54 protein-coding genes (1 of these 54 cut by a window edge) are annotated in these 57,671 nt (G+C 46.0%); 18 read left to right on the plus strand and 36 right to left on the minus strand.

The genetic code is table 11. The annotated features are described in order from the left end of the window. Positions 1-117 precede the first annotated feature (117 nt). Positions 118-1,248, plus strand: a complete 1,131-nt coding sequence (locus JSY36_RS09785) for a GerAB/ArcD/ProY family transporter (protein WP_205166243.1) — start codon at positions 118-120, stop codon at positions 1,246-1,248. 24 nt (positions 1,249-1,272) lie between these two features. Here JSY36_RS09785 and JSY36_RS09790 read toward each other — a convergent pair whose 3' ends face one another. Further along, the gene (locus tag JSY36_RS09790) at positions 1,273-1,812 is read right to left on the minus strand and encodes an NADPH-dependent FMN reductase (protein WP_205166244.1); all 540 of its coding nucleotides are present in this window, start codon (positions 1,810-1,812) and stop codon (positions 1,273-1,275) included. 203 nt (positions 1,813-2,015) lie between these two features. On the opposite strand from JSY36_RS09790, the gene JSY36_RS09795 reads away from it, so the two are divergent. After that, positions 2,016-3,401 (plus strand): MFS transporter, encoded by a 1,386-nt coding sequence (locus tag JSY36_RS09795; protein ID WP_205166245.1) that lies wholly within the window; start codon positions 2,016-2,018, stop codon positions 3,399-3,401. Between the two features lie 892 nt (positions 3,402-4,293). Here the strand turns inward: JSY36_RS09795 and JSY36_RS09800 are convergent. Further along, positions 4,294-4,521 (minus strand): hypothetical protein, encoded by a 228-nt coding sequence (locus JSY36_RS09800; RefSeq protein WP_205166246.1) that lies wholly within the window; start codon positions 4,519-4,521, stop codon positions 4,294-4,296. 123 nt (positions 4,522-4,644) lie between these two features. Between JSY36_RS09800 and JSY36_RS09805 the strand changes: the two genes are divergently transcribed. Next, the gene (locus JSY36_RS09805; protein ID WP_205166247.1) at positions 4,645-6,972 is read left to right on the plus strand and encodes a UvrD-helicase domain-containing protein; all 2,328 of its coding nucleotides are present in this window, start codon (positions 4,645-4,647) and stop codon (positions 6,970-6,972) included. Between the two features lie 348 nt (positions 6,973-7,320). On the opposite strand, the gene JSY36_RS09810 is transcribed toward JSY36_RS09805, so the two are convergent. The 4 genes from JSY36_RS09810 to JSY36_RS09825 all read right to left on the minus strand — a co-directional run bounded on the left by JSY36_RS09810 (position 7,321) and on the right by JSY36_RS09825 (position 9,473). Further along, on the minus strand, positions 7,321-7,620 hold the full coding sequence (locus JSY36_RS09810; RefSeq protein WP_205166248.1) for a hypothetical protein: 300 nt from the start codon (positions 7,618-7,620) through the stop codon (positions 7,321-7,323). Next, entirely contained in the window at positions 7,580-7,759 is a 180-nt protein-coding gene (locus JSY36_RS09815; RefSeq protein ID WP_205166249.1) for a hypothetical protein, read from the minus strand. Before JSY36_RS09815 ends, JSY36_RS09810 begins: the two co-directional genes overlap by 41 nt. A 79-nt stretch (positions 7,760-7,838) precedes the next feature. Continuing rightward, positions 7,839-8,003, minus strand: coding sequence for a hypothetical protein (locus JSY36_RS09820; protein WP_205166250.1), 165 nt, complete (start codon positions 8,001-8,003; stop codon positions 7,839-7,841). 90 nt (positions 8,004-8,093) lie between these two features. Beyond that, a complete protein-coding gene (locus tag JSY36_RS09825) occupies positions 8,094-9,473 on the minus strand; it encodes a coiled-coil domain-containing protein (protein WP_205166251.1) in 1,380 nt (459 codons plus the stop codon). Between the two features lie 184 nt (positions 9,474-9,657). Between JSY36_RS09825 and JSY36_RS09830 the strand changes: the two genes are divergently transcribed. From JSY36_RS09830 to JSY36_RS09840, 3 genes are all read left to right on the plus strand, one after another. Beyond that, positions 9,658-10,338, plus strand: a complete 681-nt coding sequence (locus JSY36_RS09830; protein WP_205166252.1) for a BMQ_0737 family morphogenetic spore coat protein — start codon at positions 9,658-9,660, stop codon at positions 10,336-10,338. A gap of 114 nt (positions 10,339-10,452) precedes the next feature. Further along, complete coding sequence (locus JSY36_RS09835; protein ID WP_205166253.1) at positions 10,453-11,112, plus strand: hypothetical protein; 660 nt, start codon at positions 10,453-10,455, stop codon at positions 11,110-11,112. A 13-nt stretch (positions 11,113-11,125) separates the two neighbouring features. Then, positions 11,126-12,112, plus strand: coding sequence for a CgeB family protein (locus JSY36_RS09840; protein WP_205166254.1), 987 nt, complete (start codon positions 11,126-11,128; stop codon positions 12,110-12,112). Here the strand turns inward: JSY36_RS09840 and JSY36_RS09845 are convergent. Beyond that, the gene (locus JSY36_RS09845) at positions 12,090-12,434 is read right to left on the minus strand and encodes a DUF1360 domain-containing protein (protein WP_205166255.1); all 345 of its coding nucleotides are present in this window, start codon (positions 12,432-12,434) and stop codon (positions 12,090-12,092) included. The two genes, JSY36_RS09840 and JSY36_RS09845, sit on opposite strands and share 23 nt — an antisense overlap. A 179-nt stretch (positions 12,435-12,613) precedes the next feature. Between JSY36_RS09845 and JSY36_RS09850 the strand changes: the two genes are divergently transcribed. The 4 genes from JSY36_RS09850 to JSY36_RS09865 all read left to right on the plus strand — a co-directional run bounded on the left by JSY36_RS09850 (position 12,614) and on the right by JSY36_RS09865 (position 17,956). Further along, the gene (locus JSY36_RS09850) at positions 12,614-12,970 is read left to right on the plus strand and encodes a hypothetical protein (protein ID WP_205166256.1); all 357 of its coding nucleotides are present in this window, start codon (positions 12,614-12,616) and stop codon (positions 12,968-12,970) included. Between the two features lie 321 nt (positions 12,971-13,291). After that, on the plus strand, positions 13,292-14,389 hold the full coding sequence (locus JSY36_RS09855; RefSeq protein WP_205166257.1) for a CotS family spore coat protein: 1,098 nt from the start codon (positions 13,292-13,294) through the stop codon (positions 14,387-14,389). Further along, positions 14,386-15,768 carry a glycosyltransferase family 4 protein gene (locus tag JSY36_RS09860; RefSeq protein ID WP_205166258.1) on the plus strand — a complete coding sequence of 461 codons (1,383 nt, stop codon included), beginning with the start codon at positions 14,386-14,388 and terminating at the stop codon, positions 15,766-15,768. Before JSY36_RS09855 ends, JSY36_RS09860 begins: the two co-directional genes overlap by 4 nt. 487 nt (positions 15,769-16,255) lie before the next feature. After that, positions 16,256-17,956, plus strand: a complete 1,701-nt coding sequence (locus tag JSY36_RS09865; protein WP_205166259.1) for a hypothetical protein — start codon at positions 16,256-16,258, stop codon at positions 17,954-17,956. Positions 17,957-18,231: 275 nt separating this feature from the next. On the opposite strand, the gene JSY36_RS09870 is transcribed toward JSY36_RS09865, so the two are convergent. From JSY36_RS09870 to JSY36_RS09880, 3 genes are all read right to left on the minus strand, one after another. Next, on the minus strand, positions 18,232-19,281 hold the full coding sequence (locus tag JSY36_RS09870) for a M42 family metallopeptidase (protein ID WP_205166260.1): 1,050 nt from the start codon (positions 19,279-19,281) through the stop codon (positions 18,232-18,234). A 98-nt stretch (positions 19,282-19,379) separates the two neighbouring features. Continuing rightward, positions 19,380-20,519: a glycosyltransferase gene (locus JSY36_RS09875; protein WP_205166261.1), complete on the minus strand. Its 1,140-nt coding sequence runs from the start codon at positions 20,517-20,519 to the stop codon at positions 19,380-19,382. 5 nt (positions 20,520-20,524) lie between these two features. Further along, positions 20,525-21,805 carry a nucleotide sugar dehydrogenase gene (locus JSY36_RS09880; protein WP_205166262.1) on the minus strand — a complete coding sequence of 427 codons (1,281 nt, stop codon included), beginning with the start codon at positions 21,803-21,805 and terminating at the stop codon, positions 20,525-20,527. Positions 21,806-21,989: 184 nt separating this feature from the next. On the opposite strand from JSY36_RS09880, the gene JSY36_RS09885 reads away from it, so the two are divergent. Further along, entirely contained in the window at positions 21,990-22,805 is an 816-nt protein-coding gene (locus JSY36_RS09885) for a UTP--glucose-1-phosphate uridylyltransferase (RefSeq protein ID WP_205166263.1), read from the plus strand. A gap of 135 nt (positions 22,806-22,940) precedes the next feature. On the opposite strand, the gene JSY36_RS09890 is transcribed toward JSY36_RS09885, so the two are convergent. The 4 genes from JSY36_RS09890 to JSY36_RS09905 all read right to left on the minus strand — a co-directional run bounded on the left by JSY36_RS09890 (position 22,941) and on the right by JSY36_RS09905 (position 26,424). After that, positions 22,941-23,027 (minus strand): YjcZ family sporulation protein, encoded by an 87-nt coding sequence (locus JSY36_RS09890; protein WP_122897391.1) that lies wholly within the window; start codon positions 23,025-23,027, stop codon positions 22,941-22,943. A gap of 102 nt (positions 23,028-23,129) precedes the next feature. Continuing rightward, positions 23,130-23,909: an enoyl-ACP reductase FabI gene (fabI, locus tag JSY36_RS09895; RefSeq protein ID WP_205166264.1), complete on the minus strand. Its 780-nt coding sequence runs from the start codon at positions 23,907-23,909 to the stop codon at positions 23,130-23,132. A 230-nt stretch (positions 23,910-24,139) separates the two neighbouring features. Then, the gene (locus JSY36_RS09900; protein WP_183163844.1) at positions 24,140-24,292 is read right to left on the minus strand and encodes a hypothetical protein; all 153 of its coding nucleotides are present in this window, start codon (positions 24,290-24,292) and stop codon (positions 24,140-24,142) included. Positions 24,293-24,375: 83 nt separating this feature from the next. Beyond that, complete coding sequence (locus tag JSY36_RS09905; RefSeq protein ID WP_205166265.1) at positions 24,376-26,424, minus strand: cation:proton antiporter; 2,049 nt, start codon at positions 26,422-26,424, stop codon at positions 24,376-24,378. Between the two features lie 189 nt (positions 26,425-26,613). Here JSY36_RS09905 and prpE point away from each other — a divergent pair, with 189 nt between their 5' ends. After that, entirely contained in the window at positions 26,614-27,354 is a 741-nt protein-coding gene (gene prpE / locus JSY36_RS09910; RefSeq protein ID WP_205166266.1) for a bis(5'-nucleosyl)-tetraphosphatase PrpE, read from the plus strand. A gap of 155 nt (positions 27,355-27,509) precedes the next feature. Here prpE and JSY36_RS09915 read toward each other — a convergent pair whose 3' ends face one another. The 4 genes from JSY36_RS09915 to JSY36_RS09930 are packed head-to-tail and all read right to left on the minus strand — an operon-like array spanning position 27,510 to position 30,284. Next, positions 27,510-28,412 (minus strand): RluA family pseudouridine synthase, encoded by a 903-nt coding sequence (locus tag JSY36_RS09915; protein WP_205166267.1) that lies wholly within the window; start codon positions 28,410-28,412, stop codon positions 27,510-27,512. Further along, positions 28,405-29,199 carry an NAD kinase gene (locus tag JSY36_RS09920; protein WP_205166268.1) on the minus strand — a complete coding sequence of 265 codons (795 nt, stop codon included), beginning with the start codon at positions 29,197-29,199 and terminating at the stop codon, positions 28,405-28,407. The genes JSY36_RS09915 and JSY36_RS09920 overlap by 8 nt, the downstream gene beginning before the upstream one ends. 14 nt (positions 29,200-29,213) lie before the next feature. Continuing rightward, positions 29,214-29,855 carry a GTP diphosphokinase gene (gene yjbM / locus JSY36_RS09925; RefSeq protein ID WP_272873281.1) on the minus strand — a complete coding sequence of 214 codons (642 nt, stop codon included), beginning with the start codon at positions 29,853-29,855 and terminating at the stop codon, positions 29,214-29,216. Positions 29,856-29,882: 27 nt separating this feature from the next. Continuing rightward, entirely contained in the window at positions 29,883-30,284 is a 402-nt protein-coding gene (locus tag JSY36_RS09930) for a UPF0738 family protein (RefSeq protein ID WP_122897398.1), read from the minus strand. Between the two features lie 163 nt (positions 30,285-30,447). On the opposite strand from JSY36_RS09930, the gene JSY36_RS09935 reads away from it, so the two are divergent. The 5 genes from JSY36_RS09935 (at position 30,448) to JSY36_RS09955 (ending at position 33,509) form a co-directional block, all read left to right on the plus strand. Further along, positions 30,448-31,029, plus strand: a complete 582-nt coding sequence (locus JSY36_RS09935; protein WP_205166269.1) for a CYTH domain-containing protein — start codon at positions 30,448-30,450, stop codon at positions 31,027-31,029. Between the two features lie 18 nt (positions 31,030-31,047). Further along, entirely contained in the window at positions 31,048-31,647 is a 600-nt protein-coding gene (locus JSY36_RS09940) for a lytic transglycosylase domain-containing protein (RefSeq protein WP_236784708.1), read from the plus strand. A 157-nt stretch (positions 31,648-31,804) separates the two neighbouring features. Continuing rightward, positions 31,805-32,185, plus strand: coding sequence for a globin domain-containing protein (locus JSY36_RS09945; protein ID WP_122897400.1), 381 nt, complete (start codon positions 31,805-31,807; stop codon positions 32,183-32,185). A gap of 28 nt (positions 32,186-32,213) precedes the next feature. Next, positions 32,214-33,137 carry a ClpXP adapter SpxH family protein gene (locus JSY36_RS09950; protein WP_205166270.1) on the plus strand — a complete coding sequence of 308 codons (924 nt, stop codon included), beginning with the start codon at positions 32,214-32,216 and terminating at the stop codon, positions 33,135-33,137. Between the two features lie 162 nt (positions 33,138-33,299). Next, positions 33,300-33,509 (plus strand): hypothetical protein, encoded by a 210-nt coding sequence (locus JSY36_RS09955; protein WP_236784709.1) that lies wholly within the window; start codon positions 33,300-33,302, stop codon positions 33,507-33,509. Positions 33,510-33,664: 155 nt separating this feature from the next. Here the strand turns inward: JSY36_RS09955 and pepF are convergent, their stop codons facing one another. The 5 genes from pepF to mecA all read right to left on the minus strand — a co-directional run bounded on the left by pepF (position 33,665) and on the right by mecA (position 39,900). Beyond that, the gene (pepF, locus tag JSY36_RS09960) at positions 33,665-35,482 is read right to left on the minus strand and encodes an oligoendopeptidase F (RefSeq protein WP_122897402.1); all 1,818 of its coding nucleotides are present in this window, start codon (positions 35,480-35,482) and stop codon (positions 33,665-33,667) included. A gap of 127 nt (positions 35,483-35,609) precedes the next feature. Further along, on the minus strand, positions 35,610-36,854 hold the full coding sequence (locus JSY36_RS09965) for a competence protein CoiA (RefSeq protein WP_205166271.1): 1,245 nt from the start codon (positions 36,852-36,854) through the stop codon (positions 35,610-35,612). A 139-nt stretch (positions 36,855-36,993) separates the two neighbouring features. Beyond that, entirely contained in the window at positions 36,994-37,440 is a 447-nt protein-coding gene (locus JSY36_RS09970) for a hypothetical protein (RefSeq protein ID WP_205166272.1), read from the minus strand. Between the two features lie 130 nt (positions 37,441-37,570). Next, positions 37,571-39,082, minus strand: coding sequence for a cardiolipin synthase (gene cls, locus JSY36_RS09975; protein ID WP_205166273.1), 1,512 nt, complete (start codon positions 39,080-39,082; stop codon positions 37,571-37,573). A 167-nt stretch (positions 39,083-39,249) separates the two neighbouring features. Then, a complete protein-coding gene (gene mecA / locus JSY36_RS09980) occupies positions 39,250-39,900 on the minus strand; it encodes an adaptor protein MecA (RefSeq protein WP_205166274.1) in 651 nt (216 codons plus the stop codon). A gap of 379 nt (positions 39,901-40,279) precedes the next feature. Between mecA and JSY36_RS09985 the strand changes: the two genes are divergently transcribed. After that, entirely contained in the window at positions 40,280-40,957 is a 678-nt protein-coding gene (locus tag JSY36_RS09985; RefSeq protein WP_236784710.1) for a TerC family protein, read from the plus strand. Between the two features lie 157 nt (positions 40,958-41,114). Here JSY36_RS09985 and spxA read toward each other — a convergent pair whose 3' ends face one another. The 13 genes from spxA to JSY36_RS10045 form a co-directional block, all read right to left on the minus strand. Continuing rightward, positions 41,115-41,516 carry a transcriptional regulator SpxA gene (gene spxA, locus JSY36_RS09990; RefSeq protein ID WP_122897408.1) on the minus strand — a complete coding sequence of 134 codons (402 nt, stop codon included), beginning with the start codon at positions 41,514-41,516 and terminating at the stop codon, positions 41,115-41,117. 397 nt (positions 41,517-41,913) lie between these two features. Further along, entirely contained in the window at positions 41,914-42,048 is a 135-nt protein-coding gene (locus tag JSY36_RS20680; protein ID WP_272873282.1) for a hypothetical protein, read from the minus strand. A 30-nt stretch (positions 42,049-42,078) separates the two neighbouring features. After that, complete coding sequence (locus JSY36_RS09995) at positions 42,079-42,648, minus strand: GNAT family N-acetyltransferase (RefSeq protein ID WP_122897409.1); 570 nt, start codon at positions 42,646-42,648, stop codon at positions 42,079-42,081. A 1,153-nt stretch (positions 42,649-43,801) separates the two neighbouring features. Continuing rightward, on the minus strand, positions 43,802-45,178 hold the full coding sequence (gene argH, locus JSY36_RS10000) for an argininosuccinate lyase (RefSeq protein ID WP_205166275.1): 1,377 nt from the start codon (positions 45,176-45,178) through the stop codon (positions 43,802-43,804). Between the two features lie 2 nt (positions 45,179-45,180). Further along, a complete protein-coding gene (locus tag JSY36_RS10005) occupies positions 45,181-46,407 on the minus strand; it encodes an argininosuccinate synthase (RefSeq protein WP_205166276.1) in 1,227 nt (408 codons plus the stop codon). 70 nt (positions 46,408-46,477) lie between these two features. Further along, positions 46,478-47,452, minus strand: a complete 975-nt coding sequence (argF, locus tag JSY36_RS10010; RefSeq protein ID WP_205166277.1) for an ornithine carbamoyltransferase — start codon at positions 47,450-47,452, stop codon at positions 46,478-46,480. Then, positions 47,440-50,664 carry a carbamoyl-phosphate synthase (glutamine-hydrolyzing) large subunit gene (gene carB, locus JSY36_RS10015; RefSeq protein WP_205166278.1) on the minus strand — a complete coding sequence of 1,075 codons (3,225 nt, stop codon included), beginning with the start codon at positions 50,662-50,664 and terminating at the stop codon, positions 47,440-47,442. Before carB ends, argF begins: the two co-directional genes overlap by 13 nt. Beyond that, positions 50,657-51,709, minus strand: coding sequence for a carbamoyl phosphate synthase small subunit (locus JSY36_RS10020; protein WP_205166279.1), 1,053 nt, complete (start codon positions 51,707-51,709; stop codon positions 50,657-50,659). The genes carB and JSY36_RS10020 overlap by 8 nt, the downstream gene beginning before the upstream one ends. Next, a complete protein-coding gene (locus tag JSY36_RS10025; protein WP_419466037.1) occupies positions 51,706-52,893 on the minus strand; it encodes an acetylornithine transaminase in 1,188 nt (395 codons plus the stop codon). Before JSY36_RS10025 ends, JSY36_RS10020 begins: the two co-directional genes overlap by 4 nt. After that, entirely contained in the window at positions 52,883-53,692 is an 810-nt protein-coding gene (gene argB, locus JSY36_RS10030; protein ID WP_205166281.1) for an acetylglutamate kinase, read from the minus strand. The genes JSY36_RS10025 and argB overlap by 11 nt, the downstream gene beginning before the upstream one ends. Positions 53,693-53,704: 12 nt before the next feature. Beyond that, the gene (argJ, locus tag JSY36_RS10035) at positions 53,705-54,934 is read right to left on the minus strand and encodes a bifunctional glutamate N-acetyltransferase/amino-acid acetyltransferase ArgJ (protein ID WP_205166282.1); all 1,230 of its coding nucleotides are present in this window, start codon (positions 54,932-54,934) and stop codon (positions 53,705-53,707) included. A gap of 455 nt (positions 54,935-55,389) precedes the next feature. Next, positions 55,390-56,427 carry an N-acetyl-gamma-glutamyl-phosphate reductase gene (gene argC / locus JSY36_RS10040; protein ID WP_205166283.1) on the minus strand — a complete coding sequence of 346 codons (1,038 nt, stop codon included), beginning with the start codon at positions 56,425-56,427 and terminating at the stop codon, positions 55,390-55,392. 603 nt (positions 56,428-57,030) lie between these two features. After that, a protein-coding gene (locus JSY36_RS10045) for a putative glycoside hydrolase (RefSeq protein ID WP_122897420.1) crosses the window boundary here: on the minus strand, positions 57,031-57,671 show its 3' portion. Its footprint extends 580 nt past the window's final position; only the last 641 of its 1,221 coding nucleotides appear in the window; its start codon lies off the right edge, out of view — the gene reads right to left on this strand; the stop codon is at positions 57,031-57,033.

Consider the following 57,671-nt stretch of genomic DNA (forward strand, 5'->3'; position numbering starts at 1 on the left):
CTTCACTGCTCTGTACACAATCTCTTATTTAAATAAAAAAGACTGGCTCCCGTTTACTGCCTGGATCCGCCGTCTTTATGAGCCGTTGTACCACTACTTCTTTGGAGGATAACATCCATGAAGCATACTATTAACCGCTGGCAGTTTGCTCTGTTAGTCGCCAATTTTATTGTAGGAAGTTCTCTTTTGATGGCCCCTTCGGCAGCCGCTATGTTCGCCGAACAGGATGCATGGATAAGTATGGGAGGAGCAGGCCTCATCGGAATCGGGATAAACACGGTACTCTTCCTCCTTTTAAAAAAATACAATTATACGTCTATTTTCCACATTATTGAGCTCGTTTCCGGCAAATGGATCGGAACTATTGTTAACCTGGTCCTTATCTTTGCAGGGGCGCACTTAGCCGCTCTTGTCATGCGGAATTTCTCGAATTTCGTAAACATTGTCGCATTGCCTGAAACATCCATCCACGTTGTCATTTTCATGGCGCTCATACTCGTCGTGTATTCCGTAAGCAAAGGCGTGCAGAATATCGGCAGGGTAAACGAGGTCGTACTTCCCGTTATGATCTTTGTGGTCCTGGGCACTCTTCTTGTTGTTCTGAACAAATTCCATTGGGATTTTCTCCTACCAGTACTGGATAAAGGCTGGCTTCCGGTAATGGAAGGCATCCATCCCCTTGTAGGCTTTCCATTTGTGGAGATGATGTTATTTTCAGCCCTTGCCACATATGTGTCAGATAAAAAACATTTAATTACGTATACACTCGTAGCGATTGGATTCTCTGGTAGTGTTTTAATGCTTGCCATCGTTGTTACATTAGGGGTTGAAGGTCCGTTCCTTGCCGGACGGGAAACGTACGCTACCTATTCAATGGCACGCAGTATCGAAATCGGCGAACTGTTCCAAAGAGTTGAAGCAGCCATCGGGATTGTATGGCTTCTTTCATTAATTGTAAAAATAACTGTATGTTTTCTTGCTGTCATTCTCGGTCTTCAGCATATCAGCCGAAAGAAAACATACACGCCTTTTATTCTGCCGATTGCCATTCTCATTTGGGCTATGAGTGAGCACCTTCATCCGGATATTGTAGACTTTACTGATTTCGTTTTGAAAAACTGGACGTTCTACTGGCTGACTGTCTATGGGATTGTCATTGCCGTTCTTGTGAGCGGAATTGTGATGAAAAAGCATCGCTTTACAAAGGAAAACACGACACACTTACAGGGAGGGGCGGAAGGGAAATGAGGTTGACCGCCCCCAGCCTTCCCCTTAGAAACATGCAGTCCATTCAGCAAAGGATTCGATACAGTCTTTAAGAATCTCAATCGTTTTTTCATCTGTCACATTATTATCCCCGAGTCGCTTATAAGCCGATCCGATAAACACTTCAGGCTGGCTCATCACATACGAACCGCACGCAGCGAGGGTCTGCTTGACCTGGACCTGAGCCAGTGCGGTTCCTTGGGCACCTGGTGAAGCACCGATTACTGCAGCCGTTTTTTTATCCAGTACATTCTCATGCGTCATACTACCAGCCCAGTCCAGGGCGTTTTTTAATACTCCGGGCATACCCCGGCTGTATTCAGGGGTAACGATAAAGACACCGTCCGCTTGTTTGATCCGGTCTTTAAACTTTTTCACGATCTCCGGATCTCCCCCTTCTTCCAGGTCCCCGTTAAAAAGAGGCAGATCTCCGATACCTACAATCTCCAGATCTAATTTGTTCCCGCTCAGCCCCTTCACTTCATTCAATACGACTTTATTCAATGACTCTTTCCTCAGGCTTCCGGCAATTCCGATTATTTTCATTGACTTGACCTCCATTCATTTGTTTCTATTCCCCCAAGATACCGCTCTTTAACCCCAGGCAATTCCATTGACGATGTGACGGGATTTCGATTAAAATGAAGGAAGTAATATTTCCAGACGCGAAATAAGTAATCCGACACGGCGCCCATTTTGGTTGCGCCTTTTCTCATGTTTTAAAATGTCTATTAGAAAGTAGGATCCTCATGCAGCACCAACCAAGCCAAGACGAACCGAACGTGGACCCGCAACTCACATCAAGACTCATTTTGTTATTATGCATTGTCCTTATTTTTACCGTTATGAACGGCACGATGTTTAATGTAGCCATTCCTGATATAGCCGAGCATTTCAATCTCCTCCCGTCCCAGGTGAGCTGGGTGATGACCGGATATATTCTCGTCTTTTCCATCGGTTCCCTTATGTATGGAAAGCTGGCTGATATTTATCCGATTAAAAACATCCTCACCTTCGGACTGATCATGTTTGCTGCAGGTGCAACATTGGGGCTTGTGGCACCAAATTACCCTACACTCCTCATGGCACGGATTATTCAGGCGATGGGCGGCGCAACGATTCCTGCTCTCGCATTTATTATTCCTGCACGGTTTATTCCCGGCGAACGGGGACGTGTGTTCGGGATCATTTCTTCCACGGTAGCCTTCGCTTCCGGAGTAGGTCCGATTGCCGGCGGAGTGATCGGCGGCGTTCTGAGCTGGCGCTTCCTGTTTATTTTTTCTATGCTGGCGGTTTTGGCTATTCCGTTTTTACGCCGCTGGATTCCTGACGAAGAGAAACGTCCCGGTGTCGTTGATGTGCCTGGAGCTGTGTTTATCGCCTCAACAGTCGCCGGGCTCCTCGTGTTTATTACAACCGGAATGTGGTGGGCAACGATCCTTTTTGCCGTCGGACTCGTATTGTTTATCTGGCGTACGCTGACGGCAAAACACCCGTTCATCAAGCCCTCATTATTAAAAAACAAGCGGTACGCCGTCACTGTGGCCACGAGTTTTATGGGCACCAGTGTACTGTTCGGGATGATTTTCATTATCCCCATCATGCTCAGAGATTTAAATGAACTGAACACACTGGCGATCGGACTCGTTCTTTTCCCCGGCGCGATGGCAGCGGGACTCATTGGTCAGGCAGGAGGCCGGCTTGTTGACCGGAAAGGAAGTGTTCCGGTCGTCAAGCTCGCCCTTATCCTTGTGGCAGCAGGGACGCTGTGTATTTCCACCTTTGCAGGGTATAATCCGGTCGTCATTGCCGCTTGTCTGTTAATTACGTATTTAGGTTTTCCATTGATTCAAAGTTCAACAGCCAACCTCCTGGCCACGATTGTTTCAAAAAAGGAAACGGGTGTCGGTATCGGGCTGTTTAACCTGTTGAACTTCATGAGTGCCGCCATCGGCAGTGCCGTCTACGGCCGTATCCTGGATATGGAGTCGGCTGCCGTTCTGTTCAACCCTCTTGCAAGGCAGGGGGACAATGTGATCTATACAAACCTGTTTTTAAGTCTCTCCGTTATTGCTCTTCTCGCCCTCACTCTGTTTACACGAAAATTTAAAGAAGAACCACTTCCAAGGGATTAGAAGGTGCTCTGCGATTGCTCATAGTTCATGATGAGCGGGACATAAAATAAAGTGTTAAGCTGAGCATTCTGAGCATTCCAACCATGCACGAACATGCGGATGAAATATAAACAGACTCTTGCGGCATGAAAAGCAATGGTGACCCCACCGTGCGCAGGAAGCTACTTAAAAAGCCAAAGCCTGATAACGTCACCACTTTAGTGCCTGATTGCAACAAAAAATGGACTTTGCTTTTATGATGTACTAAAGATTATTGTTGTTAAAAAAGTGTTGATTGGAGCGAATGCGCGACACTCCTGCGGGAAAAGCGAGTTCCGGGGAGACCCCGGAAGCGCAAAGCGCTGAGGAGGCTCCCTTTCCGCCGGCGGAAAGGGAGCGCAATGAGTAGAAATCAACACCTAATTTTATTGAGCATATTTTAAAAGAATAAACTTTCTCAGTGGTCTTTCATAGCACGCGGAGGCCGCGGAAAACGAATATATTTCAGATGCGATTTATTTGCAACGCATATTGTTTGTTCTGATTTTCGTTGACTAAAACACTTATGTCCCAGTCTCTTCTTTTATTTGCGCAAAATGTCAGAAAAAGAGGAAAAGTATTCGCGATTCTCTCTTTCCAAATGAATGAAAGCGTTTTAAAATGGAGGGGATTAGGTTACACACTCAAAACAGGTCAATAATCATCACACACACCCTGCAGCAAACCCAGTATGCACCTTTATTTTTGCCTGTTTTTAAGGGAGGGCTTGAGTACTATGAAAAAAACACTCGCCGTGCTCGGCGTCATCTTCTTATTTGCCATTGTTGGACACTTTTTCGCATAGGAAAGCTACAGCCATTGATTGCAGACAAAAAAGAGCCATGCCCGGATTATAAATCGGACAAGGCTCTTTTTATATTGATGTATCAAACCGTTTTCCTTTACCTGTAAGCTCACGTTCGCAGGCAATTACCTGCTTTCGTCTTTCCATGTTCGTCACCTGTCGTTCAAAATATTTCCGGTGGCGGATGCTGTCCACCCTTTCGGCTTTCTGCACGGTGTAAATCAAAGGTGTACTCGGCAATTGCCGATTCGCATAAAGAAAACTCTGTTCGTCACGTACTGGAGGAACATATCCCATAACGAATCACCTCATTCTCTATTTACCCCTTATCTCTTTGCCCAAAACACCTAGTGAAACACCCTCAATTCTCTGGTAAGATGAATAGGCTATGTCATTTTCTAATAGAAAGTTCGGGGTGCAATGATGCAACGCGCACTACATAATCAGACAACCTATGAGCTTACCTCTCTTGAGCGGGGCGGGCTCCATACCTTATATCAAAAAAGTAAAAAGAGCGAACTCACATGTCCTTACTGCGGGGAAACGGTCACCCTGTCACTCGGCATTCACAAAGCTCCTTCATTTTCCCACCGCAAACCGTCACAGTTGTGCCAGGAGCAGGATGAAAAAGCAGGAACGAAAACCGTTGAGGCTAAGGTTAAGCAAGAAGAACCTGTGGCCGCTTCAGTCGGATCCTTTTCCCTTCCTGTAAAAAAATCGATCTCATCATCAACAGCGGCGGTGCCGGCAAACAAACCGGGCTGTTTTAAAAACCCTCTTCTCTATTCCAACGACGATCGCGTGAAGGAAGACAGTACTCTTTCTTATTCAGAAGACCCTGTCCTGAGGGCGATCGAAGAAAACGGGACCCCTTTGAACACAAAACAACAGCAGGCGGTCACATCGGTGGAAGGGCCCCTTCTTCTGTTAGCCGGAGCCGGGAGCGGCAAAACCCGCGTTCTCACTTCCCGTGCAGCCTATTTCATTAAAGCTGGTCATGTACTGCCTGAAAACATGATGCTGGTGACCTTTACCCAAAAGGCCGCCGCCGAAATGAAAGAACGTCTTGCCACTCAGTACGGCCTTGAGCGCGGTATCGTAAGGCGTCTTGTGTGCGGCACGTTTCACAGCCTTTTTTACAAAATGCTCATGCATCACGCTCCTGACCGCTGGCGTCCGGAGCAATTGCTAAAAGCCCAGTGGCAAAAAGAAAAACTCGTCCACCAGGCACTTCGGGAACTGTCCATCGATGAGCGTGAATTCGCCATCGACCAGGCAATGACCTCCATGAGCGCGTGGAAAAATGAAGGACTCACACCGGATGCAGTGAAGCATGCAGACCATTTTGAAAAGCAGGTAAAAGACATTTTTACCATTTACGAGCGGGAAAAAGAAGCGAAGAATCTTTTCGACTTTGACGACATGCTTCTCGGCTGTTATCACATGCTCAAGGAAAACCCGGAGCTTCTAACCAGATACCAGAACCGCTTTACACACTTTATGATCGATGAGTTTCAGGATATCAACCGGATTCAGTACGATATAATGAAACTTCTTGCGGCCCCGCAGAACAATTTGTGCGTGGTCGGTGATGACGATCAGTCCATCTACCGCTTCCGGGGCAGTGACCCGGGTTACATTCTTAATTTCAAGCAGGCCTTTCGGGATGTGAAGGTTCTTCATCTTGAGAATAACTACCGCTCAGAGCAGAACATTGTTGATCTGGCCAATGAACTGATCCGCAGAAATGCCAGCCGGTATGAGAAAAAGATGGCACCGGTTAAACAAAACGTAAACGAACCTGTGTTGTTTTTTCCTTTCGATGAAGAAGAGGAAGCGATCTATATTATTGAGCGTATCAAAACCCAGCTGAAAAACACGTCGAAACCTGAAGACATCGCCATTTTATATCGCACACATGTCCAGGCACGGGCGATTTTCGAGCAGCTTTTGGAGAGCGGCCTTCCCTTTTCCATGGAGCACGGGGGCGATTCCTTCTATGACCGCCAGGTGGTCCGAAAAGCTCTGTCCTTTTTGAGACTTGCTTTGAACGGCGATGACGTAGACGCCATTCAGGACTGGATCCGGGTGATGTTCTTCAAACAGTCGATCATTCAGGACCTGAAGCGTCATACAATTTTTCACGACGAAACGATGCTCGAGGCGACCCGCCGGATGGAAGACACAATGCCTGCCTTTCAGCGTAAAAAACTCGGTGAATGTCTGAAACATTTTCCTAAGCTGAAGAATATGAAGCCGAAAGAAGCCCTTCTGCACGCCTTCTCAAACATGGGCCTTGAAGATTACATCAAGAAAAACGGCAAGGAAGGCAATAAAATGGAGCGGGGTTCCGATGATTTTCACGAACTCGTGGCAATTGCCTCAAACTACAGTTCCATTGAAGATTTTCTCGCCTACGTAGATCATATTCGCGCCAAAGTGAAAGTCCATAAAAATGAACAACCTGCGTCTGCAGTTCAGCTCATGACCATTCACCGGGCAAAGGGGCTGGAATTTCCAACCGTTTACGTCCTCGGCTGTAATGAAGGCTCCCTCCCCCACGAGTATGCACTGGACAAAGCCCGTGAAGGTGACGACTCCTTTTTGGAAGAAGAGCGGCGCCTCATGTATGTAGCTGTGACCCGGGCGGAAGAAGAACTGTACCTTTCTGCAACGGATATGCGCCGGGGTAAAAAATCATACCGATCCCGCTTTCTCCGGGATGCAAACTTTAAACGGAAAAAATAAGGGGCGAGGCTGGGACAGAAGTGTTTTAGTCAACTGGAATACGAACGAGTAAAATGCGCTGCAAATAAACCGCTGCAGAAATATACTCTGCTATGTCAGTGCAGTGTTCGGATTCTCAGCAAAACACTTTCTTTATGTCCCAGCCTCTTTCTGAGTCCTCTGAGTGATCTGTATGTATTTTTTGCGTGGGATGTTCACTTTCTGTATCTTCTATTTATAGTTGATGAACCTTTCTTCGGGGATTGTCCTTCCCGAGTGGACTTTTCGGGCGATTTTTCTCGCTTACAGGCCATTTTTCAGCTTGGTGTTTTAAAACCGGCTTAACTACTCTTCATGGCTCTTATCCACCTATATGTTCATCACTTTGATGAGGTTGTCCATCGACTTTGCCCATTTATCATCTTCGATCAGATTCATAGTATGCCAGGCTGCTCGGGGTGAGTTGTTCATCACCTTTGGCGATTTGTTCATCGACTTCGGAAGTTTATACATCACCTTAGAGAACATGTTCAGTTTTACCGGCAGGAATGGCGCGAATTCACGGAGCGAGCGCTCAATTGGACGCCCCTCCATTACTAAAACAAAAAAACATGCCCGCGCATGTTTTTTAAATCCACCAAAACGGAGGATGGTCTTCTTTTGAATCATCCGGATCTTTCTTCTTTTCACCCTGATTTTCGTTATTGCCGAGCATAAACTGATTCCAGTAACTCCAGAGCGTCTTCTCTTCTTCTTTTACCTTTTCCTCTTTTTGTTCTGGAATCGGATTTATCTTTTTCTTACTCAAAGTTAAGGCCCTCCATTCCCTTCTTACTGATACCATCATATGCCGGTATCTTCATTTGGGTCCGGGCATGAGTGAAAAATTAGGATGAACCAGCTTTTTTACCAGCGCAGCCGCAGCCTCGCTTCTTTACTTTTTGTACAGCAGAAAGAACTCTTCCTTTATATACATATTCACTGTTTTGTACCGTTGCTGTCTTTCGGCTGGCAGCTCTTACTTTTTTACCGGATCGGCTTTTTTTACTCACTGTGGTGGTGCCCCTTTCCTGTTAACATAGCGTTCTTTTATACACTATGAAACAAGGCACCGGTTTGTCTGCACACAAGCGGAAAACAGGCTATTCTTTTTTCTCTTTTGTTTCATTTAACTCACCTTGCTTTTCTGGCCGTTGTGCTGCAACTTCATTTTTCTTGCTTTCGGATTTCCTCCTGTCTTCTGTAATCACACCAGCTCTTTTTTCTGCTTCGGTCTGTATACTTTTGTTCCCTCGTGATTTATACCAGTCCCGCTCATCCGGCTTTATACGGCGTTTTTCACGTACAGGCAGTGTTGCCTGCCGGGAAGCAGTCTGTAAGTTTCGAATAAAGGGAAACACACCATCTTCATCCTGAAAAGGCTCGTATTTAGATGACTGTGAAGGCGCCTTACTGACGGGAAGGAATGGAGTGCTGAGTCCTTTTGTCGACTTTAGTTCGACCTTCAAGAGAGCAATTTCATTTTCGAGTTCTTTTGTGTTCACTTGACGGATAAGAAAATCGGCCTTCTCTTGATCCCAAGCTTTTTCAGCTTCGGAATACGACTGCTTCACTTTTTCTTTTTCTGCCTCAGCAGCCTTTAGCTGGCTGCCCACCATTTCATACTGTTTCTGCAGGCTTTCCTTCTCTTTACTCCAGGCTTTTTCAGCTTCCGAATACGACTGCTTCACTTTTTCTTTTTCTGCCTCAGCAGCCTTTAGCTGGCTGCCCGCCATTTCATACTGTTTCTGCAGGCTTTCCTTCTCTTTATTCCATGCTTTTTCAGCTTTGGAATACGACTGCTTCACTTTTTCTGCCTCAGCAGCCTTTAGCTGGCCGCTCAGCATTTTATATTGTTTCTGCAAACTTTCTATCTCATTGCCCCACGACTTTTCAGCTTCAGAGTGCTCCTCCTTTATGGTGTCTTTAACAGACCGGGCCTCATTCAAATCAATATTCAGCCTTTTCTTTTCTTTCTCGGTGTCCTTTAGCTGGATACACATCATTTCATAATGTTTTTGCATTCTCCCTTTCTCTTCCGCCCACGTTTTTTCCGCTTCGGAGTACTCTTGTTTATGTTTCTCATTTTCAGACTGAGCTTCACTTAATTCGCAGGTCAAAAACTTACACTTTTCCTCTATGACCGACCTTTCTTTTTCCCATGTTTTTTTCGCTTCGTCATAGGTAGTGCATGCAAGGTGGTACTTGGTATGGTAAAGTTCTGTCCGGGCCTGGGCATCTTTCATTTTTTCCATCGCAACAATAAGTTCTGATTCTTTTTCTTCATATTTAGTCAGAAATTCTTCAAACTTTAATCGGAGTGATTCGTTTTCTTTCCGCATCTGTTCAATTTCATTGATTGTATAATTCCGCTTATAGCTTTCGATTCTTCTATGACAGTCCCTGACTTCGGATTGCAGCTGAATAATGCGCTGTTTCAATTGAACCGACGACAGTTTTTCCAGTGATATGACCTTTTTCATTTAACTCTCCCCTTTAATAAAAAAATCATCCACTACATTCATATGTACGGGGAAAGGAATCTTTCTTAAAAAACGCCCAACAACTGTTTTTCATTCTGGGATTATGCACAATTTTTCGCCCACCTCATACTATGAAGTAGTCCCCGATAAAGGAACTACCATGAATGAAAGGATGATAAAAGGCATGTCAAATTTGGAACGCCTATGTATCGAAGTAGATAAACTTTATGACTGGGTTACTCGAAGCACAACAAAATCCCTAACATTTTCAGGTGAGGCAGGTTTAGCAGATCTGGACTTCGATTGTGACGGTGAAGAAGGCGCCGATCCATGTGAATTTCTTCCTGAAGATGGCGACTACCTGGTAACAGTCGTAGAAAACGATGATTTGAGCTGTGCTCAAGTAGGGCCAAGAAGAGATGTCTTCTTCCCTGAATTAGGTATCGAATTACAGGAAGTAAAGATCAGAAAACAAGGATCCTTCTTTGTTGAACTGCGTCTTGAAGAAGACGGTCCTGTAATCTGTACTTCAGGAGACATCGAATTCTGTCTGTTTGAGACTTTCTATCTCTGTGCACCGGAAGAAACCGACGTTGTATGTGAGGTTTACGACTTTTTCGGTGACGGTGTCATCTGCTGTACAAACGGACAGTTCAGTTCACTTGAATTAAGCCTGCTTATCTGTCAGCAAGTGAAGGTAGTAGGAAGTGTTATTATCGAAATTGAAGGCAGACCATGCAGACCAAGAAGACACATTATGCCTCAGCCGGTTGACATTGAATGCCCGGCAATTGTTTTCCCTAGACAGTGTCCGGAAGTCTTCCCTGGTCCGCACAACCACGATGACAGCACCCATACTATTTAACCTATAATCAATAAAGATCAGATTGGTGACACCCATCAATCTGATTTTTTTATTCTGACGTGAAAAAGACGTGCATACATATTTTATATCAAAGGCTTAATCGGGGTGATTGAAATGAAATCAAAACAAACGTTCCATCCGAAAAAGCAAGATGATTCAAAACTTCAGCTCGAGCAGAAGATTCTTCACTACCGCTCTGAAGTCGCTAAATATAAAAAACAGGCAGAAGAATTACGGTCTCTCTTAAAGGCAGCCAGGCAAAAGGGACATACAGGACAGAAAGAAGGATCCTATTCCCCTCCTGTTTCATTAGCAGCTAAGGCTTATTTCAGTTATTCGACTTTTTTTCCCAAACAGGGGGAAGAGCAGGATAATCAGATCCATGCCATCGGTCATTTCACATTTGAAAACACGGGGAATCAGATTCTTCACGACCCTGTCTTCTGCTTCCGGACCAAACCGGCGAACAGTGTGAATATCGGCGGCAAAATCCGGATGACCCAGGCACTGGACCATACATGGATGACGCCGAAAGAAGAATGGGTGTACGTCCAGAATGACTGGAAGGAATGGGTGAAAACAAAAGGAGAACACTGGCTTAAACCGGTTCACATCGATACCGTTAAGCCTGGAGAAAAAGCGATTTTTTCAAATTTTGATATGGCAATAAGTCCCGGCAATAAAGACGATCACATTTTAATTGAAGGATTCTGTTATGCAAGAGAACTGCAAAAAGGAATTGCAAGTGTCAACACAATCAGCTTATACCTCTAGGGGGGTTCGTTCCATGAAGATCGCTTTGGTAAAAAGTAACCCTCTCCCTTACGAGCATGAAAGTGCTGTGAAACAATTTGCCGGGCATGGGGTCTTTGTTGTTTCCATTTCACATGAACAGCCTGAAGACGTTTATATTGCCTGGCTTAAAAAGGAGCGTCCCGACTTTGCTTTTTGTTTCTTTCAAAAAGGAGAGTGGGACCGCTTTTTTTCTGCCTGCAAAAAGACAGGTATACCCCTTGCCGGCTGGCTTATCCGTGATCCCTATGAGCTGGATTACACAAAGCGGATGGTCCATCACTTTGATGTGGCTTTTTCACCCGACAAAAATACTGCAGCGGTGTACAGAAAGCTAGGACATCAGCATCTTTTTGACCTGCCTCACTGTCTCGTGCCGGAGAGGTATTTTCCGGACAAAACGAGTAAACAGATTTATCAGAGTGATCTTTGCATAACAGGCGATGCCGATCACAAAAAGGCAGACTATATAAACTACCTTCACCGTCAGACCGACTGGACGCTCCGGGTTGTGGGCAGAGGCTGGAGTAATGCCATCAGGGAGTTTAAGCCTTCTCCACGCCTGCTCGCTATAAATTACTGGGTGCCCCCTCAAATCGCGAGGCTTTTTTACTCAAACACAAAAATCGTTCTGACCATTCCGGATGAACTTAAGGCTTCAGATAATGCAACCGGTTTTCCTGCAGCGAGCCCCTCCCCCGACTTTTTTGCCGCCGCCGGCTGTAAGGCATTTCAGCTTGTGGAAAAAAGAAAAGGAATCGCAGGGATGTTTCATTCTCCGAAAACCATTGTGCAGATGAACTCAAAAGAAGAATGTCTCGCCTTTGCCGGCCACTATCTTGAGAATGAAAAAGCACGGGTTTTAATGGCAGAAGCAGCACGAAACGAAATAATGAAAAATCATACCTTCACTCACCGGATCTCCATGATCGTCAGCTGTTTGATGGAATACGCCACTGCTATTCATCAAGAAAATATCTGACTGTTACGGCTTCAATCAGGGCTGCCACTCCGGCCACAGCCAGTAGGATGATCACGAAACTGAATATAGCGGGAAGGTACCAGTAACCTGCAAGAAGAACAGCCGATGACCATACCGATGTGCACCAATGACATGTAATCAGCTCACCTATGAACCTGTTTACCCGTCCGGATTTCGGCACATAGTACTCTTCCCCGTCTTCTTCTGTCACATCTAAAAACAACAAACGAAACCTGAGCATAATCCGGTCATAGACAACCAGATGCGTTAACCTGAATGCCGCCAGAGACAGTAAAACAAGTCCAAGCAACGTAACTTCCATATGATCACCTTCTTCTCTGTCTTACCATACTTTATGAATCAGGCTTTCATCATGTACTGGTTCCCTGTCCCGTTTTTTAACGATCAGTGGGAAAATACGTTCATTTCTTAATAAAAGTAGCGCAACGATTTCCTCACTTGCATACGTTAAGATGACTAACGAATGCGGAGGGAATAAGTGTGAGTAAACAGGTAAAAAAGATTGTCATTGAAATTGAACTTTCATCAGGGGATGAAGTGATCCTCAGTCAGCGCAGCGGAGAAACCGGGGTAAACGTAGAAGGGGAAGGCATTTCCGCTTCCATTTTTCATGATCTGAATGTATCCGACGATTTATCTTCCGATGAAATCGCATCCCGGCTTAATGACAAACTACATGTTGAAGAGGTCGAGTCTGTGGAAGTCACATTCTCATACGACGATGATTCCGAACTGGTGTATGAATATGAAAAAGATGATGAGTCAGGTCTTCTGCAGCTTGATGAAGAAGATGATGATGATGACAGCGATGAAGATAATGAGGATGATGACGAGTAACCTTCGAGGTTTTGACATACTTGTTTTAGTTAACGAGAGCCCGAACCAATAACATGCGTTGCATATAAATTGCTCCTGAAATATACTTCGCTTTAAGCGGGAAGCTGGTGAGCCTCCTCGGGCTGCGCCCTGTGGGGTCTCACCTTTTCTTTTCATCCAGCAGGAGTCTGCGTTCCATCAATAACAAAAATTCAAGACAAAATCTTTTCAACAGCCTGAGCCCGCCTTTATCATAAAGGCATGTTTTTCTGTGCACCAATCTAAACAATTTACAGGCGGATGAATATAGTAGAGGGAGACATTTATCCAGGAGGAGATATTATGACCGATCAACTCATCACTCCCTGGGATCTTGATGGAACACTGCCGGAGTTTTTTGTACCGGAATACATTGAGAATATGGCGCAGGACGTCATTGCCCAATACGATATGACTGTATCATCCATGGAAGTGATCACGACAAAGGCCGATAAAGGAGGACTCATCTGGAAGATTGAAACGAATCACGGACCGCGGAGTTTAAAAATTCTTCACCGCCGCCCTACCAGGAGTCTGTTCAGTATTTATGCACAGGAATATCTCGTTCATGAGAAAAAGGCACGGATACCGGCAATCATTCACAGTAAGGAAGGACTGCCTTATGTGATCGCGGGAGGAAAAATATGGTTCGTTGCAGATTGGATTGAACCACTCGTCCCAGTCAGCAAAGATCTTGCAGGTGCCGAAGCACTCTGTCACGCGATTGGAGAATTTCACACCCTGTCCAAAGGTTATACCCCTCCCACCGGTGCTGAAAATGCAAGCCGGCTATACCGCTGGCCAAAGACGTACGAAAAAGTTGTGAAAAAGATGAGCTGGTTCAGAAACATCGCCAATGCGTATCATGAGATGCCGGCAGCCTCAACTATTCTGTCTGTACTCGATGAGTTTGAACGCCAGGCTGTCATTGCCCGTGACCAGCTGCTTCAATCCAACTACACCACTCTTGCCGCCCGGGGAAATAAAGACTGGGGCCTTGTTCACCAGGATTACGGTTGGTCAAACGGGCAGTCCGGACCCGATGGTATGTGGATCATTGACTTGGACGGTGTAGCATACGATATTGGAATCCGTGACCTCCGCAAGCTCATTACAGGAACGATGGACGACATCGGAAACTGGGACGTAACCTGGATGAGAGGGATGATTGAAGCCTATCACCAGTCACACCCGATCGATCCTGATCTTTATGACCTCCTTCTGATTGATATGAGCCTGCCAAACGAGTTCTATAAAAACGTAAAAGAAATGGTTTATGAGCCGGAATTGTTTATGGACGGTAACCTGGACGCCTTATGTCAGCGAATCGCCACAACTGACCAGTCCAAATGGCCTGCCATTGAAGAGCTCCGAAAGCTGAAAGGGGATATCCTGAAATGAAAATAGCGATTATCTGTACTGAAAAGCTCCCGGTTCCCCCTATTCGCGGCGGCGCTATACAGACCTACATTGCAGGTGCCCTGCCATCATTAAAAAGGCACCATGACATTACTGTTTACGGACGGTCGGACGAAGCCCTTGCCGACCGGGAAACCGCTGAAGGTGTAAAATACATCCGTGTTCCCGGCGGACTTCTTGAAACGTACCGGGACGGTATTGCCGCGGTGTTAAAAGAAGAAACGTATGACGTGATTCATATCTTTAACCGTCCACGCCTCGTTGAAGCTGTGAGAAACGCAGCACCAAAATCGCGCCTTATCCTGAGCATGCACAATGACATGTTTAAAAGAGAGAAAATTTCTCCTGAGGAAGGGGCGGCGGCTGTCGCTCAAGTGGATAAAATTATTACAATCAGTGACTATATCGGCCAGTCGATTGTAAAAGACTACCCTGAAGCGGCTCCGAAGCTTAAGACCATCTATTCCGGTGTCGACTTAAATCAGTTTGTCCCTGCCTCCACTTCAAAAGGAAAACAGCTTCGTGATGCCGTCCGTTCGGAGCACAACCTCGGTTCAAAAAAGGTCATCATGTTTGCCGGACGGCTTTCAGCCAACAAAGGAGCCGATGTTCTTCTTGAGGCCATTCCAATTCTGGCAAAAAAACATTCAGACATTGCCCTTGTCCTGGTCGGGAGCAAATGGTTCAGTGACAACAATGTTACAGACTACGTCGCATACGTACGGGCGCTGGCCCAGCGGATGCCGGTTCCTGTTATTACAACCGGATTCGTGGATCCCAATGAAATCCAGCGCTGGTTCGCCGCTGCCGACGTTTTCGTTTGTCCTTCACAGTGGCAGGAGCCCCTTGCCCGTGTTCACTATGAAGCGATGGCGGCCGGTCTTCCGATTGTTACGACGGCCCGGGGCGGTAACCCTGAGGTCATTGACCCCGGTGTAAACGGATTTGTAATTGAAAACCCTGAGAACCCTCAGGAGTTTGCTGATAAACTGTCACAAATACTCGGAGATCCCGGGAATGCACAGAAGATGGGGGCAAACGGCCGTAAGCTGGCCGAGGAGCGTTTCCAATGGATACGGGTCGTAAGCGATATTCTTACAGTGTGGAAAGAAATGGCACATAATATAGAAACCGGGCAGCCCCTCGGACTTGGTGAAGGTACTGTACTTGTTGAATCTGCAGAGGTTGAACCGGTCGAACTTGGTGAAGTTGTCGAGATTGATGAAGTTTCTGAATTTGTTGAAGTTGTTGAAGTTGTTGAAGAACCTGAACACATTTACAAATATACAAACAATCCGCCCGCATCTCCAAAGCTGTTTATGGCAAACCAGACAAAGCAACGGAAGCGCCGGGTAAGTTAATCGTATTTTGATAAGTTATTTATTGGCAATGACTTCCTTCATTGCTTCAGAGAGCGGTTCATAGGGTAAAATGCACCTTATGTGCCGCTTTTTTTGTTTCAGATCCTTCTCTTTCCAGTGGTGCAGGACATCACTGGTATACCTTCTCTTTACAAACGCTGTTTTGTAAAGAAACTAGCTATTTAACGGTTATGATCAGCGTTTCTACAGTTAGCAGCACGTATTTAACGTTTAGCCACTTCTTTCAGCTCTCTTCTACCGCCGGGTACGACTCTCATAGGTGCTGCACCTTTTTTTACACTTTATTCCATCATTTCTACATATCGTTCACGCTTTTTTACAGTTACAGCCCCCTTTTCTACAGTTAGTCACCACCATTCTACGTTTAGTATCCCCCCTGATTCCTCCCAAAACGAAACCTTATTCCCCGATCTTCGTATATACTGGAGAAGCTATTTTACTAAAATTTTGGGGGAGTTCATACAAGATGTTTATTTACAGCTTACTTACCGCACTTCTTTTTCTTAATCCCATTCCGGGTTTATGGATAACATCGTTTAAAACAAAGAAAGGTTCACGTTTTTTTCTTTATGAAAATGTTTCACGCTACATAATCGGGGTAATCGTAAGCTTTTTTATTTTTTACGTTGGCCTTATAGATGTGACGTGGCACGGAATCCTCAGCAGTTTTGCCATTATTATTATTCTGAATCTCTTGTCCTCAGCTTCCCTGTCCTATTACTATGAGAAAAAATCAACGTTGTCCAACCGCGGTGCATTTATTCTCGGATGCCTTCTTGCTGCCGGGATGGCTTACATGTGGATTGTGTATCCCGCACAGACTGCACAGGACCGGCACATCCTTCCAGAGGCCACTGTAGAAATGGACGTCATGGAAAGCGCCAGTGAAGAGAACATCCGTGTTGTTCCTTATGGAAATGCCCGTTACCGCTCGGAAATCGTGTTTGGTGAATTGGACAATTCCGCCCGCTATCACCTCGGGGAATCGAGCATTCAAAAAATTGATGACGAACTCTACTGGGTCAGTCCAATTGAATTTGACGGCTTGTTCCGCTGGTTTACTACTGATTACGTCCCTGGTTACATTAAAGTGTCAGCGGAAAATCCGAACGACCAGGCCGAGCTTGTTGACACGTATGAAATGGCCTATGTACCCAGCGCCTACTTCGGTGAAAATGCTAAGCGAATGGTCCGAAGTGAGTATGAAGACATCATCATCGTAAGTGAATCGTTTGAGCCCGATGAAAACGGTCATCCGTACTATGTCTTTTCCTATGGCTATTATGAGTTTTTCAGACACGGCAATAAAGCGGATGGCGTTGTCGTTCTTGATGCTGTATCCGGAGAAATGGAAAGGTACGACCTTGATGATATGCCGGAGTTTATCGACCAGGGGATATCTGAAATGACGGCCCTTAACTATGCTACCTGGTTTGGTCAGTACGGCGGAGGATTTATTAATCGTTTCATCGGAAGGGACGGCGTTCACGAGCCCCGCCGAAATGAAATGATCGGGGTATTTAATGCTGATAAAGATATGTACTGGTTTGTCGATCACGAAAGGCCCCGGGGCTCAGGAAACACGATGGTCGGTTTCTCTATGATCAATGCCAGAACCGGTGAAATGACCTATTACGGAGGTCAGGAAGCACGGGGGATCTTAAACGGTAACGCAGCCCGCGACCGTGTGGACCGTGCATTTGAACGTGAGCAGTGGATCGGAACCCAGCCGGTTCTTTACTCTGTTTACGGACAGTACACATGGGTTGTTCCGGTAGTTGACCGAAACAACGGCTTCCAGAAGATCGCCCTCGTCCACGCTGATTCCGGACGTGTGGTCTATGCCGATTCCCGCCGGGAAGTGTTTAACGAATACCAGAACTTCCTTGCTACAGGTCTTGATGAGGACATTGACATTCCCACTGATATGGCCAATGAGGTGGAAGAAAACCTTACCGTCGAGCGTGTAACCCAGTCCACAGATGAGGACGGAACGATTGTGATGATTTTGTTTGAAGGAAAAGAACAGGTGTTTACTGTCCCTGTAAACCGTTCGCAGCTGGCTTTGTTTATTGAGCCGGGGGATGAACTGCTTGTTCAGTATATTGATACTGAAGAAGATACCATAGCAATCCAGAATTACAGAAACGAGTCGCTGGACCGTTAAAAAAACGAAACCGCTCGGAAGGTTATATTCCGGGCGGTTTTTTATCGCTGTTTCTTAAATTGTTAAAATCGAGTGAGTATTTGAGAACAATGGAAGGCTACCGCAAAAGCCTCACTGTTTGACAGAAAAGCTAACAAACTGCGGGAACAGCATCGACTGAAGACCCCGCAGGGCGCTCTTTCAGGAGGCTGAAGTGATGCCAGCGGAATGCGCCCGCCTGCAGCGGAATGTATCGTTGAATTACTAAGATCATACAACTAGATCGGAAGATCCCTTTATAATACTAATTCCGACTGCAAATAGTGATAGAGCAATTTTGTAGTTTCTTCAATGGACGTGATATGCGTTCGTTCGTAAGCGTGGGACGAATCGATTCCCGGTCCTACAAGACCATGGACGATGTCGTGTCCCGCACGGATCGCAGCAGAGGCGTCGGATCCGTAATACGGATAAATATCGAGCTTGTAGCCGATCCCGTTCTTTTCTGCCAGCTCAGTGAGGTTTTTACGAAGGCCGAGGTGATATGGACCGCTTGCATCTTTTACACATATAGAAGCGGTGTATTCATCGGTCTGCTGGCCGTCCCCCATTGCCCCCATGTCCACAGCAAGGTATTCAACTGTTTCAGGTGTAATATTGGAGTTTCCGCCGTACCCGATTTCTTCGTTGTTTGAAATAAGAAAGTGAGTCGTATACGGAAGCTCAATCTTCTCTTCTTTCACCTGCTTGATAAGCTGCAGAAGAATGCCAACGCTTGCTTTATCATCAAGATGACGTGACTTAATAAAACCGTTCGGCAGCACCTCGACCCTTGGATTGAGACTCACAAAGTCCCCTACTTGAATACCGAGCGCTCTGACGTCTTTTTCCGTCCGGACTTTTTCATCAACCCGGAGCTCCATATTATCCTGGTTTCTCTCGGCTTTTCCTGCATCTTTATAGACATGAACAGAAGTCTGGTGCATCAGGATCGTACCTGTAAACGTGCGGCCTCCCGCTGTTTCAATTTCACAGTACTCTCCTTCGATGGCATTGTATTTATATCCGCCGATCAAATCCAGCTTCAGGCGGCCGCTCGGTTTGATCTCCTTTACCATTGCCCCGAGAGTATCCACATGAGCTGTTAGCATACGGTGCCTGTCCTCATCTTTGCCGGGCAGTGTGGCGATAAGTCCTCCCTTACGATTCCGGGTCGTCTCAACTTCCATCCCCGTCAAAAACTCTTCCACATATGTAATCACCTTATCCGTATTCCCCGATGGACTGGGAATCATTACAAGCTTCTTAATGAGCTCAACCGTCTCTTTTGAATCTGGATAACTCATACGCCTCTCTCCTTTTTTGTTTGTTTTGGGGTCTGGCCCTGTGTGAATTTTTCCACACAGGGCCAGACCCCCGACTCTTTTTTTATTATAGCAGACTCTCACGTTCGGTTGAGGCTGTCGTAGACATCTGTCACCCGTCTCGCTGCGTTTTTAAACTGAAAGTTTGCTTCTACAAAGCGCCTGCCGTTTTCTGTGATGTAGGACGTAAGAGAGGGTGCCTGCAGGTAATATTCAATCCCTTCTATAAACGCTTCGGGCTTTGTGTAATCATCAATCAAGTAGCCGTTCTGCCCGTGAAGGATGACTTCCCCGTTTCCCCCGCGGTTTGTTGTTACTATGGGTATTCCTGCAGCCATCGCTTCATAATGAACCCTGGCAAGTGGTTCCTCCCACTGGGAAGGGCATACAAAAATATCGCCCATGAGGAACATGTTGCCGATCACATCAGCCGGAACAAACCGGGTAAATATTACGTGGTTCCTTAAACTCCGGGCCTGCCTGTATAAATCTCTCGTATAACTGTTCATGCCATCATCGGAAAACCATTTGCCTCCTACGATCATTAAAACAAGATTCGGGTGTTTTTTTACTAGGGTTTTCATGGCATCCACGAGGAGATGGGCACCTTTGTTCCTGGAAAGCCTCCCCACAAACAGGATTACCTTTTTATTTTCCACTTCATAGCGTCTCCGGTATTCCGACCGAATCTCTATCCCTGTTTCCGACTTCCTGAGAGGAAATTTGGACAGATCAACACCGGAGTATACAACGGTGGTTTTTCCCGCTGCTTCCGGAAAGCGTTCTATGACACGCTGTTTAATAAAATAGCTGATGGTCACGATCCGGCTTACGAGGCGGACAACTTCAGCCCCTTCTTCATTACTGATTTTTTCAACTGCCATCATATCATTGTGGAGACCGAGGACAAATCTGCTCCAGGGGGAGGAATTGTAATAGAGCTGAAGATTGGCCGGGCGGTTAAACACATGAATCACGTCATACCTCCGCCTCTTTAAATGGTCTGCCACATTTGTTTCGTAACTCTCTTTCGGAAAATGAATGTATTCTGTCCCGTTTTCAGCGCTGTAGTTTTTAAGATTCGGATCACTGATTGAATAAATCGTAAGCTGGTATTTTTCCTTTAGAAATGGCGTAATCCCATCGATAAACATTTGAATGGCTCCGCCTTTTACAGCGGGAGCGGGAAGACTTTCGGTACAGATGAGGGCAACCTTCACTGTCCTCACACCCGTCCAGAGCCGATTGCCCGGTATGTTAAACCGGCTTCTGTTACAGTTCTGTGGTTAAGAACATTTCGGGCATCAAGGACAATGTTTCCTTTCATTAATGAACGGACCCGGTTCCAATCCACTGAGTTGAAGACTGCCCATTCCGTAGCAAGGATAAGGGCATCCGCTTCTTTCACAGATTCATATAGGTCATGCTGGGAAACGATGCCTTCCACTTCTTTTACCAAAGGGTCGAAAGCAAGGACTTCGGCACCTTTTTCAATAAGGGAGAGGATGAGCAGAATGGCCGGCGAATGCCTTGTGTCATCGGTATCGGGCTTAAAGCTTAAGCCCCAGACTGCGATTCGTTTCTGCTTAAGAATCCCGAGATCTTCTTCCAGCTTGGCGGTATACCTGTTTACCTGCTGGTCGTTTACCTTTGCTGCAGAAGGAAGAAGGTGTGCGTCCACCTGTTTCCCGGCTGCAGAATAAAGGAGGGCACTTAAATCCTTGGGCAGGCATGATCCCCCGTAGCCTAGTCCGGAACGCAGAAACGCAGGACCAATTCTCGGATCTGCGCCGATCCCTTCAGCCACTTCCTTTACATTTACATGAAAAGCGTCACAGATCGATGCAATTTCATTAATAAACGAGATTTTGACAGCTAAAAACACATTGGATGCATACTTTATCATTTCCGCACCTGTGAGGGTGGTTTCATAAACGGGGGCGTTGGTGAATGCAAATAATTCCTTTACGACAGACGCTCCCCTTGCTGATTTTGCCCCTATTACTACCCGGTCGGGATGAACGGTATCGTAAAGGGCGGTACCTTCTTTTAGAAATTCCGGGTTGGAAACAACCTCAAAAAGACCGGGCTCTGCTTTTTCAAGCAGCGTTTCATAGATCCATTCGTTTGTTCCAAGGGGAACAGTGCTTTTCGTTACGATCGTTTTGTAGCTTGAAATGCCGGAGGCGAGATCGTCTATTGCTGTTTTTATATAGGTGAGGTCAGGCTCTCCGGTTGCTTTAGGAGGTGTTCCTACAGCGATAAAGACCACATCTGCTTCTTTTACTGCTGATACAGTCTGGTCTGTAAACGTCAGTTTGTTGTTTGCCAGTGTACGGTCCAGTACCTCCTGAAGGCCTGGTTCGAAAAAGGGGACCTGCCCTTTTGCCAGTTTTTCGAGTTTCCTTTGGTCTTTGTCGATGCATGTGACAGTGTTGCCTTTGTCGGCCAGTACGCACGAGGTTGTAAGCCCTACATATCCTGCACCTATAACTGCGATTTTCACGCTTGTTCCTCCCTGTCCCTTTGTTTTCCAAACATCTCTGCTGGTATATCCTACTGACGGTTCTGTGGTTCGTGCGGAGGTTTGGGAAAATGTGCGGATACCTATGATTGTGGGTGCCCGTTTTCACAGGGTACAACCGTCACGGGGCTGGTTTTTGAATACACCATAGTAAGGGGGAATGATGATGAACGTTCGTAAAGCGATCATTCCTGCAGCAGGATACGGGACGAGGAGCCTCCCCATTACGAAAGTGTTGCCGAAAGAGATGTTTCCGATTGCAGGAAAGCCAGCGATTCACTACATTGTCGAGGAAGCGGTTGCAGCAGGTATAGAAGAGGTACTGATTATTGTTTCGAGAAATAAGAACGTGATTTTGGATTATTTTGACCGGTCGTTAGAGTTGGAGGCATTTCTTGCGATTAATAACAAGGAGTACCTGCTTGAAAAAACGACCCTGCCTAAAGTTCATATACAATATATACGCCAGCCGTTTGCCAGGGGACTCGGGGATGCGGTTTTACTCGGGGAGCGTTTTGCCCACGGGGAACCGTTTGCCGTATTGCTGCCCGATGATTTTTTTGTAACCGGTGGTGGCGTAGGGGCTCTGGAGCAGCTCGTTGAGCGTTTTTATAAAACTGGGAAATCAACCGTTGCTGTTCAGAAGATGGAGAAGGCTGCTCTGCATCAGTACGGTGTGATTAAACCAGGTCAGGCACAGAGCGGGGAAGCGTCTGATATAACAGATATCGTGGAGAAGCCAAAGGTTGATCCTCCCTCCGATCTCGCAGTTTGCGGGCGGTACGTGTTCACACCTGAGCTCTTTTCCTGCCTTCATTCTGTTCTTCCCGGGGCAGGCGGGGAAATCCAGCTCACCGACGGGATCCGGAGTATGCTAAAGACCAGTCCGTGCGAGGCACTGGAAGTCAAAGGCACCCGGTTTGACCTTGGGAAAGAAGAAGAATATTACCGTCTCATCGAACACTACTTAAAAAACAGGTGAAAAACCTCACAGAGGGTCAGACCCCGGGAAATGATTTCCCGGGGTCTTTTCCCGGGGTCTGACCCTCTGTGATTTTGTGAGCATCTTCATGAGAGCAAAAAAAGAGCATCTCGGTTGAGACACTCGTTTCCTTTATTAGCAAACGTAAGCTGAACCTACGATTACCAGCAAAATGAATAGAACAACTAGTAGTGTGAAACCGCTACCGCCGCCGTAACCCATTCCATTCACCTCCAGACACCTTACTCGTTTGAGATCCCTCTCTGTATAAGCATATGCCCGAGGGATGGAATTGGTCTGGACGGCTTCACTAATTTCGGGCGATTACATTAAGCCAATTGTACTGTATCCCCCGTCCACATGGAGCATTTCCCCTGTGATAGCGCGGGACATGTCACTCATTAGGAAAAGAGCTGTATCGCCTACTTCTTCCTGGGTAACTGTACGTTTAAGCGGTGCTTTTTCTTCAATTTCCTTAAGGACTTCGTTAAATCCGCCAATGCCTTTTGCAGCAAGAGTACGGATCGGGCCTGCTGAAATAGCGTTTACACGGATGTTTTCTTTCCCGAGGTCGTTGGCAAGGTACTTCACGCTTGCGTCAAGAGAAGCCTTTGCTACCCCCATCACGTTGTAGTTTTTCACCACACGCTCACCACCGAGGTACGTGAGTGTCACAATGCTTCCTCCCTCTTTCATGAGCGGGCGTGCGGCCTTGGCTACAGCAGTGAGTGAGTACGCACTGATATTCTGGGCTAAAAGAAAGCCTTCACGTGTGGTGTTCAGGTACTCTCCTTCGAGCTCTTCACGGTTGGCAAAAGCGATACAGTGAGCGATCCCGTGGATGGTGCCGACTTCTTTTTCGATATCCTGGAACGTTTTTTCCACTTCTTCGTCATTGGTAACGTCACATGGAAGGATGACAAAATCATCACGCTCCAATGTTTCAGCGAGCTGTCGTACGTTTCGCTCAAGGCGTTCTCCTGCATATGTAAAGATCAGTCTTGCACCTGCATTGGCAAGTGACTGGGCAATTCCCCAGGCGATGCTCCGTTTATTTGCTACTCCCATCACAACATATGTGCGGTTTGATAAATCAAGATTCATCGTAGAGCCTCCTCATCAAATTATATAGCTAGTATTATTAGTTGGTACTAATCTTTGTCCATTATAGCAGAATTCACTGAATAATACAGGCTGATCGATGAAATAAAACATTCGTACAGGTAAAATTCTTGTTCCTGGACTAAATCAATTGAAGAGAAGCTGAATCGTTTACCTACACCATTAAATTGGCTGAAGAAAAGCTGACTCCTATAATCACACATTTTACTCCATTACCCTTTGCTCGTCTGGATGTTTCTCTTTTCGTAGTCACAGTCCGGGCACTCAAAAATAACATTTTGATTTGACTGAGCGGTGAGGACGCTTTGGATCGGGTAGTGGTTGCGGCAATTCGGACATTGTACCATTGGTTCTTCCATATTCACGGCAGACAGCCTCCTTTTTTACATAGGGTGCGTTTAACAGGAAAAATCATTCCATAAAAAAAGAAGGCAGACCGCCTCCTTTTTTATCTATTCGTAAAATCCCTGCTGATGACGGTCCCTTTTGTACCACGGTCATCGACGGCAGCTTCTTTCGTAAACAGCACGATAAAGCTTACGATCTTTGTTTTTTGAATATAAACCGGCAAACGCTCAAGACGGTGGTGCCAGCTTACGGTCCCCCTGCGGGCACTCAGGATTACAAGAAGATCCGTTTCTTTAAACGTGTCATAATAATGCTCTTTTAAGTCAATCCATTCGTGGATCTGCTCCACTTGTGTAGTGATTGCAGGCTTGATGCCGGCAAAAAGGTCTCTGTATTTTTCCTTTTGATCACCAACAACAATAACAAAGAGCGCTGCACCGATCCGGCTCGCCAGCATTTTAACCGTGCGGAATGCTTCATCGGCACCGCTCATATGATCGAAGCCTTTCGGAACGACTGCAACTACCCTCCTCGTCACATTCAGAGGATGTGACAGCTTGGAGACGAGAACCTGCCTGTCGGTGTACTCGACCACGTCATCAATGACGCTGCCGAACATATTGCCGGCCCCGCTTTTTTGGCCGTTCCAGCCGACAATCACCGTTGAAATGCGGTTGTCCGTTACCGCATAGGAGATCCGCTTTGCAGGGTTATTCCCTACCCTTGTTAGAGGTGTCACAGAAACATCGGCAGCTGAGGCGTACACAACTGCGTGACCGAGCATTTTTTCAGCTTGGGCAATTTTCATTTCCCTGTTTTCGCTGCCGCCCTGAACAACCGTCATCGGGTACAGGGGCTCGGTTGAGAGTGGATTTTTCAGCGTAATGGCAAGCTCAAGAAGATTATCCATCGTCTCAGGATTGGCCATGGGAATTAAAATCCGCTCAGGTACCTGCTCTTCTTTAACAGGTCCGGTATCTTCCACATAGGCAAGCTTCCGGCCGAAATGCTCGGTCAGGCTCGGCCCGGTGATACAGGTCACAAGGATCATAATAATCACACCGTTGACAACCGCCACGTCAAACAGCCCCAGTTCGTAGCCCACAAGTGTTGCAGCCAGCGTAGCTGCCGCCTGTGGAATACTCAGGCCGTACATGACTTCCCTCTCTAGTGAACTGTAACCGTACAGCTTGGCGGAAATAAACACAGCGAGCCATTTGCCCAGATTCACAAACACCACGATAGACAGCGCCAGAATAATGGACGAAGGATACTCGAGGAGGATCCTGAAGTCCATAAGCATTCCCACCGATAAAAGGAAAAACGGGATAAACAGGGCGTTTCCGACGAATTTTATCCGGTTCATAAGCGCTCCGTTCTCAAGGATAAGACGGTTTAGGGCAAGGCCTGCAAGGAAAGCGCCAATAATCGGTTCAACCCCTGCCAAAATTGCGAAGAAAGCACAAAGAAACATAATGCTCATCACAAACACGTAATCGAGTGACCCGCCCCCACTCAGCTTGATGAAAAACCGTTTGCTGATGTAGGGAACACCGAAAATAATCACCGTGGAAAAAACGGCCAGGCTGACAATGAGCTGGACCCAGAACCAGAGAGTCAGTTCTCCCTGCACAGCCCCTGCCACAATGGCGAGGACAAGCATGGCAAGCGTATCTGTGAGGATCGTGCCCCCAACGGTGGTCGTCACTGCGCGGTTTTTTGCAATCCCCATCCGGCTTGCGATGGGATAAGCCAAAAGAGTGTGTGACCCCAGCAGCGAGCCTAGGAGGACAGCGGACCATATGGAATAGCCCAAAACCAATCCAAGCAAGGTTCCAAGCACAAACGGGATAAAAAAGGACAGAAGTCCGAATTCAATACTTCTTCTTCTGTACTTTTTAAACCCGTCCAAGTCAATTTCAAGTCCGGCAATAAAAATGATATATAAAAGTCCGACGGTTCCTAATATAACGATTGTTTCATTTCGCTCAAGAATCCCGAGCCCGTTCGGCCCGATGATCATACCTGCGATAAGGACACCAATAATGCCAGGTATCCGAAACCGGGTCATAATGAGCGGCGAAATGAGAAAGATAACCATAGCAATGGCAAAAATAAATACTGGATGAGCAACGGGTTCAGTGACCATCTCATTCTCCTTTTTATGTAACGATACTTCCACGGCAGTTCATGCATGACTATACAAGTACCGTGGTGTAAAAAACGTTTCAATCGTAGCTAAAGGGTGCCCGTTTGTCAATTCCTACTTTCACATTCGTACTTGAAATCATTCCATGATAGGATAAAAAAAGCAGACCTATGTAAGGAGGCAGCCCTCTTGTTTGATATTATCGGTGATGTACACGGTTGTTATGATGAAATGATCGCTTTACTTAAAAAAGCAGGCTATCAGATTGATGGTGATGAACGTATTTCCCACCCTGAAGGACGCACCCTTGTGTTCCTTGGGGATCTTACCGACCGCGGGCCCGATTCGGTTGGTGTGCTCCGCTTTGCCATTAAAAACTGGAAGGAAGACCGGATTCTTTATTGTCCCGGAAACCATTGTGATAAATTATACCGCTACTTTTTAGGAAGAAATGTTCAGAAAAAACACGGGCTGGAGACGACCGTTGCCGAATTGGAAGAGCTTAAGACTAAAGACTATACATTTATTTCTGAAGGGTTTAATCGGATGGTGGAAGGATCTCCTCTTTATCTGATCCTGGATAACAGGAAGCTCGTGGTCGCACATGCAGGTATACGTGGGGATTTCATCGGAAAAACAAGCAAGAAAGTAAAGACGTTTGTGCTATACGGGGACATCACCGGGGGCACCCACCCGGATGGACGCCCGGTTCGCCGTGACTGGGCAAAGGAATATACCCATGACACATACGTGGTTTACGGACACACGCCGGTCCGGGAGCCGCGGTTTTTAAATCATACGGTGAACATTGACACAGGGTGTGTGTTCGGCAACCGCCTCACGATTTTCCGATGGCCGGAAAAGGAGCTTGTAAGCGTACCGTCCGGGCTGCCTTACGTGGAGGAGAAATTCCGTCCGATCGGGGAGTGATCGATGGCATTTCTGGATTTAAGGTTGCATTTTCAAGAGGGGGGAATTAAATGGCCTTATGAGCGAATTAATCATCCCTAGGGATGATTATAATTTGACTTTAGGGGTGAATGAATCACTTTTAAGGGAGAATGAATAGGTAAAGACCCTCACCATCACGGTGAGAGTCTTCTTTTATTCCAGGCATCTGTCAAATCTTCCGGCATCACCGCTTCGTATTCATGCTTTTCTCCTGTAAAAGGATGAACAAACATCAGCGCTGCCGAATGAAGCGCCTGACGGGGGATAAAGTCGTCACTTCCGCCATACAGGGTGTCTCCCAGCAAAGAATGACCGATGTAGGAAAAATGGACCCGGATCTGGTGGGTCCTCCCCGTTTCAAGCCTGACCCGCACGAGTGTTGCATCGTCCAAAAGCTTCATAACGGTGTAGTGAGTAACCCCACGCTGACCATCTTCTCTCACTTCACGTTCAATAATACTTCCGTCTCTCCGTCCTATAGAGGCGTCAATCGTTCCCTCAGTTTCCTCCAGATGACCTTCCACGAGCGCCACATATTCTCTTTTAATCCCAGCTTTCATAAACTGATCATGGGCGTAGCGGTGCTTCGCAATGATCATGAGTCCTGACGTATCCCGGTCGAGGCGGGTTACGGCGTGAAACGTGTAAGGAATGTTCCGCTCAAGATAGTAATGAATCACGCCATGAGCAAGAGACCGTCCCGGGTCATTTGAAGAAGGTACTGTTGGAAGTCCGGCGGGCTTGTTTACCACAAGCATGTGATCGTCTTCAGCGATAACATCCAGCTCCATCGGCAATGGGGTGAGCGCTTCACTCACCTTTTCCGGTGGAAAAAGAACCGTCACTATATCACCTGAACGTAAACGTTCCCGTACCCCTTTTTCAACCCCGTTAACGAGAAGCGCACCGCCACCATGCTTCACTTCAGCCAGTGTTTTTCTGGACATGCTCTTTTCTTTTCGCAGAAACGTACGAAGGAGATCTCCGTCACAATGCAAAGAGACCTCCCACGTTACGTATAAACGGTTGTTATTCATTAATAAACGACTCCTTGACTCTTTTCCAGAACGGAAACGGCCTGAAGCGGGCAAAGCGCACTTTCTGCTCTGCCACCCGGCATTGAATCGACTTCACATCCTGCTGCAAAAGCGTCAGGTGATCGATGGTTACCTGAAAATCCACATCGTTTTTGGGCTTTAACAGACATGTATGATGCTGGGGCAGAACGAGCGGGGACCCGATCGTACGATACACCCGGTTATTGATCGATGCCATCTCGGCAAGCTGAATCGATGCCAGGGACGGGTGCAGGATCGCACCGCCCAGAGCTTTGTTGTAAGCCGTACTTCCAGAAGGGGTGCTCAGGCACAAACCGTCGCCCCGGAAGGTTTCGAACAGCTCTCCCTTAATTTCAATATCCATCACGAGAGAGCCCTCTGTACTTTTCACAGAACATTCGTTCAGCGCCAAAAAACGCTCGGATTTCCGCTCACCGTTATGGCGGACAATCACTTCAAGGAGAGGATATTCCACGACCTTGAACGGGGTTTTCGCAATATGAATCACGAGCTTTTCCACCTCATCGGGCTGCCAATCCGCATAAAAGCCCAGGTGTCCCGTATGCACCCCGACAAATGCTGTGTCTTCCAGGCGGTGGGCATATTTATGAAACGCCTCAAGAAGCGTCCCGTCTCCCCCTACACTGATTACAACATCAGGATGTTCACGATCGTAGGTAAGAGCAAATTCATGCAGATACGTTTTCACTTTCTGGGCTATTGCATTTGACGTTTTGTCGCCCCTTGACGTGACCATAAATTTCATCAGCCATTATCCTTTCATTTCGAGTTCGGTTTATGGATGGAGTCTGTCGTTGATGAAATAATCTTCTGTGCTTCCCTTACTTCGCCCCGGATCTGTGACATCTCTTCATCAAGTCGGAAGGCCGCTTCTGATGCCCGGTGCAGACGCTCCTCAAGGTCACGGGGAATCTGACCAGAATATTTGTACTGGAGGGAGTGTTCAATGGTAGCCCAGAAATTCATGGCAAGGGTCCTGATCTGAAGTTCCACCAGGACCGGTTTCTCTCCGTCAATGGTCTGCACCGGATACTCAAGGACCATGTGATACGAGCGGTACCCGCTTTCTTTTTTGTGCTTCACGTAATCTATTTCCTCAACAATTTTAAAATCATTACGGATTTTGATCAGCTCAACAACGGTGTCGATATCCCCTACGAATTGGCACATAATCCGTATGCCCGCAAGATCCTGCATGTTCCCTTCCAGTTCATTTAAAGGAATCTGTTTTCGCTTGGCTTTTTGCAGAATACTTGAAACCGGCTTCACTCGGCCGGTTACGAATTCAATGGGCGTATGGCGGGGAGAATGGGCATATTGCTCCCGCACGCCTTTAAACTTTACTTTCAATTCATCAACTGCCTGCTTATATGGAGCAAGCATTACGTCCCACTCTTTCAATCCAATCACCACCGCGGTTGGTTAGCATTACGACTCGTTTCGATTAAACGCCTTTTCCACGGCTTTCATCATCTCGTCGCCGTAGTTCGTATTGCCTTCGATATTATCGACAAGGTAATCAATTTCGGTCCAGAAGCCGGTAAGCTCAAGCTGAACCGCTTCTTTGTTTTGTGCCATCAGTTCAAGGACGACGGGGAGGTCATCTCTGACGCTCTGAAGTGCTTCCCAGGACCCGGCCGGAAAGCGGATGTATGTAAAAGAACTGTCGTCTTCGATTATGTAAATAAACGTCTTCGCATCACTGTCGGCAAGCATCTGGCCGCTCGCCTGAAACGTATGGAGGGCACTGGCGTCCAAATCCGTTTCTACTCTCACCGTGAGCTTGTCATCTGTACGTTCAAGCTCTGAAATTGTCCATGAATTATTCATTGTATATACCTCCAAAAACATAAATCATTTCGTTCATAAGTTTATCATAATTCCCTTGTCTACGTTAATAATACCCTGTTTTCATCAAAAAAAGCCTCATTGTATTCAATCCTGCTGTGTGAAATAATAACGAAGACGCAAGATACATGAGAAGGTGAAAAATATGAATCAGGAAATTGAAATCGAATTTAAAAACCTCCTCACCGAAGAGGAATACAAAAATCTCAGGAACGCTTATTTTACAGCTGAAGAGGCCCCTTTTTCACAGACCAATCACTATTTTGACACGCCGGACTTTCTGCTGAAACAGCACGGTTCTGCCCTGCGTATCAGAAAAAAGAAAGACCGGTTTGTTTTAACCCTTAAACAGCCCCTGGAGAGCGGGCTTTTGGAAACGCATCAGACACTCACATCAGATCAGGCTGATGCGGCCCTAACAATCAGCATTCTCCCCTCAGGCGATGTTCTTGAGCAGATTCAGAAAACACTCGAAGTCCAACAAACGTCTTTTGCCTATCTTGGCAGTCTTTCAACTGACCGGCTGGAAAAGGAAGTGGACGGCGGACTTCTCGTTCTGGATAAAAGCACATATGTAAACGTAACAGACTATGAGCTGGAGTTTGAATGTGCAGAAGAATCAGCCGGAAAAAAAGCGTTCTTCTCTCTTTTGGAGAAGCACGGTATTAAAGAAAAACAAACGATCAGTAAGATTCACCGTTTCTACGAACAGTTACACAAACTATAATCCGGGGAGCGGAAGCCTTTGAACATTCAAAACGACCATTATCAGTGGAAAGTCTTTCAGCAGCTTGGAGAGCGCCTTGAAAAGTCAATGAAGCCTGTGACACAGCAGACGTTTCAACAGGTTCTTACTTCTTCTTTTCCAAAGGCTGAAATTCCTGCTATGAAGACAGCTTCAATTGCCCAGCCTGAGGTGCCTGCAATAAATAAACCTTCTGCTCCAAAGCCAGTGTCAGGCAGCGAGGCCATGTGGATGCCCCTGATTGAGGAAGCGGGGAAAAAGCATGGCGTTGATCCAAAGCTCATCTATGCCATCGTAAAGCACGAATCCAATTTCAGGGCTGATGCAACAAGTCACGCCGGAGCAAGAGGCTTAATGCAGCTTATGCCCCAAACAGCCAAAGGGCTTGGAGTCACGAACATCTATGATCCCAAACAGAATGTCGATGCCGGAACCCGTTACATCAAAAGCATGCTGAAGCGCTATAACGGTGACACCGCCCTCGCCCTTGCCGCTTATAACGCCGGTCCGGGCAACGTGGATAAATACGGGGGCATACCTCCATTTAAAGAAACGAAAGCCTATGTACCAAAGGTAATGAGTACATACACCAAAGCTTAAGATCAGGACGCCGTCAAAAATCGGCCGTCCTCTTTTTTTTTGCCATTTTCCTCCTCATATGTACATCATCTCACAATCACATTTGTTGCCCAATACCTATATGCTTGCTACAATAAGGCTACATTAAAGATATTAAAGATATTAAAGGAGTAAACCCATGAGTCACCAAGCAAGAGTACCCTACGACATCATCGGAGGCGAAAAACTGGAACAGCTCGTCGATGTGTTCTATACTAACGTAGCACTCGATAAAGAACTCGCTCCGATTTTCCCGGATGATTTCACGGAAACGGCGCGAAAACAAAAGCAGTTTCTAACCCAGTTTTTGGGAGGTCCTCCTCTATATTCTGAAGAACACGGTCATCCGATGTTAAGGGCAAGACACATGCCTTTTGAGATTACTCCCACACGTGCAAAACGATGGCTTGCCTGTATGGAACAAGCAATGGACGAAATAGAACTGGAAGAACCGTTCAGATCTGCTTTTTTAGAACGGCTCACTCAGACTGCCAATCATATGGTCAATACAATGGAGTAAGACACTCCTTTTTAAGGAGGGACGACACATGAAAACCAAAGAAGGAAACTTCGTATGCTATGACGACTTAGGGATCTGTTGTCCGGAGGAGCCATCCTCATTCTATATTCAGAATCAGGGGAAGAAACCCCTCGAAATTTATATGTTTATCGATCCCCTCTGCCCCGAATGCTGGGCACTGGAGCCTATTATAAAAAAGCTTCAGATGGAGTATGCGAACTACTTTAAAATCCGTACGTTCCTTGGCTACGAATTGAAAAAAATGAACCCTTGCACAAACCCGAAAAACAGCCGTCATCAGAAACAGATGGCTCAGTCCTATGACGAAACAGCTACACGCACAGGTATGCCCTGTGACGGAGACGTCTGGTATGAGCAGCCGATATCCATGCCCTATAACGCCTCACTTGCCGTTAAAGCGGCTGAGCTTCAGGGTGGTGCTGTCGGATCAAAGTATCTTCGTCTTTTAAGGGAAGCACTGTTTCTGCACAAACAGAACATCGCTGATGAAGAGGTCCTCATTAAATGCGCAGAGAAGATAAAAGGTCTCGATATTGGTGAATTTAAGTGCGACCTGCACTCTGAGAGCGCTGCAAAAGCGCTTAAGGCTGACGCGTGCACAACAAAGGAAATGGACGTTCAGTCCCTTCCCACCCTCGTTTTCTTTAACGACAATGTTGATGAACCGGGACTAAGCGTTCCAGGTCTGTACGATTACTCGGTTTACGTGGATATCATTACTGACATGCTCGGCTTCGAGCCTGAGAAATGTCCGCCGATCTCGGTTGAACGTTTCGTTAAGTTTTATACCCTCGTTGCTTCAAAGGAAATCGCTGTTGTGTTTGACATGACGTGCGAGGAAGCAGACCGGGAAATGAAAAAGCTGCAGATTCAGCAGAAGGTCGAGTGCGTTCCGGTTAAGTTCGGAAACCTGTGGCGTTATGTTGGATAAACTTGATACAATCTCAAAAGGCCGGGAGGAAGCTCCCGGCCTTTTCTCTTTGATGATTGCTGCTCTTTGCACTTCTTTAATGCGGACATTGTGTTTTACACAGGCTGTACTACTCTCAACTGTCCAGGCATAAAATGAATAGAAACTTCAGGAGTCAGGGAGATGGCCAGTATGCAGGGGATTTTAATCATTACAGGGATTTTAGTTATCCTGATCAGTTTCTGTCTTTTAATCCTAAGTCTTATGGGGCTTTTTCCAAAATGGATCAGCATTCCTATGCTTCTTGGATCTATTTTGTTTACGATCAATATCATTAATCAACGTCACCGGTTTAAAGGGTTTAAGCAGTTTAACAAGACGAATTTTTTATAAAAGAAGGGCGGTTCATAAGGTGGCATTATGCCTTATGAACCGCCCTTTGAAGCAGCGGAGCCGCTGCCCTCTTTTGAAAGCCCTGCACGAGTGGGTTTCTCGTGTCGGGCGAGCAGCGCGTGGAGCCATTGCCCGTCTCCTTTGGGTTTTTTAAATTACTTATCTTCAAACAACAGGTTTTCAAGCTCCGTCAGTGTTTCTTCAAACACTTTCATCGCCTCTTTAATCGGCTCTGAAGACGTCATGTCTACCCCTGCTTTTTTCAGTACTTCGATTGGATAATCCGAGCTTCCTGCCTTCAGGAAGTCAAGATAGCGGGTAACAGCCGGATCCTCTTCTTCAAGAATCTGCTTGGCCAGCGCTGTAGCCGCACTGTACCCGGTTGCGTACTGATACACATAGAAATTGTAGTAGAAGTGAGGGATACGGGCCCATTCAAGACCAATTTCCTCATCGATCACAATATTGTCTCCAAAGTACTTTTTGTTTAATTCATAATATGTTTTTGTAAGCGTATCAGGAGTCAGTGACTCTCCGTCAGCTGCTTTTTCATGAATAAGCTTTTCAAATTCAGCGAACATCGTTTGTCTGAAGACCGTTCCTCTGAATCCTTCGAGGAAGTGGTTCAACAGGTACAAACGCTCCTGCTTATCTTCTGTGACACTTAGCATGTAATCGTTAAGAAGGGCTTCGTTGCATGTGGACGCCACTTCCGCAACGAAAATAGAGTAATTGGCATACGGGAACGGCTGGTTTTTCCGCGTGTAATAGCTGTGTACGGAATGACCAAACTCGTGTGTAAGAGTAAACAGATTATTCACGTTGTTCTGCCAGTTCATTAAAATGTACGGCATCGTACCGAATGCCCCGGATGAATAGGCTCCGCTTCTCTTCCCTTTGTTTTCCTCCACATCGACCCAGCGCTGTTCAAACCCTTCCTGAACGATGCTCACATACTCATCGCCAAGAGGCTGTGCACCTTTTTTCACAAGTTCCTTCGCTTCTTCATACGGAATGTCCATCTTCACTTCTTTTACAAGAGGCGTGTACAAATCGTACATGTGAAGTTCATCAACACCTAGTGCCCGTTTGCGAAGGTCAACATAACGGTGAAGCAAGTGGAGGTTGTCATTTACCGTATCCACAAGCTGATCGTAAACGACCTCGGGAATGTGGTTGCTGCTTAATGCCGCCTGACGGGCAGAATCAAACTTACGTACATTTGCATTAAAAAGATTCTTCTTCACGTTCCCGCTGAGTGTACTGGCGAATGTGTTTTTATATTTGTCATATGTGCTGTAAACCGCTTTAAATGCTTCTTCACGGACTTTTCGGTCGGGGCTTTCAAGAAAACGCAGGTAACGTCCGTGTGTTACTTCCATCTTCTTTCCGTTTTCGTCCTCTACTTCCGGAAACGTCATATCCGCATTGTTCAGCATGCCAAACGTCGTTGAAGGTGAGCTTGTGACTTCACTTACCTGGGCAAGGAGCGCTTCCTCACTTTCACTCAAAACGTGGGGACGGTTTTCATTTAATTCATTAAGCATGTGCTTATAAAGCTTTAACTGATAATGTTCTTCAAGGAAGCTTTCCAGCTTTTCTTCAGGGATGGACAAAATCTCCGGTGTAATAAAGGACGCCTCACTGCTGGCAGCAGACACAAGCTGGGACGCACGGTCATTTAACCCCTGATAAAAAGAGTTTGTCGTATCCTGATCATAGCGCATATGAGAGTATGTATAAACACGGCCCAGTTTCTCAGAGATCTGGTCCTGATAGTTAAGCGCTTCGTAAAGGGTTTCTGCTGAATCACCAAGCTTTCCTTTGTACTCTTTCATTTTAGGAATCATTGCTTTGATTTCTTTAAACTCTTCTTCCCACTTCTCATCCGTTTCAAAAATATCTTCCAGATCCCATGTTAATTCCACAGGAATTTCATCTCGTTTAGGTAATGCTGTTGATTGTTCTGCCACTGGTGGACACCTCCGGAAAAAATTTGCGTTTCCCACTTAAAAAAGTGCAAAACGATACTCCTTATACTTCGAGACACAGCCGGTAAATCCTTCTAAAATATGAAATTTATTTTTATATCCGAAATAATCACTCCTTCTTAAATTCAGGCACCCAGTTTTCCTTCCAATATCCTTTGACTTTTTCAAGAATATATTCATCATCACGGCGGAGGGTTTCCATAGGTTTTTGGAGGGTAAGATGACACAGAATTTCATAGGAGACCGGTCCTTGTTTTTTTACCACACCAAAAAAGGCCAGAATATCCAGATACTCTGTAAGCAGCCTCTGAATCATGATGTCTTTATTAAAAGGAAGCAAACGGATTTCAAAGTGATGAAGCTCTTTTTTGAAGGAAGTTTGAAGCGATTGAATGGAAAACACAGACCCCGGGCTTCGTTTATGGATAAACGCCAGGATGATCCATGATTGCCATAAGTGAGGAGGGGTGACCATAAAGAACTGCGAAGGGATTGGAACCCTGGCTAAAGCAGGGAAATCTCTGTGGTTAAGGTGATGGTAATAAAGCAGACAGGCAATTCGCTTTTCTGCCTTTCCTTTTCGATACACAGAGGGCTTCCTCCTTGCTTTTGCGGTTTCCTTACTCCATAGAAAAAAATAATAGTTCATGACACTGCAGGTAAAAGAGCTGCTTGGATCATCATAATGGAAGAGAGATCTGTAAGAAAACGTCTCGTTTACATATGTGCAGACAAAAGCTTTTGCAGGTGAAAGGTACAGTATGGGCTGATATTGAAAGAAAGTGCCGGTAAAGGGGTTCAGGTAAAAGGAAGTGAGCGTGAGGGGGTGTTCGTGCGGAGGATACGAAACAAAGAATCCATCCACGGTAGTAAAAGGGGTTACATAACAGGCTGGTAGTGAAGTGTCGTTCGTTAACCCGATCCAGCGGACATGGTATCCTTCGTTTATGTAGCCGCTCTGCCGGTTCATAAACGTGTTCCAGGGAATAGTCGAATGCTGAAGTTCGATCACGTATTTCTGTTGATTTGCACTGAAAAGAAGATCAGGACGCTGATTCAGCGCAGACACTCTCTGCTCAATTTTGGGGTCAAGTTGCTGTTGTCCCAGCCACTCAAAGAGCAACCATTTGCCCTGAGTATGAGATTCAGACTCGTTTTTCATTGATTCGGTACAGGATTGGGAATGCATATGGGCAAAGTGCCACGCCTTTTTTATCCCGAGCTTCAGGTACATAGGGTTATTACAATCGGGGCAGAAAAACCGCGAATGTTCCCTCTCCTTCTCAAGCTCTCCTTTGGACCAGCCATCACATAGAGACAAAAGAGTGCCGTCATGACGAAGTGCTGTGAGCATAAAACCCTCCTCTTTTTTGTTACATTTATTATACAACATACGAACGTACGTTCAAAAGGGTCTTTTCTATTTAAGGTTAAATTGCCGGCGATTATTATGTAAAAATGCTGCCAAGTTTGATCAGCAGCTCTTCAAGTCACTAAAAACCCACTTTCGTCACTGTAAGTGATGCATTTACGTAAAAAGCATTATCAGTTGCACTTGTACATAATACCCGAATCACATCTCCCTCATTAAGGAAAAAATGGTCGACTCTGGATAAAGTTGTCCTTATAGAGTCCTCTGGCGAATCTTCCCCAAAAGGGCTTGATCGTACTTGTGAAAGAGTAACAGAACTTCCATTAATACTAATATTAAATGTAAGATCAGTACTTTCTCCGTTATTAAATATTAATGCGACTGTAGAAAAAGTAACTGTATATACACCCTGTGTTTCAATTGTAATCGAATCGTCTGCAGTGTTCAGTACAACCCCCTGTGCGGGACCTTCAACTGTAAAATCAACATTATCATCTGTGTCAACATCAACTTCAAGATTCGGAGTACTGGTCATTGATCCATATACCGGCATCATTAAAATACCCATCACATCATCTCCTTTTTTTATATAAAATGCCAGGGCAGTATAGATGATACTGCAATCACCTAATTCAAAGGATTATTGACACCAAATGAAAAAGAGCACCCCCCAGTATTCAGGAAATGCTCATTATTATTCACAACAACGGTGACATAAGCCTTGATGTTGATTCCACAAGCTTATAGTAGAAGGACCGTTTCACAAACGCCTCCTGACGGATAATTGTGGAATGTTCCATATCATAAACAAAGTCACTGGCTAAATTTTCCACACTTCTCGTACGGTACAAAAAGGCGTTCACTTCGAAATTCAGATGAAAACTGCGCATATCCATATTTGCCGTTCCAATGGATGCAATTTCATTATCGACGATAATAATTTTACTGTGCATAAACCCTCTGTTATACTCGTAAATTTTCACTCCGGCTTCCAAAAGCTCCGGAAAATAGGAGCGTGATGCATGAAAGACAATCTTCTTATCCGGTTTGCTCGGTACAAGAATGCGGACATCGATTCCCCCAAGCGCCGCGATCTTAATGGCAGACAGCATATCTTCATCGGGAATGAAGTAGGGGCTGGCGATCCAGATCGACCGCTTTGCCGAAGTAATCATCGTAAAGAACAGCTTTTTGATCACTTCCCAGCGGCTGTCAGGCCCGCTTGCAATCATCTGTACGCCTCCCTCATGCTCGCCATCAGGAAGCGTCGGTGACAGATAGCCTGGTTTTAAAGCCGCTTCACCTGTTGCATAATACCAGTCACGTAAAAAGATCAGCTGAAGACTTCTTACCGCTTCTCCCCTTACAAGAAGATGCGTATCGCGCCAGTGTCCAAAATAACTGCTTTTTCCAAGGTACTCGTCGCCGATATTCAGTCCCCCGATAAAGGCATAGCTTGTATCGACCACAATAATTTTTCGATGATTGCGGTAGTTGATTTTGTTTGTAAAAAATGGCAGACGAACAGGTGAAAAGGCAACCATTTGAACTCCGGCATCCCGAAGTTCGGATACGTACGCCTTTGAAAGCTTCCAGCATCCTACAGCATCAAACAAAAATCGGACCTCCACGCCTTCTTTTGCTTTTGCAATTAAAATATCTTTAATTTCACATCCCAGTTCGTCGTCCCGGACGATGTAATATTCCAGATGAATGTGATCGGTGGCAGACTGGAGTGCTCTTTTAATATGATAAAATGTTTCTTTCCCATCCGTTAATACCCGGGTATCGGTCTGAAACGAGATCGGGTTGTTGGCCAGGCGGTGCGCAAGCCGGAACAGCTTCTGCTGGTTTTCCAGCATTAAGCCCAGCTGGGTTTCATCCAGAGGGCGGTTTCCTTCAATTTTACTGAACGCCTGTTCATCCATGATGGCTTTCTTTGTAAACGATTTGCGCTTCCGGTGATTCTGACCGAACATGAGGTAAAATATAAAGCCGAGAAGCGGAAAGATCCCGAGAACCATGAGCCATGCAAGGGTTTTTGTCGGGTTTCGGTTTTCAAGGAAAATAACGACCGCTATAAAGAAGGCCGTGAGTGAAAAAAAGATGGAGGCCCATCCGAAGAGCCACCCTTCCCATAATTGGCCTGTTATAAGAAGTCCTGCAATTATAATTGCCAGAAAAACGATTATCTGCAGCCGTTTTAACATCGTGTTCTCCCTCTCTCTTTATCTTTTTAGGAGATGCTCTTTATTTATTATAACTCAATGACAGAGTTAATTCCTTTTCTATCCTATACCCTTGTTTTCATTTGTTTATGTTTATCCCTGTGGTAACAGACAAAAAAAGAAGAAGCCGATCAAAGTCGACTCCTTCATCAGCTGAACTGTTCGCGGATGACCTGAAGAGCATTCTGGGAAACAATTTCTTTTCCGTACTCTTTGATACGGTAGATCGTCGTATCCGATTCGTAGCCGAACTCCAGCATGCGGCTCAGATGATTGTCCTGCTCTTCATCAGTATATTTTTCATCAAGTGTTACATACATGTAGTAGCGGTTTTCAAAGTGATGGAGACTCGTTTCAATGTCTTCATCAAAGCTCTTGCATAGTGAGATCACGTCTTCAAAATCGGCAAATCCGATCACAAGACTGAGAGTAAGATCTTTCTCACCGTCTTCATCTTCTCCCCTGAAGCGGCTGTCCAGCATATCGGCAATGTTATCATCCACTGCCTGATCGTTTTTATCATCTCCGACAGGAATTTCAAGCTTCACATTACCATCATTCACCTGGCCGCGGGTTACAATCACTTCAAGTCCCCGGTCAAGTGCATGCACCTGAACCCAGAGAGGGCCGTCGATTTCGAAGCTTTCCTGATCATTCGCTTCGTTCATCATTTCGAAGAACAGCTCTTCGCCACGTTCGCGATTGTACCAGATTTCATCTTTATCAAAACCGCGCTTTTCAATATCTTTATATGTGATAAAAAATTTAAGTGTCGTATCGTTCACGCGTTCGATATCCATAAATCGTTCACCCTTCCATTTGAGTATTGGTGTCGTCCAATTAATCACTTTATTGTTTTTCTTTTACCCAATGAGATGCATCTTCAATCCGAATGGGGGGGTAGTTCCTATTCTAAAAGAAGTTCGTATGAAATGAAATAGTCCTGCTCATTTTTGTATCTGAACACCTGCATCCGGTCATCCTGTCGACACAAGAACCGCTGCACTTTTTACTATGGCCGGCCTTCAGGGGAAATCCATGTTCTGAATCCGCCTGGACATGTATACATTATTATGACTGCATGAAAGGACCAGCTGTCTCTACCATTCTTATGTTTCTATACTCCGTTAAAGAATGGGTTTAACTGATTTTATCGTTTATGCGGGGAGGAATCAACCATTGAATTCTGATTTTTTTGTCGCTTTGCTCACCGTCATCGGCATCGACCTGATTTTAGGCGGAGACAACGCCATTGTCGTAGCCATGGCGTGCCGCAAACTCCCTCCGGCTCTAAGAAATAAAGCCATTGTTATCGGTATTGCTTTTGCCATCCTCGCCAGGGGTTTTTTAACCATTATAGCAATTCATTTACTATCTATACCTTATTTAATGGGTATTGGCGGCGTTCTTCTTTTTTGGATCGCCTACAAGCTTCTTACATCTTCTGAGGGTGAACATCATGTCGCTGGTTCCGTAAGTGTATTTGCGGCTATTAAGACGATTGTCATTGCCGACGTGGTGATGGGATTTGATAATGTTCTTGCTGTTGCCGGCGCGGCCGATGGTGATACCCTCATCGTATTTTTGGGCCTTTTAATCTCTGTCCCGATTTTAATATGGGGAAGCAAAATCATTTTGTTCCTGATGAAAAAGTTCCCTGTTATTCTTTATGCAGGAGCAGCAATTCTTGCTTTTACAGCTTCGGCGATGATTTCCCATGAACCAGTCGTCTATTTCTTCCTGGCCGACTACGGTATCCCGCCCATTGTCCTGTCGCTGTGTTTAATTACAGCTGTGGTACTGGCCGGATTTCTCCGTAACCGGGTTCAGACGATCGTATATTTTAAGAATCAGTGACCGGTGTAGCGGACATAAATCTGATGAGGTATGATGCAGCCGGAATGTCCTTCGCTTTCCGCGGAGGTGCCTCCTTTTTTTAAACAACAAAGACCTTTAGAACAATCAACTTATAGAAAAAAGGCCTCTGCTGACAAGAACAGAAGGCCTCGGTTACTTATTCGTTTACGAGCTTCTTCGTTGCTTCCTGCAATTGAAAGGTTCGTACTTTCCGTGGCAGGAATCTGCGAATTTCAGCTTCATTGTAGCCAACCTGGATCCGTTTCTCATCCATTATAATCGGTCTTCTCAAAAGACCCGGATGATCGCTGATCAGCTGAAATAAATCCTGGAGCGGCATATCGTCGATATCAACTTCCAGTTCCTGAAAGACTTTGGATCGTGTAGAAATAATTTCATCAGTGCCGTCTTCTGTCATACGGACAACCTCTTTTACCTCTTCAACAGATAATGGCTCGGAAAAGATGTTACGTTCCACAAATGCGATATCGTGCTCCTGAAGCCATGCTTTTGCTTTTCGGCAGGATGTGCAACTAGGCGATGTGAACAACGTTACCATGTAAACCGATTCTCCCTTCCAGTTATGATTCATGTATGAAAATGATGTATTCTGCTTTAAGTTAGTGAATGCTACAACACTTATTATACAATAATAATTTTAATTTGACTAGGGCATTATTCAAAAACTTGTACGGATGTTATACAAGGTGTATAACTTCACGAGTGCAGATATATTAGGTATATACCACGAACCTTAGAATGATAAACATTTATTTGTAGAAATCACGAAACTTTTTATGTAATCGCAACGGGTTTACGGAAGAAGAATGAATATTATTTCACTTTCGTTATCATTTACCTGCCTGTCATTCTCATTCCGGATTACCTGTTCTCAGTTTACCACTTGGAAAAACTGCCTTACATAGGGCAAGGCAGTTTTTCACTATTTTATAGATTTATGCAATTGTTTTAGACTGTGCTGACGGCTGACGTCTTGGGATGCGGTTCACATCGTTCCACTTACGTTTAAGCAGATCCTGCCAGAGCTGCTTTTTTCGCTTACGGCGCTGCTTCTCTTTTCCTTTCATCATTCCACACTCCTTTGCTTCATGCTGAACGGTTTAAACGGGCGGCTGGGCTTTATCATCTTCCTCTTCGAAACTGAACACTTTGTCCGTTTCGTCGTAGGATTCACCGTAAATTTGTTCATCTTTATACGTATGAATCGTTTCATACGTATGTCTCATCTTATTATAGATGCTTTCCTCTGACTCGTTCGACGGTGACCAGAATAAAATCTCCATTTCGTTAATTTTACCTGTATCAAGAGAGCGTCTGCGGTAACCGATGGATTTAGCATGTTCAAACCCTTCTCTTTTGTAAAAGCGCTGTCGTTTTTCCGTATCGGAATCATCATAATCGACCGGCTCTACTTCCAGAATAATGGGTTTGTTTTTTACTTTGAGGCCATTAAGCAGCTTTTTTCCGATTCCTTTTCCTCTCGCTGCTTTTGAAACGAACAAATAGTCAATGAAAATGAAATCGTCCATCTCTGCATACATCATAACGTGGTACTCACTTTCATCTTTTTTGTACACGTCTTTTTTCTCTTTCAAGAGTAAATCCATATGCTCTTTCGACTTCATTTCCTCAACAGGAAAATACTGATTCAGCTTTTCATACCAGTTCATTGTCCGTTACCTCCATAAGTTTCTTTCAAACAATCGTACTAGGTGTGTGCAAGGTCTTCCTCACTCTATTATAAGGGAAAACGGCTGAGAGATAAAACGCTAACATCCATTTCATTGCGATAATTAACAGCATCTTGACATCTGCCGGCCGAACACCGGTGCCGTTATTAAAAAAACGCCTGCATCCTTTAAATTCCTTTAAATCACAACGTTTATTCATGAAATTTATGGAAGGTACTATCTTTTTAGCATTCTTTGCTTCTTCTCGAGTTTAATTAAAAGTAAGAAGTTGATTTGCGCTCATTGCGCTCCGTTTCCGCGGGCGGTTTGGGAGCCTCCTCGTACTTCGCACTGCGGGGTCTCCCCTGAACTCGCTTTTCCCGCAGGAGTGTCGCGCATTAGCTCCAATCAACACCTGTTTTTAATAACAATAATCTTTAACACATTATAAAAGCAAAGCCCATTTTTGCTGCAACAAACACTAAGAACATAAATACTAAAAACATTTGAAATTTAAGGTATGAAAATAGGAATGATTTTTTTCGGGAAGGTTATTTTAAATCTCTGTTTCTCGAAGCATTGTACGGAGTAGAACGGAATACGCGAGACTCCTGCGGAAGTTCGAGGCAGACGAAACCCCACAGGAGCAAAGCACTGAGGAGGCTCTGCGCGAGTCCGCGGAAAGGGTGTGTATTCTGTTCAACGAATCTGAATTTCAATCAGGGTTATAACACCCTTCCTAATTCTTTTAAAATAGCGTTTATTTTTTACGCTGTTTCCGGAAATAATTTGTATTTATACAAGAAGTGATGAAGCCGTAGTTCCTGAGACTCCTGTGGCAGTGACGAGCATTAACATCGTGAGTCCTCTGCGAGTTGCTTCGACGCATAACACTTCGAAGCGTAACTTGTAGAGGAAGAAGCAGGGTTCTTCCTCTCTGTCGGCACCGCCACGGAAAACGAAGGGCGCGTAGGCTTCAACCAGATTCCCCGCATTGAAATTTAAATAGCAACAATCTATACGAAAAACAGCCATTTTTATTACTTTAAACCTGACAGAAGCCGGGGTTCTTTCCTTTTACCATAATCTCACGACTCTCTTGTAAGCTTCCTCCAAAACAAAGAGCAGAACCACAACCGGTTCTGCCCACTGGCTACACTTTAAGTTTTTCTTTTGCGAGGCTCAGCTGCTTTACTACCTGCTTTGGTGCAGTGCCTCCCTCGCTGTTCCTTGCTGCCACCACATTTTCGGGGGCGAGTACCTCAAAGATATCCTCGTCAAACAGTTCACTGAAGGACTTATACTCATCAAGTTCAAGCTGAAGAAGGTATTTCTTTTTCCCGATCGCGTACAGGACAACCCGTCCGATCACACTGTGAGCTTCACGGAACGGCATACCTTTGTTGACCAGATAGTCGGCAATGTCCGTGGCATTGGAGTAATCCTCATTCACTGCTGCACGCATGGCATCACTCTTTACGGTCATCGTCTCGATCATCGGAGCGAGCATTTTAAGAGAGCCCATAACCGTCTCAACCGTGTCAAACATGCCTTCCTTATCTTCCTGCATGTCTTTGTTATAGGCAAGCGGAAGTCCCTTGAGTACGGTAAGCAGACTCATAAGATTCCCGTACACACGGCCGGTTTTTGCACGGAGAAGCTCAGGTACGTCCGGGTTTTTCTTCTGGGGCATAATACTCGATCCTGTACAAAACGAGTCATCAAGCTCAACAAAGCTGAATTCCTCACTGCTCCAGATGACAAGCTCCTCACTCAGACGGGAAATGTGCATCATCATCACAGACGCGGCTGACAAATATTCAAGAATGAAATCACGGTCGCTTACCGCATCCATACTGTTTGGATACACATCCTGAAAGCCGAGAATCTCAGCTACACGCTCACGGTCAATCGGAAATGTTGTTCCGGCCATGGCTCCTGCACCAAGAGGCAGGAGGTCCACGCGTTCCAGACTGTCAATGAAGCGCTGTTTGTCGCGCTCAAGCATCCAGAAGTAGGCGAGAATATGGTGGGCAAAAGAAACGGGCTGCGCTCTCTGGAGATGGGTGTACCCGGGAATCATCGTATCAATATGAGCTTCAGCCTGCTCCACGATGGCCCCCTGGACACTTTCAATAAGAGCGATGGTTTCTTTTGTATGCTTCTTTAAGTAAAGATGCATATCTGTTGCCACCTGGTCATTCCGGCTTCTTCCTGTGTGGAGCTTTCCGCCGACCGGACCGATTTCTTCTATTAGAAACTTCTCAATATTCATATGAATATCTTCATCGGCTACCGAATATTCCAGTTCCCCGGCAAGAAGTTTTTTCTTCACACTTTTCAGACCCGCCGCAATCTTTTCACCGTCATCCTCAGAGATGATCCCCTGTTCAGAGAGCATCTTCACATGGGCAAGGCTGCCTTCGATGTCTTCTTCTGCAAGCTTCTGGTCAAACCCGATCGAAGCGGTCAGTTCTTCAACTAGTTTATTCGTTTCTTTGGTAAAGCGGCCTCCCCATAATTTTGACACGGTTATACCTCCTCTTTCACCTGCGTTGGCGTTTCTTTTTTATGCACATCTGCGTATACTTTCGTTGATAAACCGAACAGCTTGATAAAGCCTTCTGCTGCTTTATGATCGAACGCGTCGCCTTTTGAATACGTAGCGAGATCCGCGTTGTAAAGGCTGTTCGCAGATTTTCTTGCAACCACCTGATAGTTTCCTTTGAACAACTTCACTTTGATTGTTCCGGAAACAACGTCCTGAGTCTGGTCAATGAACGCTTCCAGCGCGTTTTTCAATGGTGAGAACCACAGACCTTCATAGATCAGTTCTGTCATTTTGTTATCCACTTGTGTTTTAAACTGCGTCACTTCACGAGGAAGGGTTAACAGCTCCAACTCTTTGTGGGCATGAATCAGAATAAGAGCAGCGGCATTTTCGTATACTTCACGGCTCTTTATCCCAACCAGACGGTTTTCTACATGATCAATTCTTCCGACACCGTGTGTCCCTCCGATTTCGTTCAGCTTCTCAATGATCTGGACAAAGTCCATTGATTCTCCGTTGAGCGCCACGGGGAGCCCTTTTTCAAATTCAATGTCAACGTACTCCTCTTTGTCCGGTGTCATCGTAATCGGTGCTGTCCATTCAAATGCGTCTTCAGGTGCTTCTGCCCATGTATCTTCAAGAACACCTGCTTCACAGGCACGGCCCCAGATGTTTGCATCAATGGAATACGGCTTATCTACATTCACCGGTACATCAATGCCTTTTTCCTTTGCATATTCGATTTCTTCATCACGGTTCATTCCCCACTCTCGAACAGGTGCAATAACCTGAATATCCGGGTTCAATGCCTGGATGGAAACATCAAAGCGTACCTGATCGTTTCCTTTTCCTGTACATCCGTGAGCTACAGCTACGGCACCTTCCTGTTCAGCAACCTCAACGAGAAGCTTTGCGATTAACGGTCGGGAAAGAGCAGAGCTTAATGGATACTTCCCTTCATATAAACAATTGGACTTCAACGCAGGGGACAGATAGCCTTTTGCCAGAAGTTCCTTTCCTTCAATCATAATGGCCTTAACAGCTCCTGTATCAAGAGCTTTCTGTTTGATCGCTTCAAGATCCTTCCCTTCACCTACATCAATACCAAGGGCAATGACATCGTAACCGTATTTTTCCTCAATCCATTTGATGGACACGCTTGTATCTAAACCTCCGGAATAAGCAAGAACCACTTTACCTTTACTCATCACTATCTCTCCTTTATATATGAATGATTATTTACTTACGAGAATTTTTATACATTCATAGTATAAAAAATTAGTTGCTCATCGTCAACCGTAATAATGCTTTTTGTGCATGTAATCTGTTTTCCGCTTCGTCAAATACAACCGAGTGTCTGCCGTCAATGACTGATGCTGTCACCTCTTCGCCGCGATGTGCCGGGAGACAGTGAAGAAAAATAAAATCTTTATCCGCATGACTGCATAAAGCTTCATTTACCTGATACGGAGCAAAAACATTCAGACGTTCTGCCCGCTCCTCTTCATCCCCCATACTGGCCCACACATCCGTGACAACCACATCGGCGTTCGTGACTGCCTCCACCGGATCCTCTGTTACAGTAATGGCTGAGTGGTTCTTTGAAGCTATTTTAAGGGCTTTTTTTACAATAGACTCATTCGGCTGATACCCTTTAGGACTTGCAATTGAAATATTCATTCCGGAAAGGGCCGCACCTTCAATCAGGGAGTGAGTCATATTGTTGTCACCATCACCGACAAAACACACCTTCAGCCCTTTGAGCCGGCCTTTATACTCGATGATCGTCTGCAGGTCTGCCAGCACCTGGGCAGGGTGATGATCATCTGTCAGCCCGTTTATTACAGGAACCGTCGCATGAGTCGCAAGCTCCTCCACTTTGTTATGGGCAAAGGTTCTAATCATGATGCCGTCAACATAGCGGGAAAGAACTTTGGCTGTATCAGAGATCGATTCCCCGCGGCCGAGCTGAAGGTCCTTTGAACTGAGAAAGATGCCGTGTCCCCCAAGCTGCTGCATCCCGACTTCAAAGCTGAGCCGCGTTCTTGTGGACGATTTTTCGAAAATCATCCCTAGGGTTTTTCCTTTCAGGTAATCGTGGGGGATGCCTTGTTTCTGCTTTTGCTTTAATTCTGCCGCTTCTTTAAGAAGAAGGACGAGCTGCTCCTCAGACAAGTCTGCCAAAGTGAGAAAATCCTTCCCCTTCATTGTCTTCTCAAGTCCTTGCTGTATATTGTTTGTTACCAGTTGCATCGTTTCACCTCATTCATGAATTTTTTCTTACCTGTAAGCTCCAGAAGGCTCACTGGCTGCCCGTTTGTATACGGGGCACTGTTTACATCCAGCCACGCTTTCAACGACTCAGCTGCTGTAAAGCAAGGGACGTCAAAGGTAACGGCCAGTTCTCTTATTAAAAATCCTGTACGGTCTTTTGTCCGCCCCATCGTCGGTATATTAAATACCAGGTCAGGCTGTGCACTCTTCCACCAGTCGGAGAGTTCTTCCCCTTCAACACAGGTGGAGACGATCCCTGACTCATTCAAATAATCTCCAGTCCCCTTTGTTGCTGCAATCTCATAGCCCAGATCTGAACATGCCTGGATAAAAAAGAGGGCTTCCTGCTTCGCGCCTTCCGCGATTGAACAGAACAACAGAGGATGATTCTTTACCGGCGGCGCTGCTATGACCTTTTTATACGCCTCTTCCAGTGTAAAACCAAAGCCAAGGGTCTCACCGGTTGATTTCATTTCCGGCCCGAGTACATGATCCACACCTGGAAGTTTGGATGCTGAAAATACCGGGGCTTTTACTGTGAAGTAGTCAGGTTCTGCTAAAAGTCCCTTCATCTCTTCCGGCACCTTCTCCCCGAGCTGGATCCTTGTCGCCCATTCCACCATAGGCACCCCGGTTACTTTACTCATGATCGGCACTGTCCGTGACGCTCTCGGGTTTACTTCCAGAACGTAAACTTGATTGTCGTGAAGGACAAATTGAATGTTCATCATGCCTGATACAGGAAGGTTAACAGCCAGTGTTTCTGCGTATTCGAGCATCGTTTCCTTTGCTTCTTCACTTATGGTTACCGGTGGGAAAAGAGCGGTACTGTCTCCTGAATGAACACCTGCTTTTTCCACGTGTTCGAATATTCCAGGGATCATCACAGACTCTCCGTCACTGATCACATCCATCTCGCACTCCATGCCCGGCATAAACCGGTCAACCAAAAGCGGCCAGCCCCGCTGATTTCCCGATCCCATAAAAAGCTTCACGTTTTTAACAAGCTCGGTGCGGTTTTCACAAACAAACATGGACTGTCCGCCAATTACATAGGATGGGCGGATCATAACAGGGAAACCAAGTTCCCTTACTGCCGCATCGAGTTCATCAAATCCGCTGACGGTTTTTCCCGGGATATGGGGAATTCCGTGTTTGTTAAGAAGGCCGTAGAATTTTTCCCGGTCTTCAACTCGGTCAATGGCTTCCAGAGGGGTTCCAAATACAGTTACACCTTCTTCTGCCAGGGCTTCCGCCACATTTATTGCCGTCTGTCCGCCAAATTGAACGAGAACACCTTTGACCTGTTCTTTTTTTGCCACAGCTAAAATATCTTCTGCCGCAAGGGGTTCAAAATAAAGCCGGTCCGCCACGGCGTAATCGGTGCTCACCGTTTCAGGGTTATTGTTCATCACAACTGCCTCAAAGCCCAGCTTCTGGACTGCTTTTGCTGCATGAACAGAGCAGTAGTCAAACTCCACCCCCTGGCCGATCCGGATTGGACCTGAACCGATAACCAGGATTTTTTCAGCCGGTGTGACAGGCACTTCGTCTTCCCCCTGATATGTTGCGTAATAATAAGGAGTCACCGCATCAAATTCCGCCGCACATGTATCCACGAGCTTGTAGCCTCTCGTAAGACCCTGCTTCTTCTGTTTCTGACGCACGTCCCGTTCGGTTACATCAAACAGGGAAGCGATCCACTCATCTCCAATATTCATGTTTTTCGCCCGGTGAATGTGTTCATCCAGTACCGTTTCCCATGAGGACACCGTGAGTGTTTTTTCCATGTCCAGAATGTTGGCGATCTTCTTTAGGAACCAAGGGTGAATCTGTGTATGACGATGGATATCTTCCACAGTTAAGCCTCGCTTGAATGCCTCTCCGATGGCAAACAAACGAAGGTCCGTTGGTACTTCCAGTGTGTGTGTGACCTCTTCATCTGTCATCTGCTTCACAAGAGGGTGATCGAGGCTGTAAATGTTCATTTCCAAAGACCGTATTGCTTTATTTAAGGCGCCCTCAAATGAGCGGTCAATCGCCATTACTTCCCCTGTTGCTTTCATCTGCGTACCGAGAGTACGGTCTGCTTCGGGAAATTTATCAAATGGAAAACGGGGCAGCTTTACAACAATATAGTCAAGGGCAGGTTCAAAAGAAGCAAACGTTGTTGCCGTAATCGGATTTTTAATTTCATCCAGATCATACCCGAGTGCTACTTTCGCCGCGATTCTTGCAATTGGGTATCCCGTCGCTTTCGATGCAAGTGCCGAAGAACGGCTTACTCTCGGATTCACTTCAATAATGCAGTATTCATTCGTCTCGGGATGAAGGGCGAACTGAATGTTGCATCCTCCCACAACGTCCAGTGCACGGATCACTTTTAATGAAGCGTCACGAAGGAGCTGATACTGCACATCTGAAAGCGTCTGTGACGGCGCCACAACGATGGAATCTCCAGTATGAACCCCTACCGGATCCATATTTTCCATGTTGCACACGATCGTACACGTGTCATTCGTATCCCTCATCACTTCATATTCGACTTCTTTCCAGCCTTTGATGCTTTTTTCCACCAGCACCTGATTGATTGGACTTAGCGTCAGCCCCCGCTTAAGGACCTTTTCGTATTCCTCATCACTCGAGGCAAACCCTCCTCCTGCACCTCCCAGGGTATAGGCTGGACGGATAATAACCGGATAGCCTGATTCCTTCACGAACTGCCGTCCTTCTTCCAGAGACGCGACAATGGAAGATTCAGGAATGGGCTCACCAATGTCCATCATCAACTGCCGGAACTTCTCCCGGTCCTCACCTTTCTGAATGGCTTCTACACTTGTTCCGAGAAGGGTAACTCCGTATTTTGCGAGAATACCCTTTTCATAGAGTTCAACGGTAAGGTTCAGTCCGGTCTGACCACCCAGTGTGCCGATGAGTCCGTCCGGCTTCTCTTTTTGAATAACAGCTTCCACACTTCCGGCGGTGAGCGGTTCCATGTAGAGTTTGTCAGCAACCGTCTCATCCGTCATGATTGTAGCGGGGTTGTTATTCACGAGAATCACTTCAACCCCTTCTTCTTTTAAAGATAAACAGGCCTGCGTTCCTGCATAGTCAAATTCGGCAGCCTGACCGATAACAATCGGACCAGACCCGAGTACAAGCACTTTGTTTACCCCCTGAACCTTAGGCATACAATTTCCCTCCTGCTGCAACTGTCTGCTTTATAAAGTCATCAAAAAGGTAATCCGTATCACTTGGTCCCGGATGGGCCTCAGGATGAAACTGGACACTTTGTACTGGAAGAGTGTTGTGACGAATCCCTTCCACTGTCCCGTCGTTCACATTTTTGTACGTCACGTGAAAGTCTGACGGCAGGTAATCGTTCTTTACAACGTAGCCATGGTTCTGAGAAGTCATCCTCACTTTTCCGGAAACCATCTCCTTGACCGGATGGTTACTCCCCCGGTGACCGTTCAGCTGTTTTTCTGTGCTCCCGCCATAGGCAAGGGCGATCAGCTGGTGTCCAAAACAGATCCCAAAAGCCGGCCAGCTTTCGGATATCTTCTTAATTTGAGTGAAATACGGTTCCAGCGCTTTTGGGTCGCCGGGGCCGTTACTGAAAACAACAGCATCAGGGCAAAGCTCCTTCATTTCATTTAAAGTGGTTGTAAATGGAACAACCGTTACTTTACATCCCCTTTTAAGCAGGGAATCGAGAATTGATTTTTTGTAACCGTAATCCATCATCACCACATGAGGATTTCCTTCTCCGTATGTTTTTGCCGAGGTTACAGAGACCTGATGGACGAGACTCAGGGAATTTTCCGTCTTCCATGGGTGCGATAAAGAAGCAGTATCGGATATGATGCCTGTGACCGTATTGTGCTGTCGGATCGTTTTGACAAGAGCCCGGGTATCAATCCCGCTCAACCCCGGGATTTCCCACTTCATTAACAACGTTGAAAAAGAACCTTCGGGATCCCACATTTCACCGGTAACAATTCCAGCCACGGCTGGCCTCGTGCTTTCATTTGCCGTTTCAAGCAGGCCGTAATTTCCTACCATCGGATAGCAGAATGTAAGAACCTGTCCTGCATAGGAAGGGTCTGTGAGCGTCTCCTGATAACCGGTCATGCTTGTGGTGAATACGACTTCCCCTGCCTGTTTGCCCGTGGCACCAAGCAGTTCACCTTCAAACACCTCTCCTGTACTTAAGTGTAGATAACCTTTTGTCACAGCTTCACCCCTCCTTTCTCCTCAATGGCTGTGAGTATGTTTTCCAGCACACCAACCACTTCGTCGATTTCCTCTTTCTTCGTTGTTAATGGTGGCAGGAGCCGTACAACATTCGCTCCTGCTGTCAGAATAAGCACGCCCTTCTCGAGAGCTTTTATGACAATTTCTTTTGCCGGGCATGAGACTTCCATTCCCGCCAAAAAACCTTTCCCTCTTACAGATTGGACGAGAGAGAATTGACTCTCCAGTCTTTTAAGCTGTGAAAATAAGTAATCGGACTGCACCTCTGCGTTTTTAATGACGTTGTTATCCAGGATTTCCTTCAGTGTAGCGAGCCCTGCTGTTGAAGCGAGGGGATTCCCTCCGAATGTAGTACCATGTGATCCCGGCGTAAAAGAAGCCGCGGCATCTTTCCCTGCAATAACCGCTCCAATAGGAAAGCCCGACCCAAGTCCCTTTGCAAGAGTCATGACGTCCGGGGTAATGCCGTAATGCTCATAGGCAAACAGTTTTCCTGTACGCCCCACGCCTGTCTGAACTTCATCTACAATCAGAAGGATATCATTTTGTTTACAAATTCCTTCAAGCTGCCGGACCCACTCGGTATCTGCGGGTACAATGCCTCCTTCACCCTGAACCAGCTCCAGAAGAACGGCACACGGGCGTTTTGCTGCAATAGCATCGAGGGCAGCAGTGTCGTTAAACTCCAAATGTTGAAAGCCCTCTGGTAAAGGATCAAATCCTGCTTTCACATGACTTTGTCCGGTTGCCGTAAGAGTGGCAAGCGTTCTTCCGTGAAAAGACTGCGCGAACGTGACGACTTCATGTGTATTTTTCTGTCCTTTGTCTGCTGCATATTTCCTTGCCAGTTTAATTGCCGCTTCATTGGCTTCAGCCCCGCTGTTGCAAAAGAATACCTGGTCACCGAAAGAATGACGGGTGAGCGCTTCTGCAAGTTGTTTCTGAGCAGGAATGTGGTATAAATTCGAACAGTGCCACAGGCTTTCAAGCTGGTTTTCTACTGCTTCTTTCACCGCGTCAGGCACATGTCCCAAATTGCACACAGCAATTCCTGACGTGTAATCAAGATATTTTTTTCCGTCTGCATCCCAGACAGAGGATCCTTTTCCTTTCACAATCTCTATCGGGAAGCGCTGATAGTTCTGCATGATGTTATCCAACACGGTACCCCTCTTTATCTGCTGTAATTTTTGTTCCAATCTCTTTTCCTTGTAAAAAATCCGGGAGGCTTGATGCATTCATACCGTTTACAATTCCTACACGGGTTACTCCCGAGGACAGTCCGTCAAGTGCGGACCGGACTTTGGGAATCATACCTCCTGTAATCCATTTATCTTGAATAAACGATTCCGCTTCTGTTTGTGTCATTTCATGAACCGTTTTTGTCTGTCCGTTTTCTTCTATATAAATACCGGCAATATCACTGATAAAACAAAGCTCTGCATTCAGTGCACCAGCCACGGCAGCTGCAGCCACATCACCGTTGATGTTGTAGGTTGTACCCTCTCCGTCGCCGCCAACAGGGGAAATAACAGGAACCATTCCCTCTGAGGCAATAAGATCAATGAGGGCTGTTTTGACTTTGGTTACCTTCCCTACAAGACCGAGAGCACTCTCTTTGTACATCGGTTCTGTTGTAAAAAGACAACCGTCAACTCCACTGAAACCGAACGCATTGGCTCCGGCTTTTTGGAGAGAGGAAACGAGTTTTTTATTCACAGACCCGCTGAGAACCATTTCCACAACCTCAAGGACTCCCTCAGAGGTGACCCTCATTCCGTCTGTAAATGTTGTCGGCACGCCCTGCTTCTCAAGCAGCTCTGAAATGAGGGGACCGCCGCCGTGAACAATTACAGGCTGCCACTCTTCAGTATGCTGAAGGTCTGCAATGGTTTCATAAAAACCATCTGGGAGCCGGTTAAGGACACTGCCTCCACACTTAATAACAACGTACTTTTTCATCACAGTACCTCCTTACGTCCGGTATGACGCATTTATTTTGACATAGTCGTAAGTAAGGTCGCATCCCCAGGCTTTCGCTTCTCCCTCTCCCTGACCGAGGTGAGCGTGAATGCTGATTGTATCGTTATTCAGGTATTCCTTTGCCGCACCTTCATCAAATGGAAGAGGAAGCCCCTGGGCAACGACCGGAACAGGTCCGAGAAAGACATCCACTTTTTCAGGTATAACAGGTTCGTTACTGTATCCGATGGCACAAACGATACGCCCCCAGTTCGGATCACTCCCAAAGACAGCGGTTTTTACAAGATTGGAAGAAATAATCGCCTTCCCGATCCTTTTCGCTCCCGCATCTGACTCTGCACCTGTCACCGATACTTCAATGAGCTTTGTAGCCCCTTCGCCGTCTTTTGCAATGGATTTGGCAAGACTCTCACACAGGGTTTGAAGTGCTTCACAAAACTCCGCCCACTGTGGATGCCCTTCGTGAAGGGTATGATTACCGGCGTGGCCGTTCGCCATGAGGAGGACCATATCGTTCGTGCTCGAGTCTCCGTCAACGGTAATCATGTTAAATGTACGGTCAATCGCTTCTTTCAAGGCGTTTTGGAGGCTCTCCCAGGCTACTTCTGCGTCTGTAGTCAGAAAAGCGAGCATCGTTGCCATATTCGGATCGATCATCCCCGACCCTTTTGCCGCGCCGCCAATGGTGACGGTTTTCCCGTCGATAACAAGCTCAACGGAGGCGGTTTTTTCACATGTATCTGTTGTGAGAATGGCTTTTTCAAACCGGTTTGTTCCCTCGTTTTCTTCATCATAAAACGCTGTAAGGCCCTGGCTGATTTTCTCAACCGGCAGAGGAACTCCGATCACACCTGTGGAGGCAACTGCTGCATGTTCCGGGGCAATCCCGACGGTTTGGGCAAATTGGGAACGCATATCATAGGCGTCTTGTAACCCCTTTTCTCCCGTACACGCATTGGCTACACCGGAGTTTACGAGTACACCTTGAATTTTGTGATCTGTGAAAATACTTTCCTTCGTTACTTTTAAAGGCGGTGCCTGAAACTGGTTGGTCGTGTAAACAGCCGCAGCAGTTGCAGGCGTATCAGAAATCAGCCAGCCCAGGTCAAGCTTTTTTCTCCGGATGCCGCAGTGAACGCCGCCTGCCCGGTAACCTGCGGGAGTGGTTACGCCTCCGGCAGAATTAATTTTGCAGATCGGTTTACTTGTGATTGTTTTCATTTTTGCACCACCTTTTTAATTTTTACTATTGTATAAGTCATTGATGGAAGATGTTTATGCTGCATCCACCCCTTATCTTTTTGAGGTGGTACCGGTGAGCCTCATGCTACGAAAGGCCACTGGAAAAGTCCATTAGTTTGGAAAAGTAAGGTGTTGATTTCCGCTCATCGCGCTCCTTTTCTGTTTGCGGTTCGAGCCTCAGCGCTTTGCGCTTCCGAGGTCTCCCCGGAACTCGCTCTTACCGCAGGAGTGTCGAGCATTCGCTTCAATAAACACTTTTTTTATAACGGCATTGACCTTTAGCACATCAGAGAATTTAACTCACTTTATTTTGCAATCAAAGCTCTAAAGTGGTGACGTTATTATCAGACTTTGATTTTTTCAGTGGATTCCTCCGCATTGCGGGGTCTTATCAAGGCCCGAAAACTGCAGGAGCCTCGTTCGCTCCTTTTTGTTTAAGGATAGACCGGCACTTGCCCAAGACCGGCTGTTTCTTCCCATCCGTTCATTACGTTGACATTTTGGATGGCCTGGCCGGCGGCACCTTTTCCAAGGTTGTCGATAGCGGATACGATGGTCAGCCTGCCTGTGCGTTTATCGGAATAAAAGCCGATGTCACAGAAGTTACTTCCGTAAACTTCTTTCGTTGCCGGAATCTTGCCTTCAGGTCTGATGCGAACGAAAGGATCGTTTTTATAAAAGTCTTCGTAATAGCTGATTAGGTCTTTAGTAGTCTGGTATTCTTTCATTTCCACGCTGATTGTACAAAGGAGTCCCCGCGTCATAGGAACAAGATGCGGTGTGAAGGTGACTGTGACCTCCTCCTCACTTACCGTGTTCAAAAACTGCTCAATTTCCGGAATGTGCTGATGGGTGCCCGGTTTGTACGCCTTGAGGCTTTCATTTGTTTCGGAAAAGTGGGTGTTCAGCGACATTCCTCTTCCAGCTCCCGAAACGCCAGACTTCCCGTCGATTACGATTCCGCCTTCCTTAGCCCAGTTCGTTTTAAACAGAGGCATTAAGGCAAGAAGCGTCGCTGTCGGGTAGCATCCCGGGTTTGAAATGAGGGACGTTTCTTTAATCTCTTTCCGGTAGATCTCTGTGAGACCGTAGGTGGCTTTCTTTTGTACACTTTTTTCAGGTGGTGATTTTTTATACCACGTTTCATAAAGCCCATCCCCGGTAAGTCTGAAATCACCTGAGAGATCCACGCATGTGATTCCTTTATCGAGACACCCGGACACAAGATCCTTACTTACACCCGCTGGCGTTGCAAAGAAAACAAGGTCTGTTTCCTCACCAAGAGTATGTATATCGTATTCATCCATTGTATGAGAATAAATATCTTGCAGATGTGGATAGGCATCTTGTATCAGTGTCCCGGACTGAGACTTGGATATTACAGAATTCAACTGTATTGACGGGTGTTGTTTCAGTAATCGGATTAATTCGACGGCACCGTACCCCGTTCCGCCCACAATCGCTGCATTCATTTTGATCGTGCTCCCTTCAACTTGAATAATTAATTATTATACTTGCGGTTCTATTTTTATGCAATACCTTTTTAGAAAAAGTTTTGAAAAAAAGTACGGGGTCTGTCCCCGCACAATTATGTGTAAGATTGTGGGATTGGGAGGAGTGTCAAACAGGTGGTTAATGGACGAGGAGTCAGGGTGATTTGAGGCGGTTCTGAAAAATATCCTCATGATTATCGGGGCTTTGTGTTCTATGGATTTTGATTTGTATAAAAAAATACAATATGACTAAAAATCAGTTTTTCCACTACACGATAATTTCGGAGTTAATTGGCATTTTTGTTTTGCCGGCTTTTCTGCAGGCTATTAACGCGCCGCCATTAGCAGATGAATTACGCCGACTGTTCGGGGAACCTGGGTTTGGTACTGTCATTCTTTTGGGAATCGTTCCCGGCATTCTAACACTGATGTTTTACTGGATGTATAAGAAATATGTCGTTGATTTAGTTCTTTCTCTATGAAAGTGATAGAGATGACAAGAAGTTCCCTCAGCCTCCTATTCTACTGCAGGCTGCGAAATCATAAAAAAACAGACGCATCAGCTGCGCCTGTTTTTTTGTATTAATCTTCTTTTCCGATCAAATAGTCAACGCCTTCACTGTAACGGTTACCGGCGTTCCAAAGGAGGAATTCATCCACGCCGTTTTCGTACAGCGCTTTAATCTGTGCCTCCACTTCGGCAGCACGGTATGGAATGTAGTTGCCCGATCCAAGGTAGGATGCTGTAAAGTCCTGAAGCCACGGACGGGAAACAGGCGGCTCTTCCAGTTCAGCAAGCTTTTCATTCTCGATTTTAATGTACTCTGTCACCAGTTCATACGGGTACAGGTCCGGTTTGTCGAGTCCGAAATGGGCTGTCCAGTGACTCGGATAAATCATAGAGGAAATCACGTCCACATTCTCTGAAATACGCGTGAAGTTCTGGCCGATTCCCGGAGCCTCAGGCAGCGTTGCCGTGTAACCGAAAATGTCAACGGATACATCCACATCATAAGGAGCAAGACGTTCCCTCGCGTAAGCTACAAAATCAGTCACGGCATCAACACGGCGCTGCACATTGTCCCCTTCACTGTCTTTATAATCCCCTACTTCATAATTCAGCTCTTCGTCCCGGCGTTCAAACCCTTCCGGATAACGGACATAGTCAAATTGGATCTCCTGAAAACCCATTTCCGCAGCCTTGATGGCGATATCAATATTAT

The sequence above is a fragment of the Alteribacter salitolerans genome, from assembly GCF_016901055.1.
Lineage (GTDB): Bacteria > Bacillota > Bacilli > Bacillales > Salisediminibacteriaceae > Alteribacter > Alteribacter keqinensis.

Excerpts from the sequence above, each read along its gene's own strand:
- JSY36_RS09785 (WP_205166243.1), top strand. The coding sequence starts at position 118 with ATGAAGCATACTATTAACCGCTGGCAGTTTGCTCTGTTAGTCGCCAAT.
- JSY36_RS09790 (WP_205166244.1), bottom strand. The coding sequence starts at position 1,812 with ATGAAAATAATCGGAATTGCCGGAAGCCTGAGGAAAGAGTCATTGAAT.
- JSY36_RS09795 (WP_205166245.1), top strand. The coding sequence starts at position 2,016 with ATGCAGCACCAACCAAGCCAAGACGAACCGAACGTGGACCCGCAACTC.
- JSY36_RS09800 (WP_205166246.1), bottom strand. The coding sequence starts at position 4,521 with ATGGGATATGTTCCTCCAGTACGTGACGAACAGAGTTTTCTTTATGCG.
- JSY36_RS09805 (WP_205166247.1), top strand. The coding sequence starts at position 4,645 with ATGATGCAACGCGCACTACATAATCAGACAACCTATGAGCTTACCTCT.
- JSY36_RS09810 (WP_205166248.1), bottom strand. The coding sequence starts at position 7,620 with ATGATTCAAAAGAAGACCATCCTCCGTTTTGGTGGATTTAAAAAACAT.
- JSY36_RS09825 (WP_205166251.1), bottom strand. The coding sequence starts at position 9,473 with ATGAAAAAGGTCATATCACTGGAAAAACTGTCGTCGGTTCAATTGAAA.
- JSY36_RS09830 (WP_205166252.1), top strand. The coding sequence starts at position 9,658 with ATGTCAAATTTGGAACGCCTATGTATCGAAGTAGATAAACTTTATGAC.
- JSY36_RS09835 (WP_205166253.1), top strand. The coding sequence starts at position 10,453 with ATGAAATCAAAACAAACGTTCCATCCGAAAAAGCAAGATGATTCAAAA.
- JSY36_RS09840 (WP_205166254.1), top strand. The coding sequence starts at position 11,126 with ATGAAGATCGCTTTGGTAAAAAGTAACCCTCTCCCTTACGAGCATGAA.
- JSY36_RS09845 (WP_205166255.1), bottom strand. The coding sequence starts at position 12,434 with ATGGAAGTTACGTTGCTTGGACTTGTTTTACTGTCTCTGGCGGCATTC.
- JSY36_RS09855 (WP_205166257.1), top strand. The coding sequence starts at position 13,292 with ATGACCGATCAACTCATCACTCCCTGGGATCTTGATGGAACACTGCCG.
- JSY36_RS09860 (WP_205166258.1), top strand. The coding sequence starts at position 14,386 with ATGAAAATAGCGATTATCTGTACTGAAAAGCTCCCGGTTCCCCCTATT.
- JSY36_RS09865 (WP_205166259.1), top strand. The coding sequence starts at position 16,256 with ATGTTTATTTACAGCTTACTTACCGCACTTCTTTTTCTTAATCCCATT.
- JSY36_RS09870 (WP_205166260.1), bottom strand. The coding sequence starts at position 19,281 with ATGAGTTATCCAGATTCAAAAGAGACGGTTGAGCTCATTAAGAAGCTT.
- JSY36_RS09885 (WP_205166263.1), top strand. The coding sequence starts at position 21,990 with ATGAACGTTCGTAAAGCGATCATTCCTGCAGCAGGATACGGGACGAGG.
- JSY36_RS09890 (WP_122897391.1), bottom strand. The coding sequence starts at position 23,027 with ATGGGTTACGGCGGCGGTAGCGGTTTCACACTACTAGTTGTTCTATTC.
- fabI (WP_205166264.1), bottom strand. The coding sequence starts at position 23,909 with ATGAATCTTGATTTATCAAACCGCACATATGTTGTGATGGGAGTAGCA.
- JSY36_RS09905 (WP_205166265.1), bottom strand. The coding sequence starts at position 26,424 with ATGGTCACTGAACCCGTTGCTCATCCAGTATTTATTTTTGCCATTGCT.
- JSY36_RS09915 (WP_205166267.1), bottom strand. The coding sequence starts at position 28,412 with ATGAATAACAACCGTTTATACGTAACGTGGGAGGTCTCTTTGCATTGT.
- JSY36_RS09920 (WP_205166268.1), bottom strand. The coding sequence starts at position 29,199 with ATGAAATTTATGGTCACGTCAAGGGGCGACAAAACGTCAAATGCAATA.
- JSY36_RS09930 (WP_122897398.1), bottom strand. The coding sequence starts at position 30,284 with ATGAATAATTCATGGACAATTTCAGAGCTTGAACGTACAGATGACAAG.
- JSY36_RS09935 (WP_205166269.1), top strand. The coding sequence starts at position 30,448 with ATGAATCAGGAAATTGAAATCGAATTTAAAAACCTCCTCACCGAAGAG.
- JSY36_RS09945 (WP_122897400.1), top strand. The coding sequence starts at position 31,805 with ATGAGTCACCAAGCAAGAGTACCCTACGACATCATCGGAGGCGAAAAA.
- JSY36_RS09950 (WP_205166270.1), top strand. The coding sequence starts at position 32,214 with ATGAAAACCAAAGAAGGAAACTTCGTATGCTATGACGACTTAGGGATC.
- JSY36_RS09955 (WP_236784709.1), top strand. The coding sequence starts at position 33,300 with ATGGCCAGTATGCAGGGGATTTTAATCATTACAGGGATTTTAGTTATC.
- JSY36_RS09965 (WP_205166271.1), bottom strand. The coding sequence starts at position 36,854 with ATGCTCACAGCACTTCGTCATGACGGCACTCTTTTGTCTCTATGTGAT.
- JSY36_RS09970 (WP_205166272.1), bottom strand. The coding sequence starts at position 37,440 with ATGGGTATTTTAATGATGCCGGTATATGGATCAATGACCAGTACTCCG.
- cls (WP_205166273.1), bottom strand. The coding sequence starts at position 39,082 with ATGTTAAAACGGCTGCAGATAATCGTTTTTCTGGCAATTATAATTGCA.
- mecA (WP_205166274.1), bottom strand. The coding sequence starts at position 39,900 with ATGGATATCGAACGCGTGAACGATACGACACTTAAATTTTTTATCACA.
- spxA (WP_122897408.1), bottom strand. The coding sequence starts at position 41,516 with ATGGTAACGTTGTTCACATCGCCTAGTTGCACATCCTGCCGAAAAGCA.
- JSY36_RS20680 (WP_272873282.1), bottom strand. The coding sequence starts at position 42,048 with ATGATGAAAGGAAAAGAGAAGCAGCGCCGTAAGCGAAAAAAGCAGCTC.
- JSY36_RS09995 (WP_122897409.1), bottom strand. The coding sequence starts at position 42,648 with ATGAACTGGTATGAAAAGCTGAATCAGTATTTTCCTGTTGAGGAAATG.
- JSY36_RS10005 (WP_205166276.1), bottom strand. The coding sequence starts at position 46,407 with ATGAGTAAAGGTAAAGTGGTTCTTGCTTATTCCGGAGGTTTAGATACA.
- argF (WP_205166277.1), bottom strand. The coding sequence starts at position 47,452 with ATGCAACTGGTAACAAACAATATACAGCAAGGACTTGAGAAGACAATG.
- carB (WP_205166278.1), bottom strand. The coding sequence starts at position 50,664 with ATGCCTAAGGTTCAGGGGGTAAACAAAGTGCTTGTACTCGGGTCTGGT.
- argB (WP_205166281.1), bottom strand. The coding sequence starts at position 53,692 with ATGAAAAAGTACGTTGTTATTAAGTGTGGAGGCAGTGTCCTTAACCGG.
- argJ (WP_205166282.1), bottom strand. The coding sequence starts at position 54,934 with ATGAAAACAATCACAAGTAAACCGATCTGCAAAATTAATTCTGCCGGA.
- argC (WP_205166283.1), bottom strand. The coding sequence starts at position 56,427 with ATGAATGCAGCGATTGTGGGCGGAACGGGGTACGGTGCCGTCGAATTA.